Genomic DNA, 56973 nt, shown 5'->3' on the forward strand with positions numbered 1-56973 from the left:
GACGCGGCCCCGCCGGCCAGACCGAGCTTGGTCGCGGCGGCCTTGTCGGCCTCGCTGGGCGGCTGCGGCGCGGTCGGCGCGGGGGCGCGGTCGGCAGCCACGTCGGCGCTGGCGGGAAGCGGATTGGTGGTTCGGATGGTCTGGTTCATGGCGATCTCCTTGAGGTTGATGACACGACTTCATCATCGTCCGCGGCCTCCACCCCCGACATCGGCCGCCGCCCGAAAGCGATGTCGGCCAAGACCGACAACCGTGTAGGAAACCCCGGCCAACAGCATCAACTATGCCAATTGGGCGATCCGTGACTTTTCTTACACGCGGATACATCTCCGATGTTGCATCGCACAAACCGGACGCCTAGAATTTGAACCGTCTCCTCCACCCTCCTCCTTTGGTGTGGATTTAACCCGAGTGGCGCTCCCGCCCTCGGGTTTTTCTTTTGGTGCGCGGTTTTTCGACGCCGCCCCGTCCAACTGCGCCAGCGCAAGCAGCGCCATGCAGATCGGGTGCTATCCTCGACAGCTTCGCAACACGCACGGAGCGCAGCCCATGGCCGAGGTCAAGATTTTCCTGTCCACCGTCAGCGCGGAGTTCCGCAGCTACCGCTACACCCTGCGCCACCAGCTCGACCGCCCCAACGTGACGGTCAAGGTGCAGGAGGACTTCATCGCCACCGGCACCGAGACGCTGGACATGCTCGACCAGTACATCCGCGCCTGCGACGTGGTGATCCACCTGGTCGGCGACATGAGCGGCGCGATGGCCCAGGCGCCCTCGGTGGCGGCAATCCGCCAGCTTTACTCCGATTTCGCCACCCGACTGCCGCCGGTGGCCGATTTCGTCGCCGCAGGCGGCCCGGCCATGTCCTACACCCAATGGGAAGCCTGGCTGGCCCTCCACCACGGCAAGCGCCTCATCATCGCCGTGCCCGAGCCCGGCGCCGAACGCGACCCGCACTACATCCTCGACCCGCTCCAGCAGGCCGCCCAGCAGGCGCACCTCGCCCGGCTGGCAAGCATCGAGCGTCATCCCGGCATCCATTTCCGCTCCGCCGACCACTTCGCCGCCGAAGTGTGGCGCTCCGGGCTGTTCGACGTGCTCGTCGACGCCGGCCTCGTCCGCCGGGTGGACCGCCTGCCCTATTCCAGCCTGGGCGAACTCTTCATGGGCCGCGACGCCGACCTCGCCGCCGTGGCCGACCTCCTCGGCCCCACGCCGCGCCAGGCCGAACAGCCCGCCGCCTGCGTGGCCCTGTGGGGCCTGGGCGGCATCGGCAAGACCCGGCTGGCGCTGGAGTACGCCTGGCGCCAGGGCGGCGGCCACCCTGCGCGCCTGCTGGTGGGCGCCGACAGCCCGGCCACCCTGCACGCCAACCTCGCCGCCCTGTGCGCCGCCAGCGCCCTCGACCTGCCCGAACAGCACGCCACCGAAGAAGCCCGCCAGCACGCCGCGGTGCTCGCTTGGCTCAATCGCCACCCCGGCTGGCTGCTGATCCTCGACAACGCCGACGACGAAGCCGCCGCCACGGCCGTCGAAGCCCTGCGCGCCCAGCTCAGCGGCGGCCACATCCTGGTGACGAGCCGCCTGCCCAACTGGAGCGCCGCGATCCACGCGCGCGAAGTGGACGTGCTCGCCCCCGCCGCCGCCGCCGACTTTCTGCTGCTGCGCACCGCGAACCGCCGCAAACCCCAGCCCGACGACGCGGCCCGCGCCGCCGAGCTGGCCCATGAGCTGGGCTACCTCGCCCTGGCCCTCGAGCAGGCCGGCGCCTACATCGCCAAACTGCGCCTCGGCTTCGGCCAGTATCTCGAACGCTGGCAAAGCCAGCGCGACAAGGTGCTTGAGTGGTACGACCCGCGCCTGATGCAATACCCGAAGAGCGTCGCCATCACCTGGCAGACCAGCTTCGACCAATTGAGCGAGCCCGCCCGCCGCCTGCTGCAACGCCTCGCCTGGCTCGCCCCGGCGCCCATTCCCGCAAGCCTGCTGGACGTGCCGATCCCCGACGAGGGCGCCGACCTGCGCGAAGCCTTGATGGAACTGGAAGCCCTCTCGCTGGTGCGCATTTCCGACGACGGCGGGCGTTTCAGCATCCACCGGCTGGTGCAAGCGGTCACCCAGCGCGGGCAGGCCGTCGACCCCGAGCACACCCGGTTGGCTGAAGCGCTTCAGTGGGTCGATGATGCTTTCGTCGGCGAGCCGCAGGACGTGCGTAACTGGCCGACCCTCGATCCCCTCGCCGACCATGCGGCGCCGGTGGCGGAGCATGGCGTGGAGCGTAGCCTCTCCGGCCCAAGTGCCCGACTGCTCGATCAGGCCGGCTCACTCCTCCACGCCAAAGCTCAGTACATCGAAGCCGAACCCCTGATGCGCCGCGCGCTGGCCATTGACGAGGACAGCTTCGGATCCGATCACCCCACCGTCGCCATCCGCCTCAACAACCTGGCCCAACTGCTGCATGCCACCAACCGCCTCGCCGAGGCCGAACCCCTGATGCGCCGCGCGCTGGCCATCCACGAGGCCAGCTTCGGCCCCGATCACCCCGACGTCGCCCGCGATCTCAACAACCTGTCCGGGCTGCTGCAAGACACCAACCGTCTCGCCGAGGCCGAAACCCTGATACGCCGTGCGCTGGCCATCAACGAGGACAGCTTCGGACCCGATCACCCCGACGTCGCCATCCGCCTCCACAATCTGGCTACCCTGCTGTACGACACTAACCGGTCCACAGAGGCCGAACCCCTGATGCGCCGTGCGCTGGCTATCAACGAGGACAGCTTCGGCACTGATCATCCGAGGGTCGCCAACGACCTCAACGACCTAGCCACACTGCTGAGAGCCACCAACCGCCTCGCCGAGTCCGAACCCCTGATGCGCCGCGCGCTGAGTATCGACGAGGCCGGTTTCGGCCCCGATCACCCCACCGTCGCGCGCGATCTCGGCAACCTGTCCTTGCTGCTGCAAGACACCAACCGCCTCGACGAGGCTGAACCCCTGATGCGCCGCGCGCTGGCGATCGGTGAGATCAGCTTCAGCACCGATCACCCAGACGTTGCCACCGACCTCAACAATCTAGCCCAACTGCTGGTAGCCACCAACCGGCCCACCGAGGCCGAACCCCTGATGCGCCGGGCGCTAGGGATCTTCGTCACCAGCTTCGGCGGCGACCACCCGAACAGCCAGACCGTAGGCGACAACTACATCGCCCTCCTCCTCGCCCTCGGCAAAACCGAAGCCGAAATCACCGAAGCCCTCCGTACCCTGCTGACCTGACCCACCCCCTACTCGCAAACCGCCCGAATCCCCGCCGGCACCGCCACCGCCCTGATCTTCGGCGGGTCCACCGACTCCCGCAGCGCGAACACCCGCACCTCGCGCCCTTCCGCCAGCACCGTGTCGCCACGCCGGGCGGTGTGGCGCATCGTGAAGCTCTTGCCGCCCCAGCTGTCCACCCAGCTCTCGATCTCGATGTCCTCGCCGTAGGTGGCGGGGGCGCGGAAGCTGGCCTGGGCGTCCACCAGGGGCGTGCCGATGATGCCGGAGTCGGGCTCGGTGTCGCGCCAGCTGGGCACGCCGCAGGCGGTGAAGAACTCCCGGCTGGCGGTGTCGAACCATCTGAAGTAATTGGAAAAATGCACGATCTGGGCCGGGTCGCAGTCGACGAAGGCGACCCGCAGGCGATGGATGTGGCGTCGCGCCATGAATGTTCTCCTTGATGGGTCTGGCGCCGGGGTTCTTCCGTAACGGCAGAAAAATGCGGCCGCCGGTTGCCCGGCTGGCCGCAGGAACAAGCCGATACCACCCGGCTGCCGCGTCGGTGCTGACCTCAGCGGCCGCCGATCCGCTCGGCGAGTTGCCCCCATTCGGGCTGGAACAGGCCGGCGTCCATCAGCTGCACGTCGCGCATGATCGGCGGGAAGGCCATGTGGGCCACGATGTCGCGCTCGATGTCGATGCCGGGGGCCACCTCGAGCAGTTCCATGCCTTCGGGCGTGAGGCGGAACACCGCGCGCTCGGTGACGTAGAGCACCGTCTGGCCGACGCTGGCGGCGTAGTGGCCGCTGAAGGTGATCTGCTCCACGTGGTCGATGAACTTGCGGCTCTTGCCTTCCTTGACGATCTTCAGCCGCCCGTCCGCGACGCCGATCTCCAGCCCGCCGGCGGTGAAGGTGCCGCAGAACACCACCTTCTTGGCGTTCTGGGTGATGTTGATGAAACCGCCGCAGCCCACCGGGCGGCCGCTGAACTTGCTCACGTTGACGTTGCCGTGGCCGTCGGTCTGGGCCAGGCCCAGGAAGGCCACGTCGATGCCGCCGCCGTCGTAAAAGTCGAACTGGGCCGGCTGCTCCACCACCGCCTCGGCGTTGGAGGCGTGGCCGAAATCCAGCCCGGCGGCCGGCACGCCGCCAATGGGGCCAGTCTCCAGCGTGAGCGCCATCAGGTGCTCGATCTTCTCTTCCGCCGCCACCGCGGCCAGGCCCTCCGGCATGCCGATGCCGAGGTTCACCACCGCGCCGGGCTTGAGCTCCATCGCGGCACGGCGGGCGATGATCTTGCGTTCGTCCAGCGGCAGCGCCTGCATGGCCCGGGTCGGCACCTTGATGTCGCCGGCGTACACCGGGTTGAAGTAGGTGCCCATGGTCTGCAGGTGGTTCTCGGGCCGGCCGATCACGAGGTAGTCCACCAGGATGCCGGGGATCTTCACGTCCTTGGGGTGCAGGGTGCCGTTCTTGACGATGTGCTCCACCTGCACGATGACGATGCCGCCGCTGGCCCGCGCCGCCTGGGCGATGGACAGCGATTCAAGCAGCACGCCCTCGCGGGCCATCGACACGTTGCCGTTCTCGTCGGCAAACGAGCCGCGCAGCAGGGCCACGTCCACCTTGGGGTTGCGGAAGTACAGCCACTCCTCGCCGTCCAGGTGCACCACCTCGACCAGGTCTTCGGTGGCCGAGGCGTTCACCTTGGCGCCCTCGATGCGCGGATCGACGAAGGTTTCGAGCCCCACCTTGGAGAGGAAGCCCGGCCGCCGCCCGGCGATCTGCTTGGGCAGCTGCACCAGCACGCCTTGCGGCAGGTTGTAGGCCTCGATCCTGTTTTCCATGATGAGGCGCATCAGCTCCGGCCCGCCCACGCCGAAGTGGCCGCCGACGATGCGCTTGAGCAGGCCTTCGCGGGCGAAGTGATGGACGCCGCGGTCCTTGCCGTTGCCCACGCCGGTGGCGTGGTACAGGGTGAGATCGCGCGGGTGGCCGGTGGCCTCGAAGGATTCGCGGATCGCCTTCACCGCCTCTTCGGCGAAACCCGCCAGGCCCATGCCGGTGCAGTAAACCGTGGCGCCGTTCTTGACCAGATGCCCCACGTCGGAGGGCGCAATGACTCGTGCCATCGTCGCCCCCTTACTTGGCCGACAGGCGCACGGCGCCGTCGAGGCGGATCACCTCGCCGTTGATCATCACGTTCTCGACGATGGAGCGCACCAGCGCCGCGAACTCGGCCGGCCGGCCCAGGCGCGGCGGGAAGGGCGTCGCCTTGCCCAGCGAATCCTGCACGTCCTGGGGCAGCGCCTCCATCATCGGGGTGAGGAACAGCCCCGGCGCGATGGCATTCACGCGGATGCCCGAGCGGGCCAGCTCGCGGGCGACGGGCAAAGTCATGCCCACCACGCCGGCCTTCGATGCCGCGTAGGCCGCCTGGCCCACCTGGCCTTCAAATGCCGCCACCGAGGCGGTATTGACGATCACGCCCCGCTCGCCTTCAGCGTTGGGTGTGCCCGCGGCCATCGCTGCTGCTGCCAGGCGCACCATGTTGAAGGCGCCCACCAGGTTGATGTTCACCGTGCGGGCAAAGCTCTCCAGCGGATGCGGGCCGTCCTTGCCCAGCACCTTCCAGGCCGGGCCGACCCCGGCGCAGTTGATGAGGCCGTGGAGCGCACCGAAGCGGCTCACCGCCAGATCCACCGCGGCCTTGCCGTCGGCTTCGCTGGTGATGTCGGTCTTGATGAAGGCAACGCGGTCGCCAAGCTGGGCGGCGAGGGTCTCGCCCTTGTCCACGCCCACGTCGGCGATGACGACCTTCGCCCCGCCGGCGTGCAGGTTGCGGACGGTGGCTTAGCCGAGGCCCGAGGCGCCGCCGGTGACGATGAAAACGGAATCCTGAATCTGCATGTGCTGTCTCCTTCCACTGGCCGGCGCGAGGCCGGCGCTGTCATTTTTATCGGTGCGAATTCATGCGCAGCGATGCGTCGAAAACCTTGCGCAGCCCGGCCCTGTCTCCGCGGGCGAATGAAGTCGCCCCTACAAAAGCCAGCGCACCGCCCCCTTGTGGGTGCGAATTCATTCGCACAACACGCGTTGAACGACGGACACGGCGGGGTCGGCCCCAGCGCGCGAAGGTATTCGCCCTCGCGGCGCTCAAGCGCGCTCGACCAGAATCGCCATCCCCTGCCCACCGCCAACACACGCCGAGGCGATGCCGAACTGCTGGTCGTCGAGCTGTAGCTGGCGCGACACGGTGTGGGTGAGGCGCATGCCTGAGGCGCCGAGCGGGTGGCCGATGGCGATGGCGCCGCCGCGGGTGTTGGCGCGGTCGCGGTCGAGGCCCAGTTCGCGTTCGCAGCCGAGGTATTGGGCGCCGAAGGCTTCGTTGATCTCGACGCGGCCCACGTCGCCTAGGGTGAGGCCGGCCTTGGCGAGCACCGCGCGGATCGCCGGCGCGGGGCCGATGCCCATGATCTCGGGCGGCACGCCGGCCGCCGCGCCGCCGACGATGCGGGCCAGGGGCTTGAGGCCGTGGGCGCGCACGTAGTCGCCGGAAGCCACCAGCACCGCGGCGGCGCCATCGACGATGGCCGAGCTGTTGCCGCCGGTCTGCACGCCCTTGAAGGCGGGCTTGAGCTTCTGCAGGGTTTCGAGGCTGGTGGGGCGCACGTGCTCGTCGCGCTCGAACACCGTCTTGCGGTCGGCGAGCTTGAGGAAGCGGCTCTGGTAGCCGTCGAGGGCAAACTCGGCGTTGGTCACCGCGGCCACTTCGTCGGCAAAGTAGCCGGCATCCCACGCGGCGTTGGCGCGGGCGAAGGTCTGGGCGGCGTAGGCATCCACCTCCTCGCGGGTGATGCCGTACTTCTGGGCCACGTTCTCGGCGGTGTTGCCCATGCCCTGGCGGGTGGCCGGGTCGGTGAAGGCTTCCCACAGGAAATCCTTGAACTCGATCTGCCCCATGCGGAAACCGGCGCGGTGGGTGTAGGCCGCCACCGGGTTGCGCGACATGGATTCGGTGCCCACCGCCAGCACCACCTGAGCGCTGCCGAGGGCGATCTGGTTGGCGGCCTGCACGATGGTCTCGAAACCGGTGCCGCAAATCCGCGTGGCGAGCATCGCCGGCGCGGTGGCCGGCACGCCGGCATAAAGGCCGATGTGGCGCGGCAGGTAGTAGGCGTCGAACCCCGCCTGGGCCATGTTGCCGGCCACCACCGACTGCACGTCGGCGGCGGGGATGCCGGAGCGCTCGAACAGCGCCCGGGCGGCGAAGATGCCCAGGTCGATGGGGTTCACGTCGCGCAGCACGCTGTTGTAGTCGGCAAAGGGCGTGCGGGCGCCGGCGACGAGGTAGATGTCGTCGTAACGGGTGACCAGCGCGGCGGCGGCAAAATCTTCGTAAGCCATGGGCTTAACCTTTCTTCCGGTTGAGGAATTCCTGCATGCGGCGGTTGGCTTCGTCGCTGCTCTGGGCGATCGCGGCCGCGAGGGATTCGGTGTAGAGGCCGTTGGCCATGGACATGTCGCCGATGTTGGCGACAGCGGTGATCGACGCCCAGTTGGAGAGCGGCGCGTTGGTGGCGATCTGGCGGGCGAGCTTCATGGCCTCGGCCAGCGCCTCGCCTTCTTCGACGAGGTAGTGCGACAGGCCGAGGCGGTAGCCGTCTTCGGCGTTGTAGCGGCGGCCGGTGAGCATCATCTCGGTCATGCGGTCGGGGCCGATGATCTTGGAGACGCGCACCGAGGCGCCGCCGCCCACGAAGATGCCGCGCTGGCCTTCCGGCAGCTGGTAGAAGGTCGTCTTGTCGGCCACGCGGACGTGGGTGCTGGTGGCGAGCTCGAGCCCGCCGCCCACCACCGCGCCGTGCAGCGCCGACACCACCGGCCGGCCGCCGAACTGGATCTTCTGGAAGACCCGGTGCCACCACTGGGAGTGCTGCAGCACCTCGAAGGGCGAGCGGATCTGGTGTTCCGACAGGTCCAGCCCGGCCGAGAAGTGCGCGCCCTCGCCGGACAGCACCACCACCGTGGCGTCGGCGCCGAGGCTGTCGAAGCAGGCTTCCAGATCCTCCAGCAGGCCGTTATTCACCGCGTTGCGCTTGGCCGGCCGGTTGAGCCGGATGTGGGCGATGCTGTCTTCGAGGGTGACCAGGATGTTTTCGTAGTTCATGCTCTTTCCTTGTTGTGGCACGCGGGGGTGCTGTTCTCCCGGTTCGTGCGTGTTGCTCTTCAGGCTGCCCCGGCCGGCAGGATCACGCTGTGGTCCGGCTCGTCGGCGTGCAGGCGCAGCACCAGATCGGCACGGCGCGTCAGCACGAGGCGCTGGTTGATGTAGCCCTTGTCGGTGATCTCCCCGGCGTCGATGGAGGGCGGCTCCACCAGCAGCATCGCCCGCGCCGCCGAGCCCGCCGAACCGCCACCTTCCTTCTTGAGCCGCGCGAGGCCGCGGGCGACCATCGCGCGCACCGAGGGCTGGTGCAGCAGTTCTTCCACCGACGCATCCGGCGGCAGGTTGGCGGAGAGCTTTCGCAGCTCGGGGATGTTGGGGAAGATCAGGAAGCCGATCTCGTCGCGGTCGTGGCCGGTGACCACGATGTCCTGAGCCACCGGCACCAGGGCGTCGAGGCCCTTCATGCGCAGCGCGCCCACATGCACCCAGGTGCCGGTGACGAGCTTGAAGTCCTCGCCCACGCGACCGTCGAAGAGCAGGCCCTTCTGGGGCTTGGTGGGGTCGACGAACTCGACCGCGTCGCCGATCTTGTAGAAGCCTTCCTCGTCGAAGGCGGCCTTCGACAGCTCGGGCAGCTTCCAGTAGCCGGGCATCACGTTGTGGCCGCGCACCCGCACTTCCATCTTGTCGGCGGACGGCACCAGCTTGAGCTCGGTGCCGGGGATGGGGATGCCGATCACGCCGGAGCGCTCCGGCGCGAAGTGGCTGTCGGTGCATAGCGGCGCGGTTTCCGTCGAACCCCAGCCCGACACCAGCGGCACCTGGAAGCCCAGGGTCTCCAGTGACAGGCGGTTGAGCTCGTCGTACAAGTGCTGGGGCAGCGCGGCGGCGGCGTAGAAGATCACCTGCAGGTTCTTGAAGAAGGCTTCCCGCAGGCCGGCGTCCTCGTGGAGCGCCGACACCAGCATGTCGAAGCCCCGCGGCACGTTGAGATACACCGTGGGCGACACTTCGCGCAGGTTCTTCAGGCTGGTCTCGAACACGCCCGGCACCGGCTTGCCGGCGTCGAGGTAAAGGGTGCCGCCGTTACGCAGCACCATGTTGAAGTTGTGATTGCTGCCGAAGGTGTGGCTCCAGGGCAGCCAATCCACGATCACCGGCGGCTCGGCTTCGAGGAAGGGCCAGATCTGCGCCTTGGCCTGCTGGTTGGAGCAGATCATGTGCTGGGTGTTGATGACCGCCTTCGGCGCCCCCACGGAGCCCGAGGTGAACAGGAACTTGGCGATGGTCTCGCCATTGACCTGGGCGTAGGCGGCATCCACCGCCCCCGCGTCGGTGCGTTCGAGCAGCGCGGAAAACGGCACCGCGGGCACCGCCCCCTCGCCCGGGCCACCGGCCGTGCCGGCCACCACCACCCCGTCGTGGAGCGGCGCGATGGCCGCCAGCGCCTGGGCAAAGCGGGCGTGGTGCTCGACGAAGATCACCCCCGGCCGGATGTGCTCGATATTGCTCTTGAGCTTGGCGAAATCCTTCGACACCAGCGAATACGCCTGGGAGATCGCCGATATCGGCACCCCAACGTGCATCGCCGCCAGCATCAAAATGGCGTGCTCGACGCTGTTGTCGGAGAGCACCACCACCGGGCGCTCGGCCGACAGCCGTTGCCCGAGCAGCCAGGTGGCCGCGGCACGCACACGGGCCAGGGCCTCGGCATAGTTCACCCGCACCCATTCGCCATCGAAGCCGCGCTCCGCGATGAAGGTGCGCTCGGGCGCCTCCGCAGCCCAGCGCTCCAGGTGTTCGCCGAGCCGCAGCGGCACGGTGCCGAGCGCCATCGGCGAGCGCAGGATGCGGCTGCCGTCGGCACGGTGCTCCACCGTTACGGTGGCCGGCGCAAAGAGCCGGGCCGGATCACGCATGATCGTCGTCATCGTCCGCGCTCCTTATTTGCCGGAAATGATCTTCCACTCGCCGCCGGTCACGCGCACCAGCACCCGGGCGCGCTCGTCGAGACCGAAGTGATCGGACGCGCTCATGTTGAACACGCCGTGAGCGCCGGCCACCTCGCGCTCGCTCTCCAGGGCGTCGCGCAGGCCCTTGCGGAAGGCCGGCGTGCCCGGTTTGCCAGCCTTGAGCGCGGCGGGCACGGCCTTCTCGATGAGCTTGTAGGCATCGAAGGCGTAGGCGCCGAAGGACGACACATTGCCCGGGCCGTACTTGGCCTCGTACAGCTTGATGTAATCGAGCGCCGGCTTCTTGGAGGGGTGCGAATCCGGCAACTGGGCCGCCACCGCCACCGGGCCGATGGGCAGGATGCCGCCTTCGACGGCCTTGCCGCCGACCTTCAGGAACTCCTTGTTGGCGGCGGCGTGGGTCTGGTAGATCTGGCCCTTGTAGCCGCGCTCGAACAGCGTGGAATGGGGCAGCGCGGCGGGCGTGCCGGAGCCGGCGATCATCACCGCGTCGGGCTTGGCCGCGACGAGCTTGAGCACCTGGCCGCTCACCGAGGTATCCACCCGGTTGTAGCGCTCCACGGCCACCAGCTTGATGCCGGCCGCGTCGGCGGCGGCAGTGATCTGCTTGAGCCAGTCTTCGCCATACGGGTCGTTGAAGCCGATGAAGCCCAGCGTCTTCACGCCGGTTTCGCGCATGTGGCCCACCAGCGCCTTGGCCATCAGCGAGTTGTGCTGGGGCGCGCGGAACACCCAGGTGTTCTTGGCGGCGGGCAGATCCACCGGACACATGGCGACCTGCGGCGTGGCGGTCTCGTTGGCCACTTCGGCGATCGCCGCGCAGGCCGGGGTGCTGGACGAGCCGACCAGCACATCCACCTCGTCTTCGGTGACGAGCTTGCGGGCGTTCTTGGTGGCCTGGCCGGGGTCGGTGGCGTCGTCCAGCACGATGTAGTTGATCTTCTCGCCGGCGATGGTGGTCGGCAGGATCGCGGAGGTGTTCTTCTCGGGAATCCCGAGGGAGGCCGCCGGGCCGGTGGCCGAGACGGACACGCCGATGTTGATGTCGGCTTGAGCCAGGCCGCTTGCGGCCAGCAGGACGAGGGTGGGCAGTGCGCGACGCTTCATCATGATCTTGTCTCCTCCGTGGGTTCGAGCCCGTTTGTTTGTATCAGATATGAGATTTTGAACGGCGAGACAAATATACTTTAGAATATCTCGCGGATGCAATAGATCGTATTTGATATTTCGGAGGAGACCATGAATCACTACCACGCCCCCCTGCGCGACATGCGCTTCGTGATCCACGAACTCGTCGGCAGCGCCCCGATCTGCGCGCTGCCCGCCTACGCCGACTGCGACGCCGGCCTGATCGACGCAGTGCTCGACGAAGCCGGCCGCTTCGCCGGCGAGGTGCTCTCGCCCCTCAACCCGGTGGGCGACCGGGACGGCGCCCGCTGGCAGACCGGCGCCGACGGCAAGGGCGAAGTGCTTACCGCCGCCGGCTTTGCCGATGCCTACCGGCACTTTGCCGACGGCGGCTGGATGGCGCTGCCCTGCCCGCCCGACTTTGGCGGCCAGGGCCTGCCGCGCCTGCTGGCGGTGGCAGTGAGCGAGATGTGGAAGTCGGCCAACCTGTCGTTCTCCCATGTGGTGACGCTCACCCACGGTGCCATCGAGGCGCTGACCATCGCCGGCTCCGACGCGATGAAGGCCACCTGGCTGCCGAAGCTCGTCTCCGGCGAATGGACCGGCACCATGAACATCACCGAGCCCCAGGCCGGCTCGGACCTCGCCGCCATCAACTGCAAGGCCGTGCCGCAGCCGGACGGCAGCTACCGCATCAGCGGCCAGAAGATCTTCATCACCTACGGCGACCACGACATGGCCGCCAACATCGTGCATCTGGTGCTAGCCCGCACGCCGGACGCCCCGCCGGGGGTCAAGGGCCTGTCGCTGTTCATCGTGCCCAAGTTCATCCTCGATGCGGACGGCAATCCGGGCGAGCACAACGACGTGTATTGCACGTCCATCGAGCACAAGCTGGGCGTGCATGGCAGCCCCACCACCACGCTCGTGCACGGCGACCACGGCGGCTCCACGGGCTACCTGATCGGCGCGCTCGGCCGCGGGCTGGAAATCATGTTCGTGATGATGAACTCGGCGCGGCTGTCGGTGGGCACCGAGGGCCTGGGCGTCGCCCAGCGGGCCTGGCAGCTGGCGTCGGAATACGCGAAGGAGCGCGTCCAGGGCGCCGACGTGACCCAGAAGGGCGGCAAGCCGGTGGCCATCGTGCGCCACCCGGACGTGCGCCGGATGCTGATGACGCAGCGCGCCCACACCGAAGCGATCCGCGCGCTGGCCTACAGCGTGGCGGCGCTGCAGGACGTGGCCCACCAGTCGCCCGATCCGGAAGCCCGCGCCGCCGCCCACCGCCGCGTCGAATTGCTGACCCCGGTGCTCAAGGGCTGGAGCACCGAGAGCGCGGTAGAGCTCACCTCCCTGGCGATCCAGGTTTTCGGTGGCATGGGCTTCGTCGAGGAGACCGGCATCGCCCAGTACATGCGCGACGCTCGCATCACCCCAATCTACGAGGGCACCACGGCGATCCAGGCGGCGGACCTCGCCGGCCGCAAGCTCGCCCGCGACGGCGGCGCCGTGCTCGCCGCGCTGCTGGCCGACATGCGCGCCGATCAAAGCGCCCTCGCCACCACCTACGATGCGAACCTCGCCGTCATCGCCGCCCGCCTGGGCGCCGGGCTGGACGACCTGGAAGCCGCCGCCAGCGCCATCATCGCGCGCATGGGCAGCCCCCCCGCCGCCGCACTGACGGTGGCCGAGCCCTTCCTCAAGCTCGCCGGCACGGTGATCGGCGGCTGGCTGCTGGCCAGGGCCGCGAAGCTCGCCCACGAAGCCATCGCCGCCGGCAGCAGCGACCCGTTCTACGTCGAAAAGCTCGCCTCGGCGCGCTTCTACACCGACCACCTACTGCCCCGCAGCAGCGGCCTGCGCATCACCGTCGAATCCGACAACAGCCTGCTGCTGGGGCTGCCGGACGAAGCGTTCTGAGCGGCCAGCCGGCGCGGCCCGTTCAACGGGTCGCGCCGGCCCGGGCAAGGCGGCATGGCCGGCGGCCGAGGATGGCGCGCACCCGCAGCGAACGTGTTGACAGGCGACCGAGGGTCATGGAGACCCTCACCCTGGGGGATATTGAGTCGGCGCCGCCTGAAAATCAGGCACTGGCGGGTCGTCGCAACGCCTCCGCCGCTTCGGCCCATCCACCAGAGCGTGCGCGGGCTGCGCCTCAGGCGCCCATCTGCCCCGCAATGCGCGCCACCACCTCGTCCACGGAGCGCTGCGTGGTGTCCACGTCGAAGGCGGCCATGCGGTAGAGGTGATCGCGGGCCTCGAGGGTGCGGTGGATGTTGTCCATCGCCTCGCGGTAGAGGGCCGGCTTGGCGATGCGGATGTCGTGCTGGTCCATCACCCGACGAAAGTGGGTGTCGGGCTCGGCGTGGAGCCACACGGTGAAGAAGGCGTTGAGCAGGATCTCGTAGGTGAGCGGCTCGGCGACGATGCCACCGCCGGTGGCGAGCACCACCTGCGGATGCTTCGCCACCACCTGCTCGAGGCAGCGCCGCTCGAGGTTTCGGTAGCCCGACTGGCCGTAAAGCGTAATGATCTCCTGCAGACTGAGGCCGGCCTCCTGCTCCACCTCGCGGTTGAGCTCGACGAAGGGCCGGCCGAGGCGTTCGGCCAGGGCCTGCCCGACGGTGGATTTGCCGGCGCCGCGCAGGCCGATGAGCACGATGCGATCCTTGCGCAGGCCATCGGTCGGCTGATAGTCGGCGAAGATCTGCTCGCGGATGCGCGCCAGGTTGCCGACCGGCTGACGCTTCAGGAACTCGACGATCAGGTTGAAATCGCCGGTGCGGGCGTCCTCGTCGGCAAAGAGGCTGGCCACGGGCTGGTTGAGCGCCTTGGCCACCTTGCCGAGCACCACCACCGAGACATTACCCTGGGCGCTTTCCATCCGCGCGAGGTGGGGCAACGACACGCCGGACTGCTCGGCGAGATTCTTGCGCGTCATGCCCCGCTGGCCGCGGAAGTGGCGGATGTTGCGGGACAGCCTCGCCAGCAGCGCCGCCGAATCCGCATCGAGCCCGCCTGCCTGGGCGTCCGCCTGGGCTTCCTTTTCGTCCTGTTCCGCTTCCACGCTGCTGCCTGCCATGAGTACGCAATCGCGCATTTTAGCGTCTGGCAGCCCCCGCCCCAACGATTCCGGTCAAGTCGCCAGCATGTCCTGGTGCTTGCTGCCGAAGCCCAGGTAGGCCTCGACCACCCGCGGATCGTCGGCCAGATCGGACGCCTTGCCTTCCATCGCCACCGCGCCCATCTCCAGCACGTAGGCGTAGTCGGCCACCTGCAGCGCGGCGCGGGCGTTCTGCTCCACCAGCAGGATCGACACGCCCCGCTCGCGCAAGGCGGCGATGATGCGGAAGATCTCCCGCACGATCAGCGGCGCGAGGCCCAGGCTGGGTTCGTCGAGCATCAGCAGCTTGGGCTTGCCCATCAGCGCGCGGCCGATGGCGAGCATCTGGCGCTCGCCGCCGGACATCGTCGCCGCCGCCTGGGTGCGCCGCTCCTTGAGGCGCGGGAAGAGCTCGAAAACCTCGTCCATCGTCTTCGCCTGATCCCGGTGGCCCTGCCGGTAGCGCTGGAAGGCGCCCAGCAGCAGGTTGTCCTCGACGCTCATCTCGCCAAACAGATCGCGCTTCTCGGGCACCAAGGCGAGGCCCTGGATCACCCGCTTTTCCACGTTCGGCCGGCGCTGGGCGTGGCCGTCGAAGACGATGCGCCCGGACGACGGCATCAGCCCCATGATCGCCGCGAGGCTGGTGGTCTTGCCGGCGCCGTTGGGGCCGATCACCGTGACGATCTGGCCGGCGCCAACCTTGAGGCTGACCTCATGCACCGCCTCGACCTTGCCATAATTGACCCGCAGGTCCTGCACTTCGAGCAGCGTGCTCATTCCACACCCCCCAGGTAAGCCGCGAGCACACGCTCGTTCTGCTGGATTTCCTCCGGCAGGCCCTCGGCGATCTTCTCGCCAAACTCCATCACCACGATCCGATCGACCAGCCCCATCACGAAATCCATGTCGTGCTCGACCAGCAGGATCGCCACGCCTTCGGCCTTGAGCTTCTTCAGCAGCTCGCCCAGCGCCTCCTTCTCCTTGAAGCGCAGGCCGGCGGCGGGCTCGTCCAGCAGCAGCAGGCAGGGGTCGGCGGCCAGCGCCCGGGCGATCTCGACGATGCGCTGCTGGCCCAGGGCCAGGGAGCCGGCCTCGTCGTGCATGTGAGCCTCCAGCCCCACCCGGCGGATCTGCCGGGCGGCCTCGGCCAGCAGGCGTTCCTCTTCCTTGCGGTCGAGGCGCCAGGCGGCGGGGAACACGCCGGTCGAACCGCGCAGATGGGTGCCGATGGCGACGTTCTCCAGCACGCTCATCCGCGGCAGCAGGCGCACGTGCTGGAAGCTGCGGCTCATCCCGAGGCGGGCGATCTCGCGGGCGTCATGCCCCGCCACCGCCTTGCCATTGAAGACGATCTCGCCCGAGGTGGGCGTATCGACGCCGGAGATCTGGTTGAACATGGTGCTCTTGCCGGCGCCGTTGGGGCCGATCAGCGCCAGGATTTCGCCGGCCTTCACGCTGAAGTTCATGGCGTTGTTGGCGACGAGGCCGCCGAACTTGCGGGTGACGTCCTTCACCTCGAGGATCGTCTCGCCGCGGGTCGGCATCGTCCGCCGGGCGAGCGGTGCGGCCGCTTCCGACACCGCCTTGGGCGCGGCCTTGACCCGCAGCACGCGCATCACCGCCGGCCACAGGCCTTCCCGCGCCCGGTGCAGGATCAGCAGCAGCAACATGCCGAAGATGATGATCTCGAAGTTGCCCGAATGGCCGAACACCCGCGGCAGGAAATCCTGCAGCCACTGGTTGAGCAGCGTCACCAGCCCGGCGCCGACCACCGCGCCCCACACGTAGCCGGCACCGCCCACCACCGCCATGAAGAGATATTCGATGCCGTGGTGCAGGCCAAAGGGCGACGGATTCACCAGCCGCTGCATGTGGGCGTACAGCCAGCCGGCCGCCGCCGCGTGCAGCGCCGCGATCACGAAGATCACGATGCGCGAGCGGGAGGTATCCACACCCATCGCCTCGGCCATCACCACGCCGCCCTTCAGCGCGCGGATCGCCCGCCCCTCGCGGGAGTCCAGCAGGTTCTGGGTGGTCACCACCGCCGCCAGCACGAAGGCCCAGATCAGATAGTAGATCTCGTGGCCCTCGTCCAGCGCCCAGCTGCCGATGCGGATCGGCGGCAGGCCCGAGATGCCGCTCTGGGCGCCCAAAATGTCCAGCGTGCCGAACAGAAAGTACAGGCTGATGCCCCAGGCGATGGTGCCCAGCGGCAGGTAATGACCGGACAGGCGCAGCGTGAGCGAGCCCAGCAGCAGCGCGATGAGCCCGGTGATCGCGAGCCCCACGCCCAGCGCCAGCCACGGCGACGCACCGGCCCAGGCAATCCAGCCCGGCAGGCTGGTGGACGTGGTGAGCACCGCGGTGGTGTAGGCACCCACGCCCACAAAAGCCGCCTGCCCGAAGCTGGTGAGCCCGCCCACGCCGGTGAGCAGCACCAGCCCCACGGCCACCAGCGCAGAGATGCCGATGTAGTTGAGCAGGGTGACGTAATAGGCCGGCAGCAGCGCCGGCGCCACGGCCAGCACGGCGACCACCGCCAGCAGCCGCAGGGCGTGCTTCATCGGGCTGGCTTCCCGTTGCGGGGTGAGCAGTTGCGTTGCGGTGTTCATTCCTCGTCCTCCACGTGATGACTGTTGAAGGAGCGCCACAGCAGCACCGGGATGATCAGCGTGAACACCAGCACCTCCTTGAACGCGCTCGCCCAGAACGACGAGAAGGATTCCAGCAGGCCCACCAGCACCGCGCCGGCCGCCGCCAGCGGATAGCTCGCCAGCCCGCCGATGATCGCGGCCACGAAGCCCTTCAGGCCGATCAGGAAACCCGTGTCGTAGTAGATCGTAGTGATCGGCCCGATCAAGAGACCCGAGAAGGTGCCCAGCAGCGCCGCCAGCAGAAAGGTGAGCTTGCCCGCCACCACCGGCGAGATGCCCATCAGCTTGGCGCCGGACTGATTCACCGCCGTCGCCCGCAGCGCCTTGCCGTACAGCGTTCGGGCGAAGAAGGCGTACAGCCCGACGATGAAGGCCAGCGAGCAGCCCAGCACCCACAGGGTCTGGGCGTTCACCGAAAACTCGCCGAAGGAGAGGCTGCCCTCCGAGAACGGCGCGGTGCGCACGCCCTCGGCGCCGAAGAACACCAGCCCGAGGCCGGTGAGGATCAGATGCACCGCCACCGAGGCGATCAGGAGCACCAGCACGCTGGTGTCGGCGATCGGCTGGTAGGCGATGCGGTAGATCATCGGCCCCAGCGGCACGAGGATCGCCAGGGTGAGGGCGATCTGCGCCAGCATCGGCAGCCCGCCGCAATCAACGCCATGCAGCAGCCCGGCCAGCGCCAGCGGGTAGGCGAGGTTCCAGCCGACGAGCCCGCCGACGCCCTCGAAATCGCGGTCGCGCAGGCGGCCGATCAGGTCGAGCACCGCCACGAAGGCGCCCATCGCCACCAGCAGCCACACGGTGGCCGGCACCTTGCCGGCCTGCAGCGCCGCCAGGGTGAGCGCCCCGAAGGCGACGAACTCGCCCTGGGGAATGAAGATCACCCGCGTGACCGAGAAGACGAGGACCAGGGCCAGCGCCAGCAGGGCGTAAATCGCCCCGCCGGTCACCCCGTCCTGCCCGAGTATCAAAACGATTCCTGCATCCAAAGCCGAATCCTCTCCGTTCAAAATATGAACCCAGGCCGCATCTGATATTTGATATTTGCGGCACCCAATCCTCCATATAAAATACTTTATCTGATATCACAGGCTTTGAACAAATCTTTTTTGATACCTTTTCTTGCGCCGAGCCGTCATCCGCACAAAAAAACGGCCACCTGAATTCAGGTGGCCGTTGCGTGGCGGACGTACCCGCCGGACGTAGCTGGAGGGGTGGAGGCGCTTTCAGCCCCGGTACGGCCCGGCCCCCAGGCCGATGGGCGTCGGCGCGGCGGCGACGAGCTTCGAGAACACGTCGGCAAAGTCTTCCGGCTTGCCGCGGGTGCCGCTCATCGGGTCGCGCTCGCCCGTGAAGACGCGATTCACCTCGGCCCAGTCCTCGGGCGTGAGCACGCGCAGGGCGAGCGGAATCGCCTCGCGCTCCTCGAGCATCATGTGGGTGCGGTAGAACTCGGCGTAGGCGTCGAAGGCGGCGGCAAAATCGGCCAGCCGGGACGGATCGGCCACATAGGCGGCAAGCGCTGCCTCGAGACGTCCGATGCGCTCGCCGGCGGCCTGGTGCTGGGCGTCGAGGGCGGCCAGGGCGGCGGCGCCCTCGCTGCTGCGCGCCTTGATCCGCGCGAACAGGACATCCTCCTTGGGATGGTGGCGCTTCTCGGGATAGGCGTCGAGGTAATGGATCATCGCCTCGAACAGCTTCAGATCGGGCTGCAGGCGGCCGGCGACCACCTCCTTGAGCATGAAGCGCACGGCGTGGAGGATGGCGGCGAGGGACTGATGTTCGTCGCCGAGGATGCGAAGGGCTTCCATCGGAAGGTTTCTCCTGAATCGGGGCAAGGCGGCGGGCCGCCTCGCCGCCGACGACCGCTTCGTCGCCAACATCCTGGCGCGCACCCGCGACAGCGGCTACGCCAGCAACGACGGCGAGTGGACCTCCCAGCGCAAGGTCGGCGCGCTGGCCCTGCCGATCCGCCTGCGCGGCCTGCCGGTGGGCTCGGTCAATATCGTCTACCTGAACCGCGCGGTCCCCCTGAAGGAAGCCACCAGCCGCTACCTGCCCGCCCTGCGCCAGGCCGTGGACCGCATCGAAGCCCAGCTCGGCGCCGCCGACGCGGCACCGGCAACGCCCGATCCGGGCCTGGACTGAACGCGCCGGCGACACCGCACCGATGGGGACCACGTCACGAACCGCTGCAACACGCGGGGCGTATAAGGGAATCTACGCGGTGATGCACCGCAACAATAGTGCTAGTCTCCCGTTTGCCGCACTTTCTACGCCAAGCGAGAAACACCATGAGTGAAGTCGATCTGAAGAAATTCTTCCTCGAACAGGTGCCCCTGTTCGCCAGTTTCCCGGCCGACAAGGTGGACGCCATCGTCCGGCAGTCCCAGCTCACCACCTACGAGGGCAACGAGGCGATCCTCGAAACCGGCGACGAAGCCCGCAACATGGGCATCGTCATCACCGGCCACGCCGAAATCTCGGTCACCGACAACACCGGCACCCGCACCGTCATCAGCCAACTCGGCCCGGGCGACGTGTTCGGCGTGATGTCCACCCTCACCGGCGACCGCATCACCGCCGACGTCATTGCCGGCAACCGCTGCTACGTGCTGCTGATTCCCCAGAACGTCTACGCCAGCCACATCCTCACCAACCCGAAGGCCGTGGCTTACCTGTCGCACAAGCTGCTCGACCGCGTGCGCGTGCTGTCGGCCGAGATCGTCGGCGGGCAGACCGGCGCACCCGCCGCCAGCGCCGACGACCCCTACGCCCTGTCGCTGCACACCGACGCCCCGGGCAAGGTGCTGGCACTGAACATCGGCATCAGTCAGATCCACTTCGGCATCTACGACACCCACGACCTGGGCTCCGACATCCACGGCATCATCGACAACGCCGACCCCGCCGTCGCGCGCATCCGCGTCACCGTCGGCACCCAGAGCCGCAGCGCCGAGCGCGACCCGTTCCCGCTCACCGAGCTGTTCCGGGTGATGGCCGAATCCACCCGCCTGCTCGGCGACGCCTTCGAACTGCACCTGCAGGACGTCACCGCCGTCGGCCACCGGGTCGTCCATGGCGGCAGCAAGTTCGCCAGCTCGGTGGTCATCACCCCCACCGTGATCGCCGACATCGAAGCCCTGTCGGTGTTCGCCCCGCTGCACAACCCGGTCAACGTCGAAGGCATCCGCGAGGCCATGCGCCAGCTGCCGAACGTGCCCCACGTGGCCGTCTTCGACACCGCCTTCCACCAGACCCTGCCGCCCTACGCCTACCTCTACGGCCTGCCCTACGAGCTCTACAAGCAGGACGGCATCCGCCGCTACGGTTTCCACGGCAGCTCCCACCGCTACGTGTCGCTGAAGGCCGCCGAAGTGCTGGGGCGCCCGCTGGGCGAACTCGAGATCGTCTCCTGCCACCTGGGCATCGGCGCCTCCCTGTGCGCCATCGACCACGGCCGCTCGGTGGACACCACGATGGGCATGACGCCCACCGACGGCCTCATCATGCCCAGCCGCTCCGGCAGCATCGACCCGGCGGTCATGATCCACCTGATGCAGCAGCACGGCATGTCGGCCGACCAGCTCGCCACGCTCATCAACACCAGCAGTGGCCTCAAGGGCATCTCCGGCATCTCCAGCGACATCCACGACATCGAAGCCGCCGCCAGCAACGGCCACCACCGCGCCCTACTCGCCCACAAGGCTTTCTGCTACCAGGTGCGCAAGAACATCGGCGCCTACGTCGCGGCGATGGGCGGCATCGACGTGCTGGCCTTCACCGGCGACGTGGGCGAGACCAGCGCCGCCGTGCGCAGCCTGGCCTGCCAGGGCCTCGGCTACATGGGCATCAAGCTCGACGAGGAAAAGAACCGCAACCTCGAACGCATCGACGACTTCGCCATCGTCTCCGCCGACGACTCACCGGTGAAGATCCTCGTCATCGCCAACGACGACGAACGCCTCGTCGCCTGGGAAGCCCTGCGCGCCATCGAACGCAACGACCTGCTCCTCGAAATGCGCGAGGCCCAGGCCGAAGCCCCGATCCCCATCGAGATCTCGGCCCACCACGTGCACCTCTCGCAGGCCGACGTGGACAAGCTGTTCGGCCCCGGCCACCAGCTCACCCCCGAGCACGAACTGTCGCAACCCGGCCAGTTCGCCTGCGCCGAGAAGGTGCACCTCGTCGGCCCCAAGGGGCGCATCGCCAACGTCCGCGTGCTCGGCCCGACCCGCAAGGAAACCCAGGTCGAGATCGCCATGACCGAGCAGTTCAAGGTCGGCATCCAGCCGCCGATCCGCGAATCCGGCGACCTCGCCAACACCCCCGGCATCACCCTCGAAGGCCCGTTCGGCAGCACCACCATCGAACGCGGCGTGATCTGCGCCCAGCGCCACATCCACATGTCGCCCGACGACGCCCTGCGCTTCCGGGTACGCGACAAGTACGTGGTGCGGGTCCGCGTCGAAGGCGAGCGCGAGCTGATCTTCGGCGACGTGGTGGTGCGCGTGAACCCGGCCTACCGCCTGGCCATGCACATCGACACCGACGAAGGCAACGCCGCCAACATCCGCACCGGCATGCTCGGCTACATCGACGAAATCCAGAGCCGGCACTGATCCGCGCCACCCCGTCCGCCGCGGCAAAAAACGCGGACGGGGCCGCCGGCGGGCGGCGGCAAACGCGCCAACGCGGACAGATTTCCTGTCCTCCCACCTGCTCGGCGCGTATAATCCCGCCCTTTCGCTCGACTGCTGCAGCGCAACATTTCTCGATGGGCCTGTCATCCCATCCCGCCTGTCTCCCGTTGAGCCCCCGTTACCGCTTACGGAGAACGCGCAACCGCCATGCGCCCTGACGCTTCAAGACTGCCCGCGATCGACGCCCTCAAGGCGCTCGCCTGCCTGCTGATCGTGCTGCACCACCTGGCCTTCTACGGCCCCATGGCCGACGTGGCCAAGCCCCTGATGCCCGGCCTGATCCACTTCCTCGACGAATACGCGCGGATGGCCGTGCAGGTCTTCCTGGTCGCCTCGGGCTTCCTGTTCGCCGCCAAGTTCGGCCCCGGCAGCGTCATCGCTGCGCCGCTCAGCCTGCTCGCCCAGCGCTACACCCGCCTCGTCGTGCCCTACTCGGCCGCCCTGCTGCTGGCCATCGCCTGTTCGGCCGTGGCCGGCGCCTGGATGGAACACCGCTCGATCTCCGACGTGCCCGACCTCGGCCAGCTCCTCGCCCACGTCCTGCTCCTCCACGACCTCCTCGACCAGGAAGCCCTCTCCGCCGGCGTGTGGTACGTGGCCATCGACTTCCAGCTCTTCGCACTGGCGGTGCTGCTGCTGTGGCTGCCCACCCGCGTCGCCGCGCTGCGCCCGCTGGCGCCGCTGCTGATCGTCGGCATGACCCTCGCCTCGCTGTTCGGCTTCAACCGCGACGCCCTGTGGGACGAGACGGCGCTGTACTTCTTCGGCGCCTTCGGCCTCGGCATTCTCTCCGCCTGGGCCGCCCGCCAGCCCCGCGGCGGTCTGTGGCTCGCCGCGCTGGCCGCCGTGGCGCTCGCCGCGCTGGCGGTGGATTTCCGCCCACGCATCGCCATCGCCACCGGCGTGATGCTGCTGCTCGGCGTTTCCGCCCGCAGCGGCCTGCTGCACCGCCTGCCGGTGCCCGCGCCGGTGCGTCGCCTGGCGCGCATTTCCTACTCGGTGTTCCTGGTGCACTTCCCCCTGTGCCTGCTGGTGAATGCCCTGTTCATCAACCTCTTCCCGACCAATCCGGTGGCGAGCGCCCTCGGCATGGTGGTCGCGGTGGCCGTCAGCATCGCCGGCGGCGAGCTGTTCTACCGCCGTATCGAAAGCCGGCCCTTCACCGTGCGCATGCGCCTGCTGTTCCCGGCCGGTGTGGTTGCCGGCGGCTGGCTCGCCGCCCTGGCCCTCGGCGGCTGACCCGCCTCCGCCCCGCAGGCGCCTTCGACGCCGCCGCCCTTCACGGGGCGGCGGCGTCGTGCTTTACGGGGTCCGCCGGATACGTACTCGGGCGCGCCGCGCCTCCGCGCCCTCCCATTAAATCCCTTTAAAAACAAATTTGTGCATTTAATGCACACTTTGGATTTGCTTTTTGCCCCACGAACGCAAATCCCTAGAATCGCCTCGCCAACAACAAGAACGAGGCGTGGAGACGCAACACCGCCCCGGCAGGTCGCCCCCGGCCCGCCGCCTCCGCCCTCGCCCGACGGGACCACCGGCCCCGCCGATCCACACGCCGAGGAGCACCCATGAGCATCAAGCTGAAATGCCTGTCGCACACCCCACTGCGCGGGCTCAACGATCCGGGCGCCGACGTCGTCCGTGAAGTCGACGACATCCTGGCCCGGTCCCGTGCCGAGGTCGAAGCCTTCGATCCCGAACTGATCGTCATCTTCGCCCCCGACCACTACAACGGCCTGTTCTACGACCTGATGCCGCCGTTCGTGATCGCCACCGCCGCCGAATCGGTCGCCGACTACCAGACCCTGCCCGGCCCCCTGTCGATCCCCCGCGAGCTCGCCCTCGAGATGACCCGCTTCATCCTCGACCAGGACGTGGACATCGCCCTGTCCCACCGCCTGCAGGTGGACCACGGCTGCACCCAGACCCTCGAAGAGATGACCGGCAGCCTCACCCGCTACCCGGTGATCCCGATCATCATCAACTCCGTCGCCCCGCCGTTCGCCCCCTACCGCCGGATACGCAAGCTCGGCGAGGCCGTCGGCAAGTTCATCGCCCCGCTCGACAAGCGCGTGCTGATCCTCGGCACCGGCGGCCTCTCCCACGAACCGCCGGTGCCGCTGCTCGCCAGCGCGCCCGACGAAGTCGCCAACTTCCTCATCGCCGGCCGCAACCCCACGCCGGAAGCCCGCGCCGCGCGTCAGGCCCGCACCATCGCCGCCGGCAAAATCTACGGCACCGCCGCCTGCGCCCAGACCCCGCTCAACGCGGAATGGGATCTCGCCTTCATCGACCTGCTGGTGAACCGCCGCCTCGCCGACATCGACGACTTCCAGATCGACGACATCTCGAAGACCGCCGGCCGCTCGACTCACGAAGTACGCACCTGGGTCGCCGCCTTCGCGGCGCTGGCCGCCACCGGCCCCTACGCCGCCCGCAAGGACTACTACCGCGCCATCAACGAATGGATCGCCGGCTACGGCGTCGTCAGCGCCGAGCAGGCCTGAAAAAACCACACCGGAACACACCAGAGGAGATTGACACCATGAACGCCCCCGAAAAGCTCATCCCCACCGAAGCCGAGATCGTCGCCCGCGCCGAGGCCCTCATCCCGTGGCTGCGCGAGCGCGCCGACGCCTGCGAGAAGGCCCGCATGGTTTCCCTCGAAACCATCCAGAAGTTCCAGGAAGCCGGCTTCTTCAAGATCCTCCAGCCCAAGCGCTGGGGCGGCTACGAGATGCACCCCAACGTCCTCAACAAGGTGCTCATCGAGCTGGCCCGCGGCTGCCCGTCCAGCGCCTGGAACGTGATGGTGCTCGGCGTGCATCCCTTCGAAGTGGGCCTGCTGCCCACCCAGTGCGGCGACGAACTGTGGGGCGACGACAATACCCGCCTCGTCTCTTCGTCCTACGCCCCCTTCGGCACCGTCACCAAGGTGGAAGGCGGCTACGTGCTCAACGGCGAATGGCTCACCTCCAGCGGCTGCGACCACGCCGCCGGCGGCGCTTTCCTGGGCGGCCGCGTCGCCAAGGCAGACGGCGAGCTGGAGTTCCGCTCCTTCTGGGTCCAGCGCAGCGACTTCGAGATCGTTGACGACTGGTTCGTGGTCGGCCTCGCCGGCACCGGCAGCAAGAAGCTCGCGATCAAGGAAGTCTTCGTGCCCGAGTACCGCAGCCACGTGATCGGCGCCTACGACGAGCACTCCCACGGCGACGTGAACAACCTCTACAAGATGCCCTTCTTCTACGTCTTCTACGCCGCCGTGTCGTCGGTCATCATCGGCATGGCCCGCGGCATGGTCGACCTCTACATCGAGCACATGGTGCCGCGCCAGAACATCAACCAGGCCGTCGGCGCCGCCGTGCAGGACCCCTTCATCAAGGGCCGCCTCGGCGAGGCCTACGCCAAGATCCTCGGCGCCACCTCCCGCGTGCTGCAGAACACCGACGAAGCCTGGGCTTACGCCTCGAAGGGCGAGCTGGTACCGCTGGACGTGCGCGTGCGCCACTTCGCCACCAACCAGTTCACCGGCGGCGAATGCTTCGACGCGGCGCACATGATCTTCAAGAAGACCTCGACCCGCGGCGTGTGGCTCAACTGCCCGATGCAGCGCCAGATGCGCGACATCCTGGTGGGCGCCAACCACATCACCCAGAACCAGGACAACATCGGCGAACTGCTCGGCGGCCAGCTCCTGGGCAGCCCGCTGCCCAAGGCCAACCCCTTCGGCGTCAAGGCCTAAACTCCGTGGCCGGCCCGGCATCGCCCGGGTCGTTCTCCCTACCCAACGAGAAAACCGAGAGACACGTCATGACCGACCTCGCCAACGCCGTCGTGCACCAGAGCCCCGTCCAGGACGTGCGCACGCCGGGCCTCACCGATCTGCCCACCGTCAGCCCCCTCGAGCAGCGCAACGGCATGCGCCACCTGGCCGCCGGCGTGTCCATCATCACCGCCGCCAACGGCGGCCAGCGCGCCGGCCTCACCGCCACCGCGGTGTGCTCGGTGACCACCGATCCGCCGCGCCTGGTGGTCTTCGTGAACAAGAACGTGGTCGCCAACGAGCTGATCCAGCAAAGCGGCGCCCTGGCCGTGAATGTGCTGGCCGGCGAGCAGGAAGACGTGGCCAAGGCCTTCGCCGGGATGATCGAAGGCGTCCACGGCGACGCCCGCTTCGAGCACGGCGACTGGAGCACCCTCGTCACCGGCGCCCCGGTGCTCGGCAACACCTTGTCGAGCTTCGACTGTCGCGTGATCAAGCTCTTCGACGAGAGCACCCACAACGCCTTCCTGTGCGAAGTGCTGTCGGTGCGCGAACGCAGCGACGGCCAGGCGCTGGTGTACCTCAACGGCGCCTTCCGCAAGATCGACCAGTAAGCCCGGCAGGGCGCGCCTGCCTGCCTCCGCTACTGCCCCGCCAGCGCCCGCCGGTATTCCCCCGGCCGGGCGCCGGTCCATTTCTTGAATGCCCGGTGAAAGGCGCTCGCCTCGGCAAACCCCAGGTCGTGGGCGATCTCGAGCACTGATTTTTCGGAGTGGCATAGCTGGCTGATCGCCAGGTCGCGACGCAGGTCGTCCTTGATCGACTGGTAGGACTGCCCCTCGTCGATCAGGTGGCGGCGCAGGGTCGACACCGACGAATGCAGCTGCTGCGCCAGCGTCTCGAAATCCGGCCAGGTATCGGGCGGGATGTGCCGCAACTGACGGCGGATGCGCGCCACCAGCCCCTCGCTGTTGCGGTACTTGACCAGGAAGTTGGCCGGCGCGCTGCGCAGGAAGACCTTCATCGTGCGCGCGTTCTGCACGTTGGCCATGTCCAGGTATTCGGCGGAAAACACGATCGCCGTCTCCGCCTCGTCGAAGCGCAGGTCGGGCGAGAACAGCACCCGCCACTCGGCGCTGAAATCCGGTTCGGCGCAGCGAAAACGCGCCGTGTCGAGGGGAATCCGCCGGCCGATCAGCCAGCACGCCAGGCCGTGCAGGATGATCAGGAAGGTGCCGTAGGCAAACGCCCGGCGCGGCGCGGCGTGGCGTTCGCGCAGCACCACCCGCGCGGTGTCGCCGCTGCGCTCCAGCACCCCTTCGAAATCGTCCAGCACCAGCCGGAAGAAGCGCAGCGCCCGGCGCAGCGCCCGCTCCAGGGTGTCGCAGTGGATCACGCTGTGGCACAGCAGCGTGAAGCTGCCGGCCTTCATGGGGTGCGAATCCATGCCGAAGAACTCGTCGTCGAGCGCCTCGGCGATGAGGTGCCACAACACCCCGTAGTGAGCCGACGCCACACGCGCCTGGGGCGCGTTGAGCAGTTCCGGCGAAATGCCCGCCTGGAGCAACAGCGCGTTGGCGTCGCCGCCCCGCGCGCGCAGGCCCACCAGCGCCTCATGGACGAAACCGATGGAAATGGTGCCCTTGTCGGCGGTGCGCGGACTCATCGAAAACCGGAAGCCCCACTCGAAGAAAGATCGCGGAAAGCGGCGCCGTCCAGCCGTGGCGGCACCCGTTTTTGCTGCTCTGCAATGTGGCAAATTCTACCATTCACATTGATCGTTTTCGGCATGGATGCCGGCCTCGGCAGTGCCTACACTGCACGCCCATCGCGGCCCGCTGCCCCTTGGTGGCAGAGCCGGCACATCCCGAAAAACACACCCAAAAGGAGCGCTTCATGGAGATCAAGGACAACGTATTCGTGGTGACCGGCGGTGGTTCCGGCCTGGGCGCCGCCACCGCGAAGATGATCAATGCGGCCGGCGGCAAGGTCGTGCTGGCCGACGTCAACAAGGAAGCCGGCGACAAGCTCGCCGCCGAACTGGGCGCCGGCGCCCGCTTCGTTGCCACCGACGTGACCGACGAAGCCAGCGCCAAGGCCTGTTTCGCCGCCGCCGTCGAACTGGGCACGCTCCGTGGCCTGGTCAACTGTGCCGGCATCGCCCCGGCCGAGAAGGTCGTCGGCAAGGAAGGCCCGCACAAGCTCGAATCCTTCGCCCGCACCATCAACATCAACCTGATCGGCACCTTCAACATGACCCGCCTCGCCGCGGAGATCATGAGCAAGAACGAACCCAACGCCGGCGGCGAGCGCGGCGTGATCGTCTCCACCGCCTCCGTCGCCGCCTTCGACGGCCAGCTCGGCCAGGCCGGCTACGCGGCCTCCAAGGGCGGCGTCGTCGCCATGACCCTGCCGATCGCCCGCGAACTGTGCCGCTCCGGCATCCGCGTGATGACCATCGCCCCGGGCATCATGGAAACCCCGATGCTGCTGGGAATGCCCGCCGAAGTGCAGGAAGCCCTCGGCAAGATGGTTCCGTTCCCCTCGCGCATGGGCAAGCCGGCCGAGTACGCCGCGCTGGTCGAACACATCTTCGGCAACGCCTACCTCAACGGCGAGGTGATTCGCCTCGACGGCGCGATCCGCATGGCAGCCAAGTAAATAACGTAGGGGCGAATTCATTCGCCCGCAGTCGGTTGATCGAAGTCCGCGGGCGAATGAATTCGCCCCTACGGGCCTCACAGTTACCCAAAGGATTTCCCGCATGAGCAACGCCAACGACCCCATCGTCATCGTCTCCGCCGCCCGCACCCCGATGGGTGGCTTCCAGGGTGATTTCGCCAGCCTCACCGCGGCCCAACTGGGTGGCATCGCCATCAAGGCCGCCGTCGAGCGCGCCGGCATCGCCGCCGACACCGTCGAAGAGGTGATCTTCGGGTGCGTGCTGCCCGCCGGCCAGGGCCAGGCCCCGGCCCGCCAGGCCGCGCTGGGTGGCGGTCTGCCCCTGTCGGCCGGCTGCACCACCGTCAACAAGATGTGCGGCTCCGGCATGAAGGCCACCATGCTGGCCGCCGACCTCCTCACCGCCGGCACCAACGAAGTGATGATCGCCGGCGGCATGGAATCCATGACCAACGCCCCCTACCTGCTGCCCAAGGCCCGCGGCGGCTACCGCCTCGGCCACGGCCAGGTGATGGACCACATGTTCCTCGACGGCCTCGAAGACGCCTACGAGAAGGGCCGCCTGATGGGCACCTTCGCCGAAGACTGCGCCGGCCTCTACAACTTCACCCGCGAGCAGCAGGACGCCTACGCCATTGCGTCCCTCACCCGCGCCCAGGCCGCCATCAAGGACGGCTCCTTCGAGTGGGAAATCACCCCCGTCACCGTGGCCGGCCGCAAGGGCGACGTGACCATCGCCAGCGACGAGCAGCCGCCCAAGGCCAACCTCGACAAGATCCCGACCCTGAAGCCCGCCTTCCGCAAGGACGGCACCGTGACCCCGGCCAACTCCAGCTCCATCTCCGACGGCGCCGCCGCCCTGGTGCTGATGCGCGCCTCCACCGCCGCCGCCAAGGGCCTCAAGCCGATCGCCAAGATCGTCGGCCACAGCACCCACGCCCACCAGCCCAACCTGTTCGCCACCGCCCCGGTCGGCGCCATGCAGAAGCTCCTCGCCAAGACCGGCTGGACGGTTGCCGACGTGGATCTGTGGGAGATCAACGAAGCCTTCGCCGTGGTCACCATGGCCGCGATCCACGATCTGAAGCTGGATCACGCCAAGGTCAACATCCACGGCGGCGCCTGCGCGCTGGGCCACCCGATCGGCGCCTCCGGCGCCCGCATCATCGTCACCCTGCTCGGCGCCCTCAAGAAGACCGGCGGCAAGCGCGGCGTCGCCAGCCTGTGCATCGGCGGCGGCGAAGCCACGGCGCTGGCCGTGGAAATGCTGTAAGGCAGGAAACCTTCCGGAGCGTCGGGTTACGCCCTGCGGGCTAACCCGACCTACAAGGAAGGCGACGGCGGCGCCTGGCCCATCAGAAAAGGCTCGGAGCCAAATTAAAGCCCGTCTGAACCGTCGAGCAGCGCAGTGCCAGCCGGAGCAGTCCGGCGTCGCTGTCTGAGCCCGAAGGGCGAGTTTGCGACGTCGGCCGGCTGGCTCGAGCAGCGCAGAGGAGTCGTCCGCAACGCGGACGACCGGTGAAGCCGGGTCGCCTTCTTTGCTTCCTTTCTTGGCGAGACAAGAAAGGAAGTCGCCCGCCGGGGCGAACTCCCCGGCCAACGCAAGACGAAACACGGGAAAGCCGTCCCTCGGCAGCACGCAGGCAAAACAGCCAAGGGCGACTGAAGTCGCCCCTACGCGAGCCGGTGCAGCCAGCCACCCGGACGGCTCCACGAACAACGCAACCCAGAATCCAAAGGACACCGCACCATGATCCTCACCCAAGAACAGGAAATGATCCGCGACTCCATGCGCGCCTTCGCCCAGGAGCGCCTCGCCCCCTTCGCCGCCGAATGGGACAAGCACCACACCTTCCCCGCCGAAGCCCTCAAGGAACTCGGCGAGCTGGGCGCGATGGGCATGTGCGTGCCCGAGGAATGGGGCGGCGCCGGCATGGACTACATGAGCCTGGTGCTCACCCTCGAAGAAATCGCCGCCGGTGACGGCGCCACCTCCACCATCGTCTCGGTGCAGAACTCCCTGGCCTGTGGCATCACCCAGAAGTACGGCACCGACCAGCAAAAGGAAGAGTGGCTCAAGCCCCTGGCCCGCGGTGAGAAGCTCGGCTGCTTCTGCCTGACCGAACCCCACACCGGCTCCGACGCCGCGGCGATCACCACCCGCGCCGACCGCGACGGCGACAGCTTCGTGCTCAACGGCGTCAAGCAGTTCATCACCACCGGCAAGCACGCCCACATGGCCATCGTCTTCGCCGTCACCGACAAGGCCGCCGGCAAGAAGGGCATCAGCTGCTTCCTGATCCCCACCAACACCCCGGGCTTCATCGTCGGCCGCACCGAGGACAAGATGGGCCAGCACGCCTCCGACACCGTGCAGATCATCTTCGAGAACTGCCGCGTGCCCGCCACCGCCCTGCTCGGCAAGGAAGGCGAAGGCTACAAGATCGCCCTGTCGAACCTCGAAGCCGGCCGCATCGGCATCGCCGCCCAGAGCATCGGCATGGCCCGCGCCGCGTTCGAAGCCGCCGTGCGCTACGCCAAGGAGCGCGTGACCTTCGGCGTGCCCATCATCGAGCACCAGGCGGTCAACTTCCGCCTCGCCGACATGAACACCCTGCTCGACGCCGCCCGCCTGATGGTCTGGCGCGCCGCCCAGCTCAAGGACGCCGGCAAGCCCTGCCTGAAGGAAGCCTCGATGGCCAAGATGTTCGCCTCCGAAGCCGCCGAGAAGATCGCCTCCGACGCCATCCAGATCCACGGCGGTGTCGGCTACACCAGCGACTTCCCGGTCGAGCGCATCTACCGCGACGTGCGCATCAGCCAGATCTACGAAGGCGCCAACGACATCCAGCGGCTCGTCATCGGTCGCACCATCGCCACCGAGTAAAGGGCGCGCCGGGCTACTGCGCGGCCCGATCTTGCGATTCCGGTACTCGCCGTACTCCAGTACGGCTGCGTTCCTCGTCGCAACCTCAGGCCGCTCGCTACGGTTTCTGCGCACCTTTACGCAGCTGGCGTTGTAGGGGCGAATTCATTCGCCCGCGGAGGCAGGCCCAGGGTGTGTACGTTTTTTCAACGCCTGGCGGGCGAATGAATTCGCCCCTACAAAAACATCGCCCCAGCCCCGCCCGAGCGCCCCGAAGCGCCTCGGTGCCCCACCAAAGCCCGTCTGATCCGGCGAGCAGCGCAGGGAAGTCGGCCGAAGGCCGACCTGTGAAGCCGGGTCGCCTTTCTTGCTTACTTCTTTGGCGAAGCAAAGAAGCAAGTCGCCCGCCGGGGGCGAACTCCCGGCCAACGGCACGCCAAACAAGCGCCGCACGCAAAAAAAACAAAGGAGACAACAAAATGGGCCCCCTCCACGGCATCAAAGTCGTCGAATTCGCCGCTCTCGGCCCCTGCCCCATGGCCGCGATGATCCTCGTCGACCTCGGCGCCGAAGTCGTGCGCATCGAACGCAAGCCCGCACCCGGCGCCAAGCCGGCGTCCGACCTGTTCGACCCGAAGATCGACATCCTCAACCGCTCCCGCCGCGTCGTCACCCTCGACCTCAAGAAGCCCGAAGGCCTCGCCGCCGCCCGCGAGCTGGTGGCCAAGGCCGACATCCTCGTCGAAGGCTACCGCCCCGGCGTGATGGAACGCCTCGGCGTGGGCCCGGACGTGAGCCTCAACGCCAACCCGCGCCTCGTCTATGGCCGCATGACCGGCTGGGGCCAGAGCGGCCCGCTCGCCTCCACCGCCGGCCACGACATCAACTACCTGTCGCTCTCCGGCGCGCTGCACGCCATCGGCGAACCCGGCGGCAAGCCGGTGGTGCCGCTCAACCTGGTGGCCGACTGCGGCGGCGGCGCGATGCTGCTGGTGGTGGGCGTGCTCGCTGCGCTCACCGAGGCACGCAACTCCGGCAAGGGTCAGGTGGTGGACGCGGCGATGACCGACGGCTCGGCGCTGCTGATGACCATGATGTACACCCTCAAGGCCATGGGCCAATGGGGGCAGACGCGCGGCAGCAACCTGCTCGACGGCGGCGCGCACTTCTACGACACCTACCGCTGTGCCGACGGCAAGTACGTTTCCATCGGCCCCATCGAGCCCCAGTTCTACGCGCTGTTCCTGCAGAAGGCCGGCATCGTCGATCCGGACTTCAGCCAGCAGTGGGACCGCGCCCGCTGGCCCGAGCTCAAGACCCGCGTCGCCGCGCATCTCGAAACCCGCACCCGCGACGAATGGTGCGCGCTGTTCGACGGCAGCGACGCCTGCGTGGCGCCCGTTCTGGACATGGACGAAGCGCCCGAACACCCGCACAATCGGGCTCGCGGCACCTTCATCGAAGTTGGCGGCGTCATTCAACCGGCGCCGGCCCCGCGCTTCAGCCGCAGCACCCCGGCAACGCCCCGCGCGCCGAAGCATGGCGCCACCGGCGAAGACGTGCTGGCCGACTGGGGCTTCACCCCCGACACCATCGACGGCCTACGCCGTGCCGGAGCCATTTAACTAGAAAACATCTGGAGGACACATGGAATACCAGAACATCATCGCCGAGACCCGTGGCAAGGTCGGCCTCATCACCCTCAACCGCCCCAAGGCCCTCAACGCCCTCAACGACGCCCTCGTCGATGAACTGGGCCACGCCCTGGACGGCTTCGAAGCCGACGAGAACATTGGCTGCATCGTCATCACCGGCTCCGAGAAGGCCTTCGCCGCCGGCGCCGACATCGGCGCGATGGCCAATTTCAGCTACATGGACGCCTATAAGGGCGACTACATCACCCGCAATTGGGAGCGCATCAAGACCTGCCGCAAGCCCATCATTGCCGCGGTGGCCGGCTTCGCCCTGGGCGGCGGCTGTGAAATGGCCATGAGCTGCGACATGATCTTCGCCGCCGACACCGCCAAGTTCGGCCAGCCCGAGATCAAGCTCGGCACCATGCCCGGCGCCGGCGGCACCCAGCGCCTGCCCCGCGCCGTGGGCAAGGCCAAGGCCATGGACCTGTGTCTCAGCGCCCGCATGATGGACGCCACCGAAGCCGAGCGCGCCGGCCTCGTCGCCCGCGTGATTCCCGCCGACAAACTCGTCGAGGAAACCCTCGCCGCCGCGACCACCATCGCCGGATACTCGCTGCCGGTCATCATGATGATCAAGGAATCCATCAATCGCAGCTTCGAATCCGGCCTCAACGAAGGCCTGCTGTTCGAGCGCCGCGTGTTCCACGCCACCTTCGCCCTCGACGACCAGAAGGAAGGCATGGCCGCCTTCGTCGAAAAGCGCAAGGCCGCGTTCAAGAATCAGTAAGTCGTCCGCACTGGCATGACGACAAAGGGGGCCCGTGGCCCCCTTTGTCGTTCACCACCGTCGCTCGCCACGCAGAACGGGGGCCCGCGCACCGCCGCAGCCTTCCGCCCCTTACCCGGGCTTGCCCCGCGCCTCGTCCCACTCCCGCGCGGCGCGCTCCAGGTGCTGCAGGAACACCTGGGCCACCGGCGACAGGCTCTTGCCGCGGGGATACAACGTCCACCAGTTCGACTGCACCGGAAAGCCCTCCACATCCAGCACGGTGAGCTGTTCCTCATGGGGATGGGCGCTCATCGCATGGCGCGAGATCACCGCCAGCCCCAGCCCGCCGGCCACCGCCTGCTTGATGGCCTCGTTGCTGCCCAGCTCGAGCCGCACCGCCGCCTTGAAGCCGATCCGCGCAAAGTGCGCATCGCACGCCAGCCGGGTGCCCGAACCCTGTTCGCGCAGGATGAAGCGCTGCCCCGCCAGCGCAGCGAGCTTCACGCCCTTGCTGCCGGCAAGCGGATGCGACTCGGGGGCGATCACCACCAGCGGATTGGGCAGGAAGGCGTGCCGCTCCAGCTCGATGTCGGCCGGCGGCATCGACATGATGTAAAGATCGTCCCGGTTCTCGCGCAGCCGCGCCACCACGCCGTCGCGGTTCTGCACCTCGAGGGCGATGTCGATTTCCGGATGGGCGGCGCAGAAGCGCCCCAGCAAGCGCGGCACGAAATACTTCGCCGTGCTCACCACCGCCACCCGCAACTGCCCGCGCGTCAGCCCCTTCATCGCATCGATGCGCTGCTCGAAGGCCGCCCACTCGCCCATCATCGTGCGGATCGTCTCGGCCAGATCCGCCCCCGCGGCAGTGAGATGCAGGCGCTTGCCGATCTGTTCGTACAACGGCAGCCCCACCGACTCGCTCAACTCCTTGAGCTGCATCGACACCGTCGGCTGGGTGACGTGGCACGCCTTGGCGGCCGCCGTGATGCTGCCCAGATCGGCAAACGACAAGAACAGGCGCAACTGACGGAACGTGACATTCATAGATATTTATCTATTTAAACAATAACGATAATCGATTTTTATATATTAGCGCTTGTCGGTAACATCCGCTCCGTTTTCGTCATTCACGCGTACCGCCATGCAAAGCATCCTCGATCCGGCCATCCTGTTCTTCGTCTTTGGCGTCGCTGCCGGCACCCTCAAGTCGAACCTCGAAATCCCGCCGCAAATCTCACGCTTCCTGTCGCTCTACCTGCTCATGGCGCTGGGCCTCAAAGGCGGTTTCGCCCTCGCCAAGTCCGGCCTCACCGCCGAAGTCGCCACCACCCTGGGCTGCGCCATCGCCCTGGCGATCATCGTGCCGATGATCGGCTACACGATCCTCAAGCGCTTCCTCAGCGGCTACAACGCCGCCGCCATCGCCGCCACCTATGGGTCGGTCAGCGCGGTCAGCTTCATCACCGCCGTCCAGTATCTCGAAACCAACGGGGTGCCCTATGGCGGCCACATGGCCGCCGCCATGGCCCTGATGGAATCTCCCGCCATCATCATGGCGGTGCTGTTCGCCAACACTCTGCGTCAGGGCGCCGGCGCCAGCGCGGTGGTGAGCGTCGGCCAGGGCGGCGCGGCCATCGCCGGCGGCCCCGCCCCCGCGCCGGTGCCGCTAGGCAAGATCCTCCACGAATCCTTTACCGACGGCGCCCAGTTGCTGCTGCTCGGCGCCATGGTCGTCGGCATCGTCACCGGCGAAGCCGGCAAGGCGGTGATGGCGCCTTTCTCGGTCGATCTGTTCAAGGGTATGCTCGCCTTCTTCCTGCTCGACATGGGCCTGATGGCCGCCCGCAACATGGGCGAACTCAAGGGCAAGTCCCCCTGGCTGGTGGCCTACGCCATCCTCGGCCCCCTCGCCCACGCCAGCCTCGCCCTCGCCCTCGCCACCGTGCTCGGCATCGCCCCGGGCAACGCCGGCCTGCTGATGGTGCTCGCCGCCAGCGCCTCGTACATCGCCGTGCCGGCCGTGCTGCGCTATGCCATCCCCGAAGCCAATCCGTCCCTGTACTTCGGCATGTCCCTCGGCATCACCTTCCCCTTCAACATCCTGCTGGGCATCCCCCTCTACATGTGGGCGGCGCACCAGGTGCTTGGCTAAACCGCCCTCCCCCGCTTTCCTCCCTTTCTGCCGCGCCGCGGGCCACCCCCGCCACGCGGCAGTTTTTTGTGGCCTGCCCACCACCGCCGCCCGTCGACGCAAGGTTGCCCACACCGCCCGTATTCGTCCTTCACCCGCGTGAGCATCTTCTACAGCGCGTGAACGGTCGACAACCATCGGGCGTAGATCGAATACACCCCGTGCACATCGATCTACAGGTCATGAAATGTCTTCTACACGCCGCGTAGAAGCCCTACACGCGACGCAATGGCTTCTACACCCCCGCGTAGAAGCACTACACCGCCTGAAAGTCGACCTACACGCGGCTGTACCGCTTCCACGCGCCGTGTGTATCGCCCTCATCCGCCTCTGTGGGGCTCATTGGCACCAGCCCCGCAACAAACCGCAGGCACCGCCCCTCGTCCCGCTCCCCGCGCCCGCCTCCAGGCGCACGGCCGCTCCACCGCAGCGCGCCGAAAAAAACGCATCCGGCATTTTCAAAAAGCATGAACCCAGGTAGCATTTAAACCACTGTATTTTTGTTCACAACACTACCCAGGAGCCCGACCATGAGCAACGCCCTGCAACGCATCCCCCAGCCCACCCTCGACGCCGACATCGAAACGCTCCGCGCCCTCGGCGGCCTGGACGACTACACCCCGCGCCACGCGGAATACAGCCTGGCTGCCGCCGAAGCCGTGCTGGCGCGCCTCGACAAAGTCACCACGGCCGTGCTCCTCGCCGAAAACACCCTGGCCGCCTTGCGCTCCGAAGCCCTCGCCGTCCGCGCCGAAGTCCACAAGACCGCCCTCGGTGTGAAGGACGAAGCCATGGTCATCTACGGCCCCGACTCCAACCAGATCGCCGCCCTCGGGCTCAAGAAGCGCTCCGAGCGCAGCAAACCCAAACGCCAGCCCAAAGCCGCCGCCAGCGCCTGAACCCAGCCCGCCGCGCCGGCCCCGTCACCCCCGGCGCGCGCACCCGCGAAAAATGCACACAGCACGCTGCGCGATTGATGCAGGACAGCTTTCCGGCCCCGGATCGCTGTAACATGAATTCATAAACCCAGCCTCCTCCGCCGCCGATGAGCCCCCCTCACCTACCCACCGAAACCCGCGTCGCCGTCCTCGTCGATTGCGACAACACCACCCCCGACATCCTCGACTTCGCGCTCCGCGTCGTCGCCCAGTTTGGCCGCGTCGTGCTGCGGCGCGGCTACGGCAACCACACCACGCTATCGCGCACCTGGCAGGAAGCCCTCGTCCGGCAAGCCTTCACGCCCTGCCTGCAATACCAATACGTCGCCGGCAAGAACACCGCCGACATCGCCCTGGCCCTCGACGCCCTCGAGGCGATGTTCGACCACCGCGCCGACAAGTTCTGCCTCGTCACCAGCGACTCCGACTTCGCCTACCTGTGCCGCAAGCTCCGCGAACGCGGGGCCACCGTCTGCATCGTCGGCGAAGCCAAGACCCCGGACGCGCTGCGCAATGCGAGCGATCAGTTCTTCGAATGGACGCCGCCCGCCCCTGAACCCGAACCGGAGCCCGAACGCCCCCCGCAACACGATCCCGCCACCGACAAAGCCCCCCAGGCCAGGACGGAACCCGCTGCCAAACCCCCCATCGTCAAACGCCGCCCGAAGTTCGTCGTCGATGCCGTCACCCTTCTCGCCGCCGGGACGTCGGAAGGTCGCATCGGCCTCGGCCAGCTCGGCCAATACCTCAAACGCACCGACCCCGGCTTCTCACCGGCCATCTACGGGCATTCGGGGCTGCTGGACATGGTCAAGACGTACGACCTGCTGGCGTTGAAGAAGGAAGACGGCGGACATTACACGGTGGGGGTGAAGCAGGGGTGATTAAAACCAGATGAACAAAAGGAATGAAATTCGATGGAGTAGGAACGCCCGCAAGGGTTAAGGGTTGTCCGATGCCTGCCCCCACGCGCAACGCTTTGGGGCCATGATTCACCCGGCCGGGCAGGCGGCGGACAAGCCTTAACCATAGGAGCCTTTCACGAACACCCGGAAATCAGCAACAAAAATGGCGCGGACCTCCCGGCGCGCGCCATTTTCACTTCAACCGCAGCCGCAATCCGCAGCGCTGGGCTTACTTCACTTCCAGCACCCCCTCATCCCACTTCTCGTGCTTCTCCAGCCCCACGAGGTTCGCCACGGTGGCGGCGATGCTGGAGAGGCCGGCGGTTTCCGTCTGCTTGAGGCCGAGCTTGCCGCCGGTGACCTTGTCGAACAGCGCCAGCGGCACCGGGTTGAGGGTGTGGGCGGTCTTGGCCTTGAAGCTGCCGTCCTTGTTCTGGGCGGGCTGCTTGGTCTTTTTATCGAGTTCGAACATTTCGTCGGCGTTGCCGTGGTCGGCGGTGATCAGCGCGACGCCGCCGGCCGCGGCGATGGCGGGGAGCAGGCGGGCCAAGGCGAGATCGACGGCTTCGACGGCCATGGTGGCGGCGCGGAAGTTGCCGGTGTGGCCAACCATGTCGCCGTTGGCGAAGTTGCAGCGGAGGATCTTGTACTTGCCGGATTGCACGGCGGCGATCATGGCGTCGGCGATCTCGGCGGCCTTCATCCACGGGCGCTGCTCGAAGGGCACGACGTCGCTGGGGACTTCCTGCCAGGTTTCGCCGTCGAACTTGCCGGAGCGGTTGCCGTTCCAGAAGTAGGTGACGTGGCCGAACTTCTGGGTTTCGGAGCAGGCGAACTGGGCGAGGCCCATCTTGCTGAACCATTCGCCGGAGGTGTCGGTGATGGCCGGCGGGGCAACGAGGAAGCGCTTGGGCAGTTGCAGGTCGCCGTCGTATTGGAGCATCCCGGCGAAGGTGACCTGGGGCGCGCGCACGCGGTCGAACTTGTCGAAGTCGGCTTCGACGAAGGCGCGGGTGATCTCGATGGCGCGGTCGCCGCGGAAGTTGTAGAACACGACGGCGTCGCCATCTTCGATGGTACCGATGGGCTTGCCGCCGTCGGCGATGACGAATTCGGGCAGGTCCTGGTCGATGGTGCCGGGGTGCTGCTGGCGCAGGCCGTTGACGGCGGCGGTGGCGTTGGCGAACTGCGGGCCTTCGCCCAGCACGTGGGTCTTCCAGCCCTTCTCGACCATCGGCCAGTTGGCGTCGTAGCGGTCCATGGTGATGTACTGGCGGCCACCGCCGGAGGCGATGCGGGCGTCGAAGCCGTCGGTGCTCAGCTCGGCGAGAAAGGCTTCGAAGGGCACGACGTAATCGAGCGCGCTGGTCTCGGGCACGTCGCGGCCGTCGAGCAGGGCGTGGATGCGCACCGTCTTGACGCCTTCGACCTTGGCCTGTCGGACCATGGCCTTGAGGTGGTCGATGTGGCTGTGCACGTTGCCGTCGGAGAACAGGCCGATGAAGTGGAGCGTGCCGGCCTTGCCGTTGGCGCCGGCCTGGGCGCCCGCCACGATTTCCTTCCAGGCTTCGCCCTGCCAGATGGCGCCGCTGGCGATGGCATTGGCGACGAGGGCGGCGCCCTGGGCGTACACCTGGCCGGCGCCGATGGCGTTGTGGCCGACTTCGGAGTTGCCCATGTCGTCGTCGGACGGCATGCCGACGGCGGTGCCGTGGGCACGGAGGGTGATGTGCGGGCACTCGGCGAACACGGCGTCGAGGGTGGGCTTGCGGGCGGCGGCGATGGCGCTGCCGGCGTCGTTCTTGGGAATGCCGTAGCCGTCCATGACGATGACGACGACGGGGCCGGGAACGCCGGGGAAGGCGGAGAATTTCTGCAGCATGTTCGCTTCCTGAAGAGTGAAGTCGGGGCCGGTGCGGCGGGGGCGATCACCCGGGCGGCATCCGGCAGGCGCGCTATTTTCCTTCAAATCGGCGGTCAGGGCACGGTGCGGCGTGGGCGCGGGTGTCAGAAATTCCGTGGGCGGCCGTCATTGTGCGGACATGGCGGACGGTTCGGCGGCGGGGACGCGGCGCCTAGGCGCGGGGCGGGCAGATCGGGCGGGGACGGAACTGGCGGGTATCGCGGTAGTAGTCCGCCGCTTCGCTGGCGGGGGTGACACCGGGGATGCCGAGGAGCGGCAGCGGATGCAGGCTGGACTTGCCGAAGGGTTCGTCGAGCAGTCGCCGGGCGAGCCAGGCGTCGCAGTCGCGCTGCCGCAGATCGGCCGGCTGCGCGAGCCAGTCCGCGTCGACGACCCGGTACAGCGCCTTGGCGCACAGGCCGAAGAACGGGGCGCGCAGGGAATCCCAGCTGCCGTGGCCGAAGACGAGGAAGCGGGTGGTGTCGACGAGCCGCGCGCGGTGCGTCCACAGGGCGGCTTCCCAGTGGTGACCGGCGAGCAGTGCGAGCAGTTCGGGATCGCTGGCGGCGACGACGATGCCGCATTCGTCGAACTGGGTGAGGGCGTCGCGCAGCGGGCCGCGACCGGGCTCGCCGACGGCGCGACGGCGAGCGATCTCGCGCAGGTGCAGGGCATTGCAGGCGGATTTGGTGCGAGGCCAGACGCACCAGGCGAGCGCGTTGAAGAAGTCGTGCCAGTCGCCCGGTCGGGTGGGGACTTCGCCGGTGGCGTCGATGTGGGCCTCGTAGCCGTCGGCGTGGGGTGGCGGCGGCACGAAGTGGATCGGGCGGCCGGCGCCGCAGACGGCATCGGGGGCGAAGTGGCGAAGCAGCGCGTCGAGCGCCGCCGCGTCGGGGATGGCCGTGGGGAAGCGGGCAAGCAGCCCGGCGATGGGTTCGAACAGGGGTCGGCCGGCGAGCGCGGCGGGCGCGTCCGGCACGACGCTCATTCGGCGGGTTTGATGGGGGTGGCGGGTTTTTCGGCGGGGACGAACTGGAGCCGCTCGGCCTTGCGCATGAACGTGCCGACGAGCTTGCCGGGCGGCTCGGCGGGGGCGTCCTTCCAGACCTGGAAATCGCATTTCTCGGTGCTGGCGAGATACCAGTTCTTGCCTTGCTTGAGGGCCCACAGGTCGGCACCGGCTTCGAAGACTTCCATCTTCAGGGTGCCGGCCACGCCCGACTTGATGCTGTAGCGACGCAGGCAGGTGGGCATCCGCGAGACGACGACGGCCTGTTCGACCTCGTCGTCCCAGAAGAAGCGTTGCTCGCGCACGAGGGTGATGGATTGGTCGCGCCCGTCGATGAGGAACGCGACGCCTTCGTATTCGCAGGCGGCCAGGGCGGCGGGAATGACGGCGAAGGCGAGCAGGCGCTTGAGGATCGGATGCATCGTGGTGGGATCAGACGAGTTTCCAGCCGATGGTCTCGCCACCGCGCAGCGGCACCAGCGGATCGCCGGGCAGGTAGTCGAGGGCGGCGGGCACCGCCCAGCTTTCCTTGGCGAGGGTGATGGTGTCGGCGTTGCGGGGCAGGCGGTAGAAGTCGGGGCCGTTGAAGCTGGCGAAGGCTTCGAGCTTGTCGAGGGCGCCGGCCTGTTCGAAGGCTTCGGCGTAGAGCTCGATGCCGGCGTGGGCGGTGTAGCAGCCGGCGCAGCCGCAGGCGGCTTCCTTGGTGCTCTTGGCGTGGGGCGCGGAGTCGGTGCCGAGGAAGAACTTGGGGCTGCCGGACGTGGCGACCTTCACCAGCGCCTCGCGGTGGGTCTCGCGCTTGAGCACCGGCAGGCAGTAGTGATGCGGGCGGATGCCGCCGGCGAAGATCGCGTTGCGATTGAGCAGCAGGTGGTGCGCGGTGATGGTGGCACCCACGTTGGGGCCGGCCTCGCTCACGAACTGCGCCGCCTCACGCGTGGTGATGTGCTCGAAGACAACGCGCAGCGACGGGAATCGCGCTGCAACCGGCGCCAGCACGCGATCGATAAAGACGCGCTCGCGATCAAAGATATCAACGTCAGCATGGGTTACCTCGCCATGAACGCACAACACGATGTTCCGCTCCCCCATCCGTTCGAGGACCGGGTAGATGCGGGCGATGTCGGTGACACCGGCGTCCGAGTTGGTGGTGGCGCCGGCCGGGTAGAGCTTGGCGGCGATGACGAAGCCGCTTTCGGCGGCTTTGTCGATTTCGTCGGGTTTGACGGTGTCGGTGAGATACAACGTCATCAGCGGATCGAACTTGAGCCCCGCGGGCACCGCGGCCAGGATGCGCCCGCGGTAGGCACGGGCCTGCTCGACGGAGGTGACCGGCGGACGCAGGTTGGGCATGATCAGGGCACGGCCGAAGCGGCGCGCGGTGTCGGGCACAACGGCAGCCAGGGCGGCATCGTCGCGCACGTGCAGGTGCCAGTCATCGGGGCGGGTGAGGGTCAGTGTGGTCATGGCTTTCGATCCGGGCGAATGGCGAATTCGTCATTTTAACAGGGCGTCACAGCGCGCCGGCAAAGGATGCGGCCCGCCCTGCGCAGGGCAACGGCATGGCAGCGTGCGGTTTTACGCAGGGGCGTGCGCCGCGGCGTGCTTCAGAGCGCCATCGCGCGGGGGAGTTCCGCGCGGGGTCGCGCTCAGGCCGACTTGAGCGCCAGCGCCCGCTCGTAGAGTGCGTTCTTCGACGCGCCGGTGATCGCCGCCGCGAGCTTGGCGGCCTGTTTGACGGGCAATTCGGCGAGCAACAGGGCGAGCACCCGCTCGGCGTCGGGCGGCAACCCCTCGCCCGGCGGCGCGGCCGACACCAGCAGCACGAATTCGCCGCGGGCGCGGTTCGGATCGGCCGCCAGCCAGGCCGGCGCATCGGCCAGCGGCATCCGCGCGATCTGCTCGAAGAGCTTGGTGAGCTCCCGTGCGACGACGATCTGGCGCGTCGGCTCGAGCACCGCGGCGAGGTCGTCGAGGGTCTCGGCGATGCGGTGCGGCGCTTCGTAGAACACCAGCGTGCCCGGCACCGGGCGCAGCGCCTCGAGCGCGGCGCGGCGCCCCACTGGCTTGGTCGGCAGGAAACCGTGGAAATGGAAGGCGCCGTCCGCCAGCCCGGAGGCCGACAGCGCCGCGATCGCAGCGCAGGCACCGGGCACCGGCACCACCGGGAAACCCGCTTCCTGCAACCGCGCCACCGCCCGCGCGCCGGGATCGGAAACGGCGGGCGTTCCGGCGTCGGTGATCAGCGCCACGTGCTTGCCCTCCTCGAGCATCCGGATCACCAGCCCCGCGGCGGCCTGCTCGTTGTGCTCGTGCAGCGCGACCAGCCGCGTGGTGATGCCAAAGGCGTCGAGCAGCCGCTGACTGTGGCGGGTGTCCTCGGCGGCGATGGCGTCGGCGGACTTCAGCACCGCCAGCGCGCGCAGGCTCATGTCATGCAGATTACCCAGCGGCGTGGCCACCACATACAATGACGGCGTCTTGGAGAGCGGAGATTCGGGCAGTGTGGGAAGCATGGCGAAATAAGCGGGCACGGCAGGCGTCGCCGGACGCGCAAGAGAAAGCGGACGCCGATTGTGGGCGCGCCGGCGCACCGATGCAAGCCGAACACCTGCGGCGCGGCGCGGCGGCCGAAGCGCTCGCCGCCGCCCATCTTGCCGGGCGTGGCCTCGCGATCCTGGCCCGCAACGTGCGCTGCCGCGGCGGCGAAGTGGACCTGATCGCCGACGACGCCGGCTGCGTGGTCTTCGTCGAGGTACGCCTGCGCAAGAGCGCCCGCTTCGGCGGCGCGGCCGCCAGCATCACCGCGACCAAGCAGCGGCGCGTGATCCTCGCCGCGCAGCACTGGCTGACGGGCGCCGGACGCGCCCACGCGCAGCGCCCCTGCCGCTTCGACGCGGTGCTCCTCGACGGGCTCGACGCAACCCGCATCGAGTGGATTCGCGGTGCCTTCGATGCCTCGTAGGCGCCGTCTCGCCGCAGCCGTGGCCGGCCTCCTGGCGGCGCTCGCGCTGCCTGCGGTGGCCGAGGTGCGCATCCTGGTGCAGCGCTCGCCGCTGGCCGGTTTCCAGTACTACGGCGGCAAGATCCTGTGGGACGAGATGCGCGAAGGCGACCGCCTGACCCTGGTGCGCGAACCGGGCAACCGCCACGATCCCTACGCGGTGCGCGTCGAATGGCGCGGCACCAAGCTCGGCTACCTGCCCCGCACCGACAACCGCGAGGTGGCCGAGGAAATGGACAAGGGCACGCCGATCGGCGGACGCATCGGGCAGCTCGCCCGCGACCCCAACCCCTGGAAACGCCTGCGGGTGGATGTCTATGTCGGTTTGTAAGCGGATTTCTCGCCTCCGGCGACGCCTTCGCCCCGAATGCTAGAATTGCCGCACCGAGCGTGCGCCGCCCGCGCCGCGTCCCCCACGCCTTTTCCGGATTCTTCATGGACCTTGTCGCCCGCATCGCCCAGCAATTCACCGACAGCGCCCAGACCAAGCTGGCCGCCCTCGAATTCATGGCCGACCCCATCGCCCGCGCCATCGAGGCGATGACCCACAGCCTGATGGCCAACGGCAAGATCCTCGCCTGCGGCAATGGCGGATCGGCCGCCGACGCCCAGCACTTTGCCGCCGAGCTGCTCAACCGCTTCGAGATGGAGCGCCCGCCGCTGGCTGCCGTCGCCCTCACCACCGACAGCTCGACCCTCACCTCGATCGCCAACGACTACGACTTCTCGCAGGTCTTCTCGAAGCAGGTGCGCGCCCTCGGCCAGCCCGGCGACGTGCTGCTGGCGATCTCCACCAGCGGCAACTCACCCAACGTCGTCGAGGCGATCCACGCCGCCCACGAGCGCGAGATGCACGTCGTCGCCCTCACCGGCAAGGGCGGCGGGCAGATCGGCGAACTTCTCGGCCCCGACGACATCCACCTGTGCGTGCCCGCCGACCGCACCGCGCGCATCCAGGAAGTCCACCTGCTGACCCTCCACTGCCTGTGCGACGGCATCGACTGCCTCTTTCTCGGAGTAGAAGAATGAATCTGACCCGCAAGCCGCTGCTCACCCTCCTCGCCGCCATCGCCGCCGCGTCGGCCCTGCAGGGCTGCATCCCGGTGATCGTCGGCGGCACCGGCATGGCCGTCGCGATGGCCTCGGACCGCCGCAGCTCCGGCACCTACGTCGAGGACGAAGGCATCGAGTGGAAAGCCAACAAATGGATCGGCGACCGCCTCGGCGACAAGGTCCACGTGAACGCCACCTCCTTCAACCGCAAGCTGCTGCTCACCGGCGAAGCCTTCAACGAAGCCAGCCGCGATGAAGCAGGCCGCCTCGCCGCCGCCGTGGACAACGTGCGCGAAGTGGTCAACGAACTGCGCGTCGCCCCCACCAGCACGATCTCCGCGCGGACCAACGACAGCTATATCAGCTCCAAGGTCAAGGCCCGCTTCGTCGACCAGAAGGATTTCCACATCCCCCACGTGAAGGTCGTGACCGAAGCCGGCACGGTTTTCCTGATGGGCCTGGTCAGCCAGCGCGAAGGCGACGCCGCCACCGAGATCGCCCGCACCACCAGCGGCGTGCAGAAGGTCGTGCGGGTGTTCGAATACATCAGCGAAGACGAAGTGAAACGCCTCGACAGCGCCATCCGCCCCGCCGACTCCAACCCCAGATAAGCCAAGGACCGCACCATGAATCGTCGTGAAGCCCTCTTCGCCACCGGCGCCCTGCTCGCCGCCGCCGGCACCGCCAACGCCGCCGCCGATCACAGCCACCATCACCACGATGGCGCCCACCCGTGGCAGGCCGTCCTCGACACCGCCGGCATCTGCATCGAAAAGGGCGAGGTCTGCCTCACCCACTGCATCATGCTGCTCGGCGACGGCGACAAGGCCATGGCCGCCTGTGCGGCCAGCGTGCGCGAGATGCTCGCCTCCTGTCGCGCGCTGATCACCCTGGCCGGCGCCGAATCGAAGTTCGCCCCGAAGCTCGCCGCCCTGTGCGTCGAGGTCTGCCAGTCCTGCGAAGCCGAGTGCAAGAAGCACGCCGACAAGCACAAGCCCTGCAAGGAATGCATGGAAAGCTGCGCCGAATGCGCCAAGGCCTGCAAGGCCATGGTGGCCTGATCCGGCCCTCGCAGCCCCCACGCCCCCCGCTGCGGCGGGGGGTTTGCTTTAGGGCGTTCCGGCGGACGGGCCGGAACGCTATCATGTCCGACAGGCACCATCCAGCGACAACACCAACAACAAAGCCCGAGTGGAGAACCTGATGCACGACAGCGCCCCGACCGGCCACGCCCCGGCCAGCCCGATCGACGGCCTCCCCCAGCCCATCGACGGACTCGACAGCGCCGCCGGCATCCGCCGGATGGACGGCGACGTGGGGCTGTACATCGAACTGCTGCGCGATTTCGTGACCGACGAGGGCAATGCCGCCGACGTCATCGCCGACGCCCTCGCCCAGGCCGACGCCGACGCCGCCACCCGCCGCGCCCACACCGTCAAGGGCCTCGCCGGCACCTTCGGTGCGGTGCGCCTCTACCCCGCCGCACTAGCGCTCGAGCACGCCCTGCGCGAAGGGCTGCCGCCGACGCAGATCGACGCGCACCTGCAGGTTTTCTCCCGCGCACTGGCCGAACTGGTCGCCGAACTCGCCGCCAAACTGCCCGCCGCGCCAACGCCCGACGTACCCGACGGCCCGCTCGACCCCGCCCGGCTCAGCGCCGCCTGCCGCGAACTACTACCGCTCCTGATCGATTGCGACACCCGCGCCGGCCGCGTCCTGGACGCCCACGCCGGGCTGCTGCGGGCCGCGTTTCCGGACGACTTTCCGCGCCTCGCCGAAGCGGTGCGCAACTTCGATTTCGAGATTGCCGAAGCCCGGCTGCTGGCCGCCTGCGCCGCTCGCGGGCTGCCCGACCCGTCGGCCTGACGCCGCCCGAGGCGGCTCAGAAGCCCGCTTCGATCAGGAAACGCTGACGCTCCTTGGGTTTGTCGATGTGGGCCGCCAGCGCCCGGCACAGGCTCTCCAGCCCATCCGCCGCGCGCAGCTCGCGCCGAAGCAGCACCCGCGCCATCGGACCGATGAAGCGCGCGAACAGCGCCTCGATCCGCGCCACCGCGGCCTCGTCGAGGCCGGCCGGAAACACCAACGGCTCACGCGGGTTCTGGGACAGCGGAGCTTGCGACAAGGGCGCCTGCGACAGCGGGGGCTGCCGACTGTCGGGCGCACGCGCGCCGGCCCGGGCGCTGCCCGTCAGCGGCTGACGGGACGCAGCATCGCCACCTTCGACGCTTGCCAGGAAAGCCGCCCGCGGCGCCGGATCGGGAATCATCTCGGCGAGTTGCCGGTGCAGCGCCTCGCGGCTGGCCGCCCGCGGCACGGTGCGGCGCACCAGCACCTTCGCCATCGGCCCGATGTGCAGGGCGAGGCAACGCTCGGCCGCCTCGATGACCGCCGGGGTCAGGTCGGCGCCACTCATCGGTCGCGGCAGCGACGGGTCGGCCGGTGTCCCCACGGCGGGCTCACCGGTGTAGGCGAAGAGTTCGTGCTCGCGGGCATCGCCGTCGCGCCGCAGCCCCAGATGGCGGAAACACGCGGCCGCGTTGCGCCGCAGATGCTGGATGACCTCGAAATACGCCCGCGACACCAGCACGTTGCCCGGCTCGGCGAGACGCATCACGCGGCAGGCGGTGGAGATGCCGTCGCCGAGGATGCGCGAACGGCCGCCGGCGTCCGGCGCCACCTGCACCGGGCCGAGGTTGATCCCCATCTGCACGCCCAGCCCCTCGCTCGCCGCCGCATCTCCGATGCGGGTGGCCGCACGCAGGGCATCCTCCGGATCGCCCACGTAGCACACCGCGCAGCCTTCGCGCGTGTTGATGGCCAGCCGGGTGGTCGGCGGCACGGTGGCTACCGCGTCGGTGAGCAACCGCGCCAGCCGGGTGCGACCGGCGGCGCGGGCCGCGGCCTCGGCCACCGGCACCGACACGTCGGCAAACAGCACGGCGGCGATGAAGGTGCGCGCCTCCGCCGGCGACAGGCCGAGTGGCAGTGGCGCCTCGACCGGCGGCTCGGCCGCCACCTCGCCGCCGGTGGGCGGCGCCAGGCAGGCGCGGCGGAACGCGGCAACATCCTGGGGCCGGAGTTTTTCGTCGGGGCGCAAGGCCCAGTCGATGGCGTTGAGCAGGCCGATCCCGAACGCGGCCGCGTTGCCCAGACGCGCCGCCGACGGCATGGTGTCCTCGCGCAGGCGGGCCAGGGATTCCATCGGCAGGTGGCCGGTGACCATCCAGTACATCACCCCCGCCAGCGCGTAGAGGTCGGTCCACGGCCCTTGCTTGCCGTGGCGGTGATATTGCTCGGCGGGGGCGAAGCCGGGGCTGACGACGGCGGTGAGGGTGTGGTCGCCCCCGTCGTTCTCGACCCGGCGGGCGGAGCCGAAATCGAGCAGCACCGGCGAGCCGTCGTCGCGGATGTAGATGTTGCCGGGCTTGATGTCGCGGTGCAGGAAACCGGCGCCATGGACCGCCTCGAGCCCGTCGAGCAGCGGTCGCACGATGCGCAGCAGGCTCGCCCGGTCGAGGGGCAGGCGCCCCACCAGCCAGTGCTGCAGCGGCTGACCGGTCTCGTAGGCCATCACCATGTAGGCGGTGTCGTTGGCGCGGAAATAACGCAGCACGCGGACGATGCCGGAATGGTGGAAGCTCGCCAGCGCACGGGATTCGAGCAGGAAGCGCTGCAGCCCCCAGTCGAAGGCGCGCCGGTCGCGGTCGTCGGCGGGGCTGATGCTGTGGTCGGGATTGCGTCGCGCCACGTCGCGAGGCATGTACTCCTTGAGCGCCACCGCGCAGTCGAGGTTGGTGTCGTGGGCGAGGTAGGTCACCCCGAAGCCTCCGCCCCCAAGCACGCGCTCGATGCGGTATTCGTTGAGGAGGTAGCCTTCGGGCAGCCCGCGCGGGTCGGTCATGAAGCGGCGCTCCGGCTCAGCCGTCGATCATCTGCATGGCTTTTTCGAGGCTGCGTCGCATCCGGTTGAAGGAGCTGGCCAGCACCGCCACCTCGTCGCTGCCGGCCTCGGGAAACTCCGGCTGGTCGAAGTCGCCGGTGCTGATCTTGTCGGCGGCGGCCGACATCCGCGACACCGGCCGCACGATCAGCCACGACAGCATCAGGTTGAGCGCGACGAACACCGCCACGAACACCGCTGCCAGCGACAGCATGAAGGTGCGGAAAGCCTGGCCAGCGCTGGCCAGCGGCACCGACATCGGCACCGAGACGATCTGCGCGCCCACCACCTCGTCGAGCTTCCAGCCGAAGCCGTTGGCGCTGCCGTACACCTTGAGCATACCGGCCGGCGCAGCCTCGGGAGTGCTGTGGCAACCGAGACAGGCAGGGGATTCGATGCGGATCGGGTGCGCGATGTACAGCGCCGGGCCGGTGGGCGTATCGCGCTGGCCGCTGATCTCGCGGTTGTCGGCCCGATTGCGGAACACGTTCACGAGGTCGGCCTCCCAGTCCGCCGCCCGGTCGCGCGGGTTGGTCGGGTTCAGGGTGGCTTCCTTGTAATCGTAGTCGGGGTATTTCTTGTGCAGCTCGGCGAGGGTTTCGGTGGCGGCGTAGGCCGGGATGGTCTGGGGCAGGAAGCCGTTGTCCATGCGGTCGATCAGGTGCGGGCGGACCTGCCCGACGGTGTAGCCGCGAATCGCCAGCGCCGCCTCCATGACCAGCCGCCCTTCGCCCAGCACGCGCTCGCGCGCCTGGCGGTAGAGCAGGTCGTGGGAGATGTAGCCGGCCACACCGAAGCCGGCGAGGAACACCGCCAGCAGCACCAGATTGAATTTGAGTCGCAATCCCACGGGAGCCTCCCAGACGAGGGCCCGGCGGGCCACACCAAAAAGAGCCGTATTTTTGCACAGCTCCGGCCCGTTTCGGGCAGTCGTCTCATGCTTTTGGCGTGGCCGTCCGCGGGGCAAGCCTGTCGCCCCCCTCCCGGCGAGGGATCAGTGCGCGGCGACGGCGCCTTTCAATTCGCCGGCGGGATGCCAACCGACCAGCAGCACCATCGCCCCGAAACCGATCACGTAGGCCACCGGCACGAACCAGCCATGGCGCAGCCAGTTGCCCACCGACTTGGCCTCCGGGAACATGTTCGACAGGGCCACGCCGGCCGACGAACCGAACCACAGCATCGAACCGCCAAAGCCGACCGCATAAGCCAGGAAACCCCAGTCGTAGCCGCCTTGCTTGAGCGCCAGCGCGGTGAGCGGAATGTTGTCGAACACCGCCGACACGAAGCCCAGCCCGAAGGCGGTCTGCCACGATGCGGCGGGGAGCTTCTCGACCGGCATCATCGAGGCGCAGCTCACTAGCGAGAGCAGGAAGATCGTGCCCATGAAGGTCTCCGGCAGCACCTCCCAGTCGGGGCGCCGGATGCCGGCGGTGATCAGGATCGCCGCCCATACCGCCACGCCGAGGAAGGGAAAACTGTCGGCGCGGGCCGGGAAATGCACGTTGACGACCACGTTCACGACCACCGCCGCGGCGAGGATCAGCGCCACGATGCCGACCCGCGGCAGATCGACGTGGGTATGCTCGTGGGCGTGCCTGAGGATCGGCGAATGGGCGTGCTGGACCCGCGCCGCCGGAATGCCGAAGAGCACCAGCGCAACCCCGGCGCCGACGAAGGCCTCGACCACCGCGAGCGGACTCACGCCAGCGATCCACATCATCGTGGTGGTGGTGTCGCCCACCACCGAACCGGAACCACCGGCGTTGGACGCGGCGACGATGGCCGCCAGATAACCCACGTGCACCCGCGCCCGGAACAGCGAGTGGGCCATGGCGCCGCCGATCAGCGCGGCGGCGATGTTGTCGAGGAAACTCGAGATCACGAACACCATCACCAGCAGCACGAAGGCGCCCTTCCAGTCGTCCGGGAGGTAGCGCGGCAGCACCACCGGGATGCGCGTCTTCTCGAAATGCCGGGCCAGCAGCGCAAATCCCATCAGCAGCAGGAACAGGTTGGCCAGGGTGACCCACTCGTGGGCGAAATGCGCGGCCATCCCTGCCAGCCCGGGCCCGGCGTGAAAACCCGTGAACACCAGTTTGTAGAGCGAGATCGTCACCAGCCCGACGAGGCCCACCTTCAGGGTGTGATCGTGGAACAGCGCGACACCCAGCAGCGTCAGCGCGAACAGGACGAAATCCAGCGGAATGCCCGCCAGCGCCGGCCCTTCGGCCGCCATGGCCGCGCCCGACAGTCCCAGGCCGGCCAGCCCCATCCCCAGACCGCGGCAGCACCGCAGCACGTTCGACTTCATAACGAATCCCCGCGAAACAAGATATCCCGCGCCCTGCGGCGCCTCAGCCCGAAGTGTAGCCTGCCCGACGGGTTTCACACCCGGCGGGATTCCGTCGCGGCGCGCCCTGCCGGGCTGGCCCGGCCCTTGAGCCACGTCAATTTGCTGCGACGCAGAAGGGGGAAAATTTCGACGCGCACGCCCCGCCGGCGAACCGCCGGGCGACGTGCCGCCTCCTTCCCGCCCACTCTTACTCGAGAGCACACGACAGTGTCCCACGACCATTCCCAGAAGGCCCTGGCTCCGGTGGTGATCGCCGCGATCGGCGTCGTCTTCGGCGACATCGGCACCAGCCCCCTGTACGCCCTGAAGGAAATCTTCAACGGCCACCATCCGATCGAGGTCACCCCCGACAACATCCTCGGCATCCTGTCGATGGTGTTCTGGTCGATCATGGCGCTGGTCACCCTCAAGTACGTGACGGTCATCATGCGCGCCGACAACCGCGGCGAAGGCGGCTCGCTGGCGCTGCTCTCGCTGATCACCGAGAACTCCCGCAACCGCGGTGTCACCTGGGCGATCTCGCTGCTGGGCATCTTCGCGGCGGCGCTGTTCTACGGCGACAGCATGATCACCCCGGCGATCTCGGTGCTGTCGGCGGTCGAGGGGCTGGAGATCGTCTCGCCCGATTTCTCCCGCTACGTGCTCCCCCTCACCATCGGCATCCTCACCGGACTGTTCTTCATCCAACGCCGCGGCACCGGCACGGTGGGGCTGTTCTTCGGCCCGGTGATGGTGGGCTGGTTCGGCATCCTGGGGCTGCTGGGCGTGCTCGAGATCGCCCGCCACCCCGACGTCCTGGCTGCGCTCAACCCGGCCTACGCGGCCCGGTTCATCGTCAATCACCCGTCGCTGGCCTTCCTCGCGCTGGGCTCGGTGGTGCTCGCGGTCACCGGTGGCGAGGCGCTGTACACCGACATGGGGCACTTCGGGCGCTACCCGATCCGACTGGCCTGGTTCGGCTTCGTGATGCCGGCGCTGGTGCTCAACTATTTCGGCCAGGGCGCGCTGCTGCTCAACGAACCGGCCGCCATCGAGAGCCCGTTCTTCCACCTCGGGCCCCACTGGGCGCTGGTGCCGCTGGTGGTGCTCGCCACCCTGGCCACCGTGATCGCCTCCCAGGCGGTGATCTCGGGCGCCTTCTCGGTGGCCCGTCAGGCGGTGCAGATGGGTTTTTTGCCGCGCATGTTGATCATCCACACCTCCGGCAAGGAGGAAGGCCAGATCTACGTCCCCTTCACCAACTGGACGCTCTACCTGGCGGTGGTCGCGCTGGTGGTGGGCTTCGGCAATTCGTCCAACCTGGCGGCGGCCTACGGCATCGCCGTCACCGGCACGATGCTGATCGACACCATCCTGGTGGCCTTCGTGATGGTGCTGCTGTGGCGCTGGCATCCGCTGCTGGTGGCGCTGGTGGCGGGCGGCTTCCTGGTGGTGGACGTCGCCTTCTTCGCGGCCAACGCGATCAAGATTCCTCAGGGCGGCTGGTTCCCGATCGTGATGGCGCTGGTCTCCTTCACGGTGCTCACCACCTGGCGCAGCGGCCGCCGCCTGGTGCGCTACGAGTTGGCCAAGCAGGGCATGCCGATGCCGACCTTCCTCAAGATGCTCGGCGACGACGTGCACCGCGTGAACGGCACCGCGGTCTTCATGACCGGCTCGAAGGAAGGCGTGCCCGCCGCGCTGCTGCACAACCTCAAGCACAACCAGGTGCTGCACGAGCGGGTCGCCCTCGTCACCGTCGAGACTACCGACACGCCCCACGTCAACGACTTCGACCGCCTCTACCTGCACCGCATGGACAAGGGCTTCCTGCGCATCGTGATCCGCTACGGCTTCATGGAAGACCCCGACGTCCCGCAGGCGCTGGAGCACTGCCGACGTCTCGGCGAGCCCTTCGAGATCATGGAGACGACCTTCTACGTCTCTCGCGAGACCGTCATCCCCGGCGTGCTGGGCCGCCAGATCCACCCGTGGCGGGCGCGACTGTTCGCCTTCATGTCGAAGAACGCCACCAGCGCGACAGACTTCTTCAAGATCCCCAACAACCGCGTCGTCGAGCTGGGCACCCAGCTGGTGATCTGACTCGCCGTCGGCGGGCGGCGCCGTCAGCCGTCCGCCGCGACGATCTGCGCGAGCCGCGCGATGGCCGCCTCGATCTGCGCCGTAAACGGTGCGCCACAGCTGATCCGCAGGAAATGGTCGAAGCGGCCGGTGTTGGAGAACATCAACCCCGGCGCCACCCGGATGCCCGCCGCCAGGGCCGCGTCGAACACCGCTGCCGACGAGCGCCCGCCGGGCATCTCGACCCACAGCGTCATGCCGCCGGTGGGCACGTTGAGGCGCGTGCCGGCCGGAAAATAAGCCGCGATCGCCTCGGCGGTGAGCATACGCTGGGTCTTCAGCTGGCGGCGCAGGCGCACCAGGTGACGATCGTAGGCGTGGCTGCCCATGAACTCCGCGATGGCGATCTGCGCCAGCGCGTCGTTGGGGCGACTCTGGGCGTATTTGAGCATCCGGATCCGCGCCTGCCAGCGCCCGCCCAGCATCCACCCCACCCGCATTCCCGGCGCCAGCGCTTTGTGCAGCGAGCCGCAGTGGATCACGTTGCCGCTGCGGTCCCACGACTTGGCCGTCCGCAGCGGCTGACCGTCATCGCCGAGGGCGCCGTAGATGTCGTCCTCGATCAGCGCGACCCGGTGCGCCTCGCACAAGGCCACCAGGCGCAGCTTCTCCTCGTCCGGCATCACGCTGCCGAGGGGGTTCTGGAAGTTCGGCACCACCACCACGGCCTTCAGGCCCGGATGGGTCGAGAACGCCAGCGCCAGCGCATCCACCGACAGTCCGCGACTCGGGCTGGTGGGAATTTCCAGGGTGCGCATCCCGAGGCTCTCAATCACCTGCAGCAAGCCGAAATACGTCGGCGACTCCACGGCGATCAGGTCGCCGGGCTGGGCCACTGCGCGCAGGGCGAGGTTGATCGCCTCGGTGCAGCCGTGGGTGACGAGGATCTCATCGGGCGTCGGACTCATCCCGGCCGCCATGGCGCGCCGCGCCAGCACCGCCCGGAAGCCCGCGTCGCCCTGGGGCGGAACGGGGCTCACCAGCACCTCCGGGCGCCGCCTCAGGGCGCGCAGGGCCGCGTTCTTGAGCGCCTCGCGGGGGTAGGCCTCGGGCGCGCCGAAGGCCTGCGCGAGATTGGTCACCACCGGAAAGCGCTCGCTACGCGCCACAAAATCCGACACCCGGTCGTGAATGCCCGAATAAGGCGCCGGATCGGCCACCGCGGCGCTACCCGGTTCCGGCTCGCGCACCGGCTGCAAGGTGCTGCGCCGCGGCGCCTGCACGAAAAAACCGGAGCGTGGCCGCGCCTCGAGCACGCCCGCGTCCTCCAGGCTGCGGCAGGCCTGCAGCGCGGTGGACAGGCTCACCCGGTGCAGGCGCATCAGCGTGCGCAGCGACGGCATCCGCGCGCCGGGCACCAGCACGCCGGTGTCGATGGCGCGCCGGTAATGGGCGGCGACGCGGAGATAAAGCGGGTCATCCATGGCCACGGTTTCCATCGCGCCATGATCCCCGACAGCGGGCGGTCGGCCCAAGGTACAGATCGGCGCAAAGCGCACCATAACAGATGCCGGAATTCACCACTGAACCGATACAGAAAGCCTGCCGCTGTGTCTTTCGGGCGGCCCGGACGGGACTTACGCTGATCCTGTCGCCACCACTGGATCACCGATCATGGAACAGCCTCCGCGAGCACACCGCATCGCGCTCACCGCCGGCCAGACCTGCCGGATGCACCTGCACGCCGGCCGCGTGCTGGTCGTCCTGGATGGCGCCGTCTGGCTCGACGGCCCGCCGCAGCTGCTTGCAGGGCTGCCATACCGCCCTCGCCAGCGGCTCGCGTCCGGCGCCACCCACCGGCTCGATTGCGCGGGCTGGCTGCAACTGGAAGTCGACGGCCCTGAGGCGCTGGTCGTGGTGACGAGCGCCGACGGATGGCGAGCGCGCCTGCCCGATCGGCTGCGCGCACTGACCGACCGCCTGCGCCGGACCTGCGCCCGACGCGAAACGGAAACGTGAGGAAAAAAGGAAAACGGGTATGCCCGGGTGGCTCAACAGGCGGGCTTGCGCACCCCGTAGCCGGCGGCCAGATCCCATTCGGCGAGGATTTCGGCGGCCTGGCAGGCCAGATCGGCGTCGGCGAAGCCTTCCTGCGAAGGCACGCGAACGAAGGTGCGCACCGGGCTGCGGTCTTTCTTCTGGAGGATGTCGTACCAGCCGTCCCAGCGATTCTGGCCCCGCCGCATCACGGCGTACGCCTTGCAAACGAATTCCTTGCCGCCCTGACCGGTCATGATGCGCTCCTCCTAGAACTTCAACTGTCGCGCCACTGCAGGCGCTTCCGACGACCGAATTCTAGAGATGCCACCGAACAACAACGTAAAAGAACATTGCAGCGCACAAGCGGGAAGCACATTGAAACAAAGCCGCCACGTGCCACGGGCCCGAAACCCATTTCGGGCGCGCGGTCATTCGTCGAAACGGCGCAGCACCAGCCTGAAGTACACCGGGTCGGGCAACCAGCGCAGCACCTTGAGGACACAGCTGAAGCGCAGCGGAAAGTGGATCTCGAAGCCCCCGCCGGCAAAGCCCCGAACGATCCGCCGGGCCGCCTCGGCGGCCGACAGCAGGGTCGGCAGCTCGCAATCCGGACGGGCCGACAGCGACGTGGCCACCAGCCCCGGATTGATGATGAACACCGACACCCCATGAGGCGCCAGATCGAGATACAGGGTTTCGGCAAAATTGATCAGCGCCGCCTTGCTCGGCCCATAGGCCAGCGCCCGCGGCAGGCCCCGGTAGCCCGCCAGCCCACCGACGATGGCGATGGCGCCCTCGCGCTGCCGCAGCATCTGCGGCACGACCGCCGCGACCGCGTCCATCACCCCGAGCAGGTTGGTGTGCACGGTTTGGCGCGCCGTGTCGGCGGTCAGATCCCAGGCGCGCAGTGGCGCGTAAGTGCCGGCGTTGAGCACCAGCAGGTCGAGTCCGCCCCAGGCGTCGAGAATCTGCATCATCGCCGGTGTGAAGGCGCTGGCCTCGGTCACGTCGAGGGGCAGCACCAGCGCCTCGCGCAGCCCGGCCGCCACCTCGCGCAGACGCGGTGCCCGGCGCGCCGACAGGGCCAGCCGCGCGCCGCGCCCGTCGAGCTCCGCGGCCAGGGCCGCGCCGATACCGCTGGACGCGCCGACGATCCACACCCGCCGGCCCCGCCAGTCGGTAATCGGCGTATTCGGGCTGCGAAACCAGGCCATCGCACCTCCCGCCCACGAAACCGCACGGCGGCCCGAACGGGGCGGCCGGCACCTTTCCAGCGTAGTTCATCGGCCCGCCCTTTGCCGGCGGGCAACGCGGGTCAGGGCCGGGCGGCCAGCGCCTTCTCGACGGCGGCGACGAAGGCCGGGCTGTCAGGCGAGGTCTTGCTGGGGAAGCTCTGCACCCTGGTACCGCTGCGGTCGATCAGATATTTGTGGAAATTCCACTGGGGCTTCTCGCCGGTTGCGGCCGCCAGCTGGCGATACAGCGGGTTGGTACGGGCGCCCACCACGTCGGACTTGGCGAACATCGGGAACTTCACGCCGTAGGTCAGGCGGCAGAAATCCGCGATCTCCTTGTTGCTGCCCGGCTCCTGGCCGCCGAAGTCGTTGGACGGGAAGCCGACCACCACCAATCCCTGATCGCGGTATTTGGCGTACATCTTCTCGAGGCCGTCGTACTGGCCCGTGAACCCGCAATAGCTGGCGGTGTTGACCACCAGCAGCACCTTGCCGCGGTAGTCGCACATCGACTGGGGCGCGTCGTCCTGCAGCCGCGCAAAGCGGTGATCGAGCAGCGCCGGGCAGGCATCGGCCGCCCACGCGGGCAAACCGGGCAAGCCGAGGCCCAGCAACAGCGCA

49 protein-coding genes and 1 pseudogene (1 of these 50 only partly in view) are annotated in these 56973 nt (G+C 68.2%); 24 read left to right on the forward strand and 26 right to left on the reverse strand.

Annotation, left to right across the window (positions count from 1 at the left end; translation table 11 throughout):
- Positions 1 to 549 precede the first annotated feature (549 nt).
- Positions 550 to 3273 carry a tetratricopeptide repeat protein gene (locus ACE3P2_RS08410; RefSeq protein ID WP_374263351.1) on the forward strand — a complete coding sequence of 908 codons (2724 nt, stop codon included), beginning with the start codon at positions 550 to 552 and terminating at the stop codon, positions 3271 to 3273.
- A gap of 8 nt (positions 3274 to 3281) precedes the next feature.
- Here the strand turns inward: ACE3P2_RS08410 and ACE3P2_RS08415 are convergent, their stop codons facing one another.
- From ACE3P2_RS08415 to ACE3P2_RS08445, 7 genes and pseudogenes are all read right to left on the reverse strand, one after another.
- Complete coding sequence (locus tag ACE3P2_RS08415; protein ID WP_374263354.1) at positions 3282 to 3701, reverse strand: acyl-CoA thioesterase; 420 nt, start codon at positions 3699 to 3701, stop codon at positions 3282 to 3284.
- A gap of 125 nt (positions 3702 to 3826) precedes the next feature.
- Positions 3827 to 5389, reverse strand: a complete 1563-nt coding sequence (locus ACE3P2_RS08420; RefSeq protein ID WP_374263356.1) for an acyl CoA:acetate/3-ketoacid CoA transferase — start codon at positions 5387 to 5389, stop codon at positions 3827 to 3829.
- 10 nt (positions 5390 to 5399) lie between these two features.
- Positions 5400 to 6167: pseudogene (locus ACE3P2_RS08425) on the reverse strand (3-hydroxyacyl-CoA dehydrogenase).
- 246 nt (positions 6168 to 6413) lie between these two features.
- Complete coding sequence (locus tag ACE3P2_RS08430) at positions 6414 to 7664, reverse strand: thiolase family protein (protein WP_374263359.1); 1251 nt, start codon at positions 7662 to 7664, stop codon at positions 6414 to 6416.
- A 4-nt stretch (positions 7665 to 7668) separates the two neighbouring features.
- Positions 7669 to 8427: a crotonase/enoyl-CoA hydratase family protein gene (locus tag ACE3P2_RS08435; protein WP_374263362.1), complete on the reverse strand. Its 759-nt coding sequence runs from the start codon at positions 8425 to 8427 to the stop codon at positions 7669 to 7671.
- 59 nt (positions 8428 to 8486) lie between these two features.
- Complete coding sequence (locus tag ACE3P2_RS08440) at positions 8487 to 10358, reverse strand: feruloyl-CoA synthase (protein ID WP_374263364.1); 1872 nt, start codon at positions 10356 to 10358, stop codon at positions 8487 to 8489.
- Between the two features lie 12 nt (positions 10359 to 10370).
- Positions 10371 to 11507, reverse strand: a complete 1137-nt coding sequence (locus tag ACE3P2_RS08445) for an ABC transporter substrate-binding protein (RefSeq protein ID WP_374263493.1) — start codon at positions 11505 to 11507, stop codon at positions 10371 to 10373.
- 132 nt (positions 11508 to 11639) lie between these two features.
- Here ACE3P2_RS08445 and ACE3P2_RS08450 point away from each other — a divergent pair, with 132 nt between their 5' ends.
- The gene (locus ACE3P2_RS08450; RefSeq protein ID WP_374263367.1) at positions 11640 to 13448 is read left to right on the forward strand and encodes an acyl-CoA dehydrogenase; all 1809 of its coding nucleotides are present in this window, start codon (positions 11640 to 11642) and stop codon (positions 13446 to 13448) included.
- Positions 13449 to 13683: 235 nt separating this feature from the next.
- On the opposite strand, the gene ACE3P2_RS08455 is transcribed toward ACE3P2_RS08450, so the two are convergent.
- From ACE3P2_RS08455 to ACE3P2_RS08475, 5 genes are all read right to left on the reverse strand, one after another.
- Entirely contained in the window at positions 13684 to 14610 is a 927-nt protein-coding gene (locus ACE3P2_RS08455; RefSeq protein ID WP_374263370.1) for a helix-turn-helix transcriptional regulator, read from the reverse strand.
- 54 nt (positions 14611 to 14664) lie between these two features.
- The gene (locus tag ACE3P2_RS08460; protein WP_374263373.1) at positions 14665 to 15411 is read right to left on the reverse strand and encodes an ABC transporter ATP-binding protein; all 747 of its coding nucleotides are present in this window, start codon (positions 15409 to 15411) and stop codon (positions 14665 to 14667) included.
- Complete coding sequence (locus ACE3P2_RS08465) at positions 15408 to 17198, reverse strand: ATP-binding cassette domain-containing protein (protein ID WP_374263495.1); 1791 nt, start codon at positions 17196 to 17198, stop codon at positions 15408 to 15410. The genes ACE3P2_RS08460 and ACE3P2_RS08465 overlap by 4 nt, the downstream gene beginning before the upstream one ends.
- A gap of 44 nt (positions 17199 to 17242) precedes the next feature.
- Entirely contained in the window at positions 17243 to 18280 is a 1038-nt protein-coding gene (locus ACE3P2_RS08470) for a branched-chain amino acid ABC transporter permease (RefSeq protein ID WP_374263375.1), read from the reverse strand.
- 237 nt (positions 18281 to 18517) lie between these two features.
- A complete protein-coding gene (locus ACE3P2_RS08475) occupies positions 18518 to 19102 on the reverse strand; it encodes a hemerythrin domain-containing protein (RefSeq protein WP_374263378.1) in 585 nt (194 codons plus the stop codon).
- Between ACE3P2_RS08475 and ACE3P2_RS08480 the strand changes: the two genes are divergently transcribed.
- From ACE3P2_RS08480 to ACE3P2_RS08505, 6 genes are all read left to right on the forward strand, one after another.
- Entirely contained in the window at positions 19086 to 19439 is a 354-nt protein-coding gene (locus ACE3P2_RS08480; protein WP_374263380.1) for a hypothetical protein, read from the forward strand. The genes ACE3P2_RS08475 and ACE3P2_RS08480 overlap by 17 nt on opposite strands.
- A gap of 146 nt (positions 19440 to 19585) precedes the next feature.
- A complete protein-coding gene (locus ACE3P2_RS08485; protein WP_374263383.1) occupies positions 19586 to 21913 on the forward strand; it encodes an acetate/propionate family kinase in 2328 nt (775 codons plus the stop codon).
- Positions 21914 to 22141: 228 nt separating this feature from the next.
- Complete coding sequence (locus ACE3P2_RS08490; RefSeq protein WP_374263386.1) at positions 22142 to 23233, forward strand: acyltransferase family protein; 1092 nt, start codon at positions 22142 to 22144, stop codon at positions 23231 to 23233.
- 329 nt (positions 23234 to 23562) lie between these two features.
- On the forward strand, positions 23563 to 24501 hold the full coding sequence (locus ACE3P2_RS08495; RefSeq protein WP_374263388.1) for a 3-carboxyethylcatechol 2,3-dioxygenase: 939 nt from the start codon (positions 23563 to 23565) through the stop codon (positions 24499 to 24501).
- 38 nt (positions 24502 to 24539) lie between these two features.
- Positions 24540 to 25736 (forward strand): acyl-CoA dehydrogenase, encoded by a 1197-nt coding sequence (locus tag ACE3P2_RS08500; RefSeq protein ID WP_374263391.1) that lies wholly within the window; start codon positions 24540 to 24542, stop codon positions 25734 to 25736.
- 68 nt (positions 25737 to 25804) lie between these two features.
- Complete coding sequence (locus ACE3P2_RS08505) at positions 25805 to 26371, forward strand: flavin reductase family protein (protein WP_374263394.1); 567 nt, start codon at positions 25805 to 25807, stop codon at positions 26369 to 26371.
- 29 nt (positions 26372 to 26400) lie between these two features.
- Here ACE3P2_RS08505 and ACE3P2_RS08510 read toward each other — a convergent pair whose 3' ends face one another.
- Positions 26401 to 27423 (reverse strand): AraC family transcriptional regulator, encoded by a 1023-nt coding sequence (locus ACE3P2_RS08510; protein ID WP_374263396.1) that lies wholly within the window; start codon positions 27421 to 27423, stop codon positions 26401 to 26403.
- A gap of 230 nt (positions 27424 to 27653) precedes the next feature.
- On the opposite strand from ACE3P2_RS08510, the gene ACE3P2_RS08515 reads away from it, so the two are divergent.
- The 5 genes from ACE3P2_RS08515 (at position 27654) to ACE3P2_RS08535 (ending at position 33729) form a co-directional block, all read left to right on the forward strand.
- Complete coding sequence (locus ACE3P2_RS08515) at positions 27654 to 28418, forward strand: 3-hydroxyacyl-CoA dehydrogenase (protein WP_374263399.1); 765 nt, start codon at positions 27654 to 27656, stop codon at positions 28416 to 28418.
- Between the two features lie 103 nt (positions 28419 to 28521).
- Positions 28522 to 29712, forward strand: coding sequence for an acetyl-CoA C-acetyltransferase (locus ACE3P2_RS08520; RefSeq protein WP_374263401.1), 1191 nt, complete (start codon positions 28522 to 28524; stop codon positions 29710 to 29712).
- A gap of 477 nt (positions 29713 to 30189) precedes the next feature.
- A complete protein-coding gene (locus ACE3P2_RS08525; RefSeq protein ID WP_374263404.1) occupies positions 30190 to 31326 on the forward strand; it encodes an acyl-CoA dehydrogenase in 1137 nt (378 codons plus the stop codon).
- A gap of 458 nt (positions 31327 to 31784) precedes the next feature.
- A complete protein-coding gene (locus ACE3P2_RS08530; protein WP_374263407.1) occupies positions 31785 to 32930 on the forward strand; it encodes a CaiB/BaiF CoA transferase family protein in 1146 nt (381 codons plus the stop codon).
- A gap of 22 nt (positions 32931 to 32952) precedes the next feature.
- Complete coding sequence (locus ACE3P2_RS08535) at positions 32953 to 33729, forward strand: enoyl-CoA hydratase (RefSeq protein WP_374263410.1); 777 nt, start codon at positions 32953 to 32955, stop codon at positions 33727 to 33729.
- Positions 33730 to 33840: 111 nt separating this feature from the next.
- Here the strand turns inward: ACE3P2_RS08535 and ACE3P2_RS08540 are convergent, their stop codons facing one another.
- Positions 33841 to 34758: a LysR family transcriptional regulator gene (locus ACE3P2_RS08540; RefSeq protein ID WP_374263413.1), complete on the reverse strand. Its 918-nt coding sequence runs from the start codon at positions 34756 to 34758 to the stop codon at positions 33841 to 33843.
- A 97-nt stretch (positions 34759 to 34855) separates the two neighbouring features.
- Between ACE3P2_RS08540 and ACE3P2_RS08545 the strand changes: the two genes are divergently transcribed.
- The 3 genes from ACE3P2_RS08545 (at position 34856) to ACE3P2_RS08555 (ending at position 37727) form a co-directional block, all read left to right on the forward strand.
- Positions 34856 to 35866: a sodium-dependent bicarbonate transport family permease gene (locus ACE3P2_RS08545; RefSeq protein ID WP_374263416.1), complete on the forward strand. Its 1011-nt coding sequence runs from the start codon at positions 34856 to 34858 to the stop codon at positions 35864 to 35866.
- 569 nt (positions 35867 to 36435) lie between these two features.
- The gene (locus ACE3P2_RS08550; protein ID WP_374263418.1) at positions 36436 to 36804 is read left to right on the forward strand and encodes a hypothetical protein; all 369 of its coding nucleotides are present in this window, start codon (positions 36436 to 36438) and stop codon (positions 36802 to 36804) included.
- A 146-nt stretch (positions 36805 to 36950) separates the two neighbouring features.
- Positions 36951 to 37727, forward strand: a complete 777-nt coding sequence (locus tag ACE3P2_RS08555) for an NYN domain-containing protein (RefSeq protein ID WP_374263421.1) — start codon at positions 36951 to 36953, stop codon at positions 37725 to 37727.
- A 250-nt stretch (positions 37728 to 37977) separates the two neighbouring features.
- On the opposite strand, the gene gpmI is transcribed toward ACE3P2_RS08555, so the two are convergent.
- The 5 genes from gpmI to rsmI form a co-directional block, all read right to left on the reverse strand.
- Positions 37978 to 39630, reverse strand: coding sequence for a 2,3-bisphosphoglycerate-independent phosphoglycerate mutase (gpmI, locus tag ACE3P2_RS08560; RefSeq protein WP_374263424.1), 1653 nt, complete (start codon positions 39628 to 39630; stop codon positions 37978 to 37980).
- Positions 39631 to 39823: 193 nt separating this feature from the next.
- On the reverse strand, positions 39824 to 40639 hold the full coding sequence (locus ACE3P2_RS08565) for a DUF3025 domain-containing protein (protein WP_374263427.1): 816 nt from the start codon (positions 40637 to 40639) through the stop codon (positions 39824 to 39826).
- Positions 40636 to 41082, reverse strand: coding sequence for a hypothetical protein (locus ACE3P2_RS08570; RefSeq protein ID WP_374263430.1), 447 nt, complete (start codon positions 41080 to 41082; stop codon positions 40636 to 40638). The genes ACE3P2_RS08565 and ACE3P2_RS08570 overlap by 4 nt, the downstream gene beginning before the upstream one ends.
- Positions 41083 to 41092: 10 nt before the next feature.
- On the reverse strand, positions 41093 to 42127 hold the full coding sequence (pyrC, locus tag ACE3P2_RS08575; protein ID WP_374263433.1) for a dihydroorotase: 1035 nt from the start codon (positions 42125 to 42127) through the stop codon (positions 41093 to 41095).
- A gap of 182 nt (positions 42128 to 42309) precedes the next feature.
- On the reverse strand, positions 42310 to 43176 hold the full coding sequence (rsmI, locus tag ACE3P2_RS08580) for a 16S rRNA (cytidine(1402)-2'-O)-methyltransferase (RefSeq protein WP_374263436.1): 867 nt from the start codon (positions 43174 to 43176) through the stop codon (positions 42310 to 42312).
- An 80-nt stretch (positions 43177 to 43256) separates the two neighbouring features.
- Between rsmI and ACE3P2_RS08585 the strand changes: the two genes are divergently transcribed.
- The 6 genes from ACE3P2_RS08585 (at position 43257) to ACE3P2_RS08610 (ending at position 46583) form a co-directional block, all read left to right on the forward strand.
- Positions 43257 to 43625, forward strand: coding sequence for a YraN family protein (locus ACE3P2_RS08585; protein ID WP_374263439.1), 369 nt, complete (start codon positions 43257 to 43259; stop codon positions 43623 to 43625).
- Positions 43615 to 43995: an HIRAN domain-containing protein gene (locus ACE3P2_RS08590; RefSeq protein WP_374263442.1), complete on the forward strand. Its 381-nt coding sequence runs from the start codon at positions 43615 to 43617 to the stop codon at positions 43993 to 43995. The genes ACE3P2_RS08585 and ACE3P2_RS08590 overlap by 11 nt, the downstream gene beginning before the upstream one ends.
- A gap of 104 nt (positions 43996 to 44099) precedes the next feature.
- On the forward strand, positions 44100 to 44693 hold the full coding sequence (locus ACE3P2_RS08595) for a phosphoheptose isomerase (RefSeq protein WP_374263445.1): 594 nt from the start codon (positions 44100 to 44102) through the stop codon (positions 44691 to 44693).
- Positions 44690 to 45328, forward strand: a complete 639-nt coding sequence (locus ACE3P2_RS08600; protein ID WP_374263448.1) for a BON domain-containing protein — start codon at positions 44690 to 44692, stop codon at positions 45326 to 45328. Before ACE3P2_RS08595 ends, ACE3P2_RS08600 begins: the two co-directional genes overlap by 4 nt.
- A gap of 15 nt (positions 45329 to 45343) precedes the next feature.
- Entirely contained in the window at positions 45344 to 45778 is a 435-nt protein-coding gene (locus ACE3P2_RS08605) for a four-helix bundle copper-binding protein (RefSeq protein ID WP_374263451.1), read from the forward strand.
- A gap of 142 nt (positions 45779 to 45920) precedes the next feature.
- Positions 45921 to 46583: an Hpt domain-containing protein gene (locus tag ACE3P2_RS08610; RefSeq protein WP_374263454.1), complete on the forward strand. Its 663-nt coding sequence runs from the start codon at positions 45921 to 45923 to the stop codon at positions 46581 to 46583.
- Positions 46584 to 46599: 16 nt separating this feature from the next.
- On the opposite strand, the gene ACE3P2_RS08615 is transcribed toward ACE3P2_RS08610, so the two are convergent.
- From ACE3P2_RS08615 to ACE3P2_RS08625, 3 genes are all read right to left on the reverse strand, one after another.
- Positions 46600 to 48621, reverse strand: coding sequence for a protein kinase (locus tag ACE3P2_RS08615; protein WP_374263457.1), 2022 nt, complete (start codon positions 48619 to 48621; stop codon positions 46600 to 46602).
- A 16-nt stretch (positions 48622 to 48637) separates the two neighbouring features.
- Positions 48638 to 49510, reverse strand: coding sequence for a DUF3365 domain-containing protein (locus ACE3P2_RS08620; protein WP_374263459.1), 873 nt, complete (start codon positions 49508 to 49510; stop codon positions 48638 to 48640).
- A gap of 144 nt (positions 49511 to 49654) precedes the next feature.
- A complete protein-coding gene (locus tag ACE3P2_RS08625) occupies positions 49655 to 50974 on the reverse strand; it encodes a citrate transporter (RefSeq protein WP_374263461.1) in 1320 nt (439 codons plus the stop codon).
- 249 nt (positions 50975 to 51223) lie between these two features.
- Between ACE3P2_RS08625 and ACE3P2_RS08630 the strand changes: the two genes are divergently transcribed.
- A complete protein-coding gene (locus ACE3P2_RS08630; protein ID WP_374263463.1) occupies positions 51224 to 53098 on the forward strand; it encodes a potassium transporter Kup in 1875 nt (624 codons plus the stop codon).
- 23 nt (positions 53099 to 53121) lie between these two features.
- On the opposite strand, the gene ACE3P2_RS08635 is transcribed toward ACE3P2_RS08630, so the two are convergent.
- Entirely contained in the window at positions 53122 to 54561 is a 1440-nt protein-coding gene (locus tag ACE3P2_RS08635; protein ID WP_374263465.1) for a PLP-dependent aminotransferase family protein, read from the reverse strand.
- Positions 54562 to 54751: 190 nt separating this feature from the next.
- Here ACE3P2_RS08635 and ACE3P2_RS08640 point away from each other — a divergent pair, with 190 nt between their 5' ends.
- Positions 54752 to 55096, forward strand: coding sequence for a hypothetical protein (locus ACE3P2_RS08640; protein ID WP_374263467.1), 345 nt, complete (start codon positions 54752 to 54754; stop codon positions 55094 to 55096).
- Between the two features lie 32 nt (positions 55097 to 55128).
- Here ACE3P2_RS08640 and ACE3P2_RS08645 read toward each other — a convergent pair whose 3' ends face one another.
- From ACE3P2_RS08645 to ACE3P2_RS08655, 3 genes are all read right to left on the reverse strand, one after another.
- Complete coding sequence (locus tag ACE3P2_RS08645) at positions 55129 to 55371, reverse strand: hypothetical protein (protein WP_374263469.1); 243 nt, start codon at positions 55369 to 55371, stop codon at positions 55129 to 55131.
- A gap of 174 nt (positions 55372 to 55545) precedes the next feature.
- Positions 55546 to 56331, reverse strand: coding sequence for an SDR family NAD(P)-dependent oxidoreductase (locus ACE3P2_RS08650; RefSeq protein WP_374263471.1), 786 nt, complete (start codon positions 56329 to 56331; stop codon positions 55546 to 55548).
- Between the two features lie 101 nt (positions 56332 to 56432).
- Positions 56433 to 56973, reverse strand: partial view of a glutathione peroxidase gene (locus ACE3P2_RS08655; protein ID WP_374263473.1) — the 3' portion only. It continues 17 nt past the right edge of the window; the window shows 541 of its 558 coding nt (coding positions 18-558); its start codon lies beyond the right edge, outside the window — the gene reads right to left on this strand; the stop codon is at positions 56433 to 56435.

The organism is Zoogloea sp. (genome assembly GCF_041911615.1).
Taxonomy (GTDB): domain Bacteria; phylum Pseudomonadota; class Gammaproteobacteria; order Burkholderiales; family Rhodocyclaceae; genus Zoogloea.

Bases quoted from the DNA above. Each gene is read 5' to 3' on its own strand.
- ACE3P2_RS08410 (WP_374263351.1), top strand. From the start codon at position 550: ATGGCCGAGGTCAAGATTTTCCTGTCCACCGTCAGCGCGGAGTTCCGC.
- ACE3P2_RS08415 (WP_374263354.1), bottom strand. From the start codon at position 3,701: ATGGCGCGACGCCACATCCATCGCCTGCGGGTCGCCTTCGTCGACTGC.
- ACE3P2_RS08420 (WP_374263356.1), bottom strand. From the start codon at position 5,389: ATGGCACGAGTCATTGCGCCCTCCGACGTGGGGCATCTGGTCAAGAAC.
- ACE3P2_RS08430 (WP_374263359.1), bottom strand. From the start codon at position 7,664: ATGGCTTACGAAGATTTTGCCGCCGCCGCGCTGGTCACCCGTTACGAC.
- ACE3P2_RS08435 (WP_374263362.1), bottom strand. From the start codon at position 8,427: ATGAACTACGAAAACATCCTGGTCACCCTCGAAGACAGCATCGCCCAC.
- ACE3P2_RS08440 (WP_374263364.1), bottom strand. From the start codon at position 10,358: ATGACGACGATCATGCGTGATCCGGCCCGGCTCTTTGCGCCGGCCACC.
- ACE3P2_RS08445 (WP_374263493.1), bottom strand. From the start codon at position 11,507: ATGAAGCGTCGCGCACTGCCCACCCTCGTCCTGCTGGCCGCAAGCGGC.
- ACE3P2_RS08450 (WP_374263367.1), top strand. From the start codon at position 11,640: ATGAATCACTACCACGCCCCCCTGCGCGACATGCGCTTCGTGATCCAC.
- ACE3P2_RS08455 (WP_374263370.1), bottom strand. From the start codon at position 14,610: ATGGCAGGCAGCAGCGTGGAAGCGGAACAGGACGAAAAGGAAGCCCAG.
- ACE3P2_RS08460 (WP_374263373.1), bottom strand. From the start codon at position 15,411: ATGAGCACGCTGCTCGAAGTGCAGGACCTGCGGGTCAATTATGGCAAG.
- ACE3P2_RS08465 (WP_374263495.1), bottom strand. From the start codon at position 17,198: ATGAAGCACGCCCTGCGGCTGCTGGCGGTGGTCGCCGTGCTGGCCGTG.
- ACE3P2_RS08480 (WP_374263380.1), top strand. From the start codon at position 19,086: ATGCGAAGGGCTTCCATCGGAAGGTTTCTCCTGAATCGGGGCAAGGCG.
- ACE3P2_RS08475 (WP_374263378.1), bottom strand. From the start codon at position 19,102: ATGGAAGCCCTTCGCATCCTCGGCGACGAACATCAGTCCCTCGCCGCC.
- ACE3P2_RS08485 (WP_374263383.1), top strand. From the start codon at position 19,586: ATGAGTGAAGTCGATCTGAAGAAATTCTTCCTCGAACAGGTGCCCCTG.
- ACE3P2_RS08490 (WP_374263386.1), top strand. From the start codon at position 22,142: ATGCGCCCTGACGCTTCAAGACTGCCCGCGATCGACGCCCTCAAGGCG.
- ACE3P2_RS08495 (WP_374263388.1), top strand. From the start codon at position 23,563: ATGAGCATCAAGCTGAAATGCCTGTCGCACACCCCACTGCGCGGGCTC.
- ACE3P2_RS08500 (WP_374263391.1), top strand. From the start codon at position 24,540: ATGAACGCCCCCGAAAAGCTCATCCCCACCGAAGCCGAGATCGTCGCC.
- ACE3P2_RS08505 (WP_374263394.1), top strand. From the start codon at position 25,805: ATGACCGACCTCGCCAACGCCGTCGTGCACCAGAGCCCCGTCCAGGAC.
- ACE3P2_RS08510 (WP_374263396.1), bottom strand. From the start codon at position 27,423: ATGAGTCCGCGCACCGCCGACAAGGGCACCATTTCCATCGGTTTCGTC.
- ACE3P2_RS08515 (WP_374263399.1), top strand. From the start codon at position 27,654: ATGGAGATCAAGGACAACGTATTCGTGGTGACCGGCGGTGGTTCCGGC.
- ACE3P2_RS08520 (WP_374263401.1), top strand. From the start codon at position 28,522: ATGAGCAACGCCAACGACCCCATCGTCATCGTCTCCGCCGCCCGCACC.
- ACE3P2_RS08525 (WP_374263404.1), top strand. From the start codon at position 30,190: ATGATCCTCACCCAAGAACAGGAAATGATCCGCGACTCCATGCGCGCC.
- ACE3P2_RS08530 (WP_374263407.1), top strand. From the start codon at position 31,785: ATGGGCCCCCTCCACGGCATCAAAGTCGTCGAATTCGCCGCTCTCGGC.
- ACE3P2_RS08535 (WP_374263410.1), top strand. From the start codon at position 32,953: ATGGAATACCAGAACATCATCGCCGAGACCCGTGGCAAGGTCGGCCTC.
- ACE3P2_RS08540 (WP_374263413.1), bottom strand. From the start codon at position 34,758: ATGAATGTCACGTTCCGTCAGTTGCGCCTGTTCTTGTCGTTTGCCGAT.
- ACE3P2_RS08545 (WP_374263416.1), top strand. From the start codon at position 34,856: ATGCAAAGCATCCTCGATCCGGCCATCCTGTTCTTCGTCTTTGGCGTC.
- ACE3P2_RS08550 (WP_374263418.1), top strand. From the start codon at position 36,436: ATGAGCAACGCCCTGCAACGCATCCCCCAGCCCACCCTCGACGCCGAC.
- ACE3P2_RS08555 (WP_374263421.1), top strand. From the start codon at position 36,951: ATGAGCCCCCCTCACCTACCCACCGAAACCCGCGTCGCCGTCCTCGTC.
- gpmI (WP_374263424.1), bottom strand. From the start codon at position 39,630: ATGCTGCAGAAATTCTCCGCCTTCCCCGGCGTTCCCGGCCCCGTCGTC.
- ACE3P2_RS08565 (WP_374263427.1), bottom strand. From the start codon at position 40,639: ATGAGCGTCGTGCCGGACGCGCCCGCCGCGCTCGCCGGCCGACCCCTG.
- ACE3P2_RS08570 (WP_374263430.1), bottom strand. From the start codon at position 41,082: ATGCATCCGATCCTCAAGCGCCTGCTCGCCTTCGCCGTCATTCCCGCC.
- pyrC (WP_374263433.1), bottom strand. From the start codon at position 42,127: ATGACCACACTGACCCTCACCCGCCCCGATGACTGGCACCTGCACGTG.
- rsmI (WP_374263436.1), bottom strand. From the start codon at position 43,176: ATGCTTCCCACACTGCCCGAATCTCCGCTCTCCAAGACGCCGTCATTG.
- ACE3P2_RS08585 (WP_374263439.1), top strand. From the start codon at position 43,257: ATGCAAGCCGAACACCTGCGGCGCGGCGCGGCGGCCGAAGCGCTCGCC.
- ACE3P2_RS08590 (WP_374263442.1), top strand. From the start codon at position 43,615: ATGCCTCGTAGGCGCCGTCTCGCCGCAGCCGTGGCCGGCCTCCTGGCG.
- ACE3P2_RS08595 (WP_374263445.1), top strand. From the start codon at position 44,100: ATGGACCTTGTCGCCCGCATCGCCCAGCAATTCACCGACAGCGCCCAG.
- ACE3P2_RS08600 (WP_374263448.1), top strand. From the start codon at position 44,690: ATGAATCTGACCCGCAAGCCGCTGCTCACCCTCCTCGCCGCCATCGCC.
- ACE3P2_RS08605 (WP_374263451.1), top strand. From the start codon at position 45,344: ATGAATCGTCGTGAAGCCCTCTTCGCCACCGGCGCCCTGCTCGCCGCC.
- ACE3P2_RS08610 (WP_374263454.1), top strand. From the start codon at position 45,921: ATGCACGACAGCGCCCCGACCGGCCACGCCCCGGCCAGCCCGATCGAC.
- ACE3P2_RS08615 (WP_374263457.1), bottom strand. From the start codon at position 48,621: ATGACCGACCCGCGCGGGCTGCCCGAAGGCTACCTCCTCAACGAATAC.
- ACE3P2_RS08625 (WP_374263461.1), bottom strand. From the start codon at position 50,974: ATGAAGTCGAACGTGCTGCGGTGCTGCCGCGGTCTGGGGATGGGGCTG.
- ACE3P2_RS08635 (WP_374263465.1), bottom strand. From the start codon at position 54,561: ATGGATGACCCGCTTTATCTCCGCGTCGCCGCCCATTACCGGCGCGCC.
- ACE3P2_RS08640 (WP_374263467.1), top strand. From the start codon at position 54,752: ATGGAACAGCCTCCGCGAGCACACCGCATCGCGCTCACCGCCGGCCAG.
- ACE3P2_RS08645 (WP_374263469.1), bottom strand. From the start codon at position 55,371: ATGACCGGTCAGGGCGGCAAGGAATTCGTTTGCAAGGCGTACGCCGTG.
- ACE3P2_RS08650 (WP_374263471.1), bottom strand. From the start codon at position 56,331: ATGGCCTGGTTTCGCAGCCCGAATACGCCGATTACCGACTGGCGGGGC.